Source organism: Hoeflea sp. BAL378 (assembly GCF_000759435.1).
Lineage (GTDB): Bacteria > Pseudomonadota > Alphaproteobacteria > Rhizobiales > Rhizobiaceae > Hoeflea.
In genome coordinates, this window is sequence record NZ_JRJG01000044.1 from 1 (window position 1) to 56,780 (window position 56,780).

At 66.1% G+C, this 56,780-nt stretch carries 54 protein-coding genes (1 of these 54 running past the window's edge); 38 read left to right on the top strand and 16 right to left on the bottom strand.

The window, feature by feature from the left end; all coding sequences use genetic code 11:
- The first annotated feature begins 144 nt into the window (after positions 1-144).
- Positions 145-309, top strand: coding sequence for a hypothetical protein (locus tag LL06_RS27660; protein WP_161784969.1), 165 nt, complete (start codon positions 145-147; stop codon positions 307-309).
- Positions 310-412: 103 nt separating this feature from the next.
- Here the strand turns inward: LL06_RS27660 and aspS are convergent, their stop codons facing one another.
- Positions 413-2,200: an aspartate--tRNA ligase gene (gene aspS / locus LL06_RS11630; protein WP_035526583.1), complete on the bottom strand. Its 1,788-nt coding sequence runs from the start codon at positions 2,198-2,200 to the stop codon at positions 413-415.
- Positions 2,201-2,431: 231 nt separating this feature from the next.
- Here aspS and LL06_RS11635 point away from each other — a divergent pair, with 231 nt between their 5' ends.
- From LL06_RS11635 to LL06_RS11660, 6 genes are all read left to right on the top strand, one after another.
- Complete coding sequence (locus LL06_RS11635) at positions 2,432-3,727, top strand: MFS transporter (RefSeq protein WP_081963929.1); 1,296 nt, start codon at positions 2,432-2,434, stop codon at positions 3,725-3,727.
- Between the two features lie 15 nt (positions 3,728-3,742).
- Positions 3,743-4,888, top strand: coding sequence for a ribonuclease D (rnd, locus tag LL06_RS11640; RefSeq protein WP_035526730.1), 1,146 nt, complete (start codon positions 3,743-3,745; stop codon positions 4,886-4,888).
- 423 nt (positions 4,889-5,311) lie between these two features.
- On the top strand, positions 5,312-5,926 hold the full coding sequence (locus LL06_RS11645; protein WP_035526585.1) for a TetR/AcrR family transcriptional regulator: 615 nt from the start codon (positions 5,312-5,314) through the stop codon (positions 5,924-5,926).
- The gene (locus LL06_RS11650) at positions 5,923-6,348 is read left to right on the top strand and encodes a VOC family protein (protein WP_035526588.1); all 426 of its coding nucleotides are present in this window, start codon (positions 5,923-5,925) and stop codon (positions 6,346-6,348) included. The genes LL06_RS11645 and LL06_RS11650 overlap by 4 nt, the downstream gene beginning before the upstream one ends.
- Positions 6,349-6,394: 46 nt before the next feature.
- Entirely contained in the window at positions 6,395-7,096 is a 702-nt protein-coding gene (locus LL06_RS11655; RefSeq protein WP_035526591.1) for a DUF899 domain-containing protein, read from the top strand.
- Positions 7,097-7,166: 70 nt separating this feature from the next.
- Positions 7,167-7,529, top strand: a complete 363-nt coding sequence (locus LL06_RS11660; RefSeq protein WP_035526594.1) for a DUF1428 domain-containing protein — start codon at positions 7,167-7,169, stop codon at positions 7,527-7,529.
- A 37-nt stretch (positions 7,530-7,566) separates the two neighbouring features.
- Here the strand turns inward: LL06_RS11660 and LL06_RS11665 are convergent, their stop codons facing one another.
- The 5 genes from LL06_RS11665 to LL06_RS11685 all read right to left on the bottom strand — a co-directional run bounded on the left by LL06_RS11665 (position 7,567) and on the right by LL06_RS11685 (position 13,959).
- Positions 7,567-9,093: a Ppx/GppA phosphatase family protein gene (locus LL06_RS11665; RefSeq protein ID WP_035526596.1), complete on the bottom strand. Its 1,527-nt coding sequence runs from the start codon at positions 9,091-9,093 to the stop codon at positions 7,567-7,569.
- Between the two features lie 169 nt (positions 9,094-9,262).
- Positions 9,263-11,476 (bottom strand): RNA degradosome polyphosphate kinase, encoded by a 2,214-nt coding sequence (locus tag LL06_RS11670; RefSeq protein WP_035526599.1) that lies wholly within the window; start codon positions 11,474-11,476, stop codon positions 9,263-9,265.
- 58 nt (positions 11,477-11,534) lie between these two features.
- Entirely contained in the window at positions 11,535-12,239 is a 705-nt protein-coding gene (gene hdaA, locus LL06_RS11675; RefSeq protein WP_035526602.1) for a DnaA regulatory inactivator HdaA, read from the bottom strand.
- Complete coding sequence (locus LL06_RS11680; RefSeq protein ID WP_052161464.1) at positions 12,239-13,366, bottom strand: AI-2E family transporter; 1,128 nt, start codon at positions 13,364-13,366, stop codon at positions 12,239-12,241. Before LL06_RS11680 ends, hdaA begins: the two co-directional genes overlap by 1 nt.
- A 47-nt stretch (positions 13,367-13,413) precedes the next feature.
- Entirely contained in the window at positions 13,414-13,959 is a 546-nt protein-coding gene (locus LL06_RS11685) for a CDP-alcohol phosphatidyltransferase family protein (protein ID WP_035526734.1), read from the bottom strand.
- Positions 13,960-14,162: 203 nt separating this feature from the next.
- Here LL06_RS11685 and purM point away from each other — a divergent pair, with 203 nt between their 5' ends.
- The 6 genes from purM (at position 14,163) to LL06_RS11715 (ending at position 20,361) form a co-directional block, all read left to right on the top strand.
- Positions 14,163-15,233, top strand: coding sequence for a phosphoribosylformylglycinamidine cyclo-ligase (gene purM / locus LL06_RS11690; protein ID WP_035526605.1), 1,071 nt, complete (start codon positions 14,163-14,165; stop codon positions 15,231-15,233).
- The gene (gene purN, locus LL06_RS11695) at positions 15,230-15,865 is read left to right on the top strand and encodes a phosphoribosylglycinamide formyltransferase (RefSeq protein WP_152599578.1); all 636 of its coding nucleotides are present in this window, start codon (positions 15,230-15,232) and stop codon (positions 15,863-15,865) included. Before purM ends, purN begins: the two co-directional genes overlap by 4 nt.
- A 276-nt stretch (positions 15,866-16,141) precedes the next feature.
- Positions 16,142-16,414 carry a hypothetical protein gene (locus LL06_RS11700; RefSeq protein ID WP_052161452.1) on the top strand — a complete coding sequence of 91 codons (273 nt, stop codon included), beginning with the start codon at positions 16,142-16,144 and terminating at the stop codon, positions 16,412-16,414.
- Between the two features lie 228 nt (positions 16,415-16,642).
- Positions 16,643-17,644, top strand: coding sequence for a cupin-like domain-containing protein (locus LL06_RS11705; protein ID WP_035526607.1), 1,002 nt, complete (start codon positions 16,643-16,645; stop codon positions 17,642-17,644).
- Between the two features lie 2 nt (positions 17,645-17,646).
- Positions 17,647-18,903: an aminotransferase class III-fold pyridoxal phosphate-dependent enzyme gene (locus tag LL06_RS26385; protein ID WP_201772331.1), complete on the top strand. Its 1,257-nt coding sequence runs from the start codon at positions 17,647-17,649 to the stop codon at positions 18,901-18,903.
- 186 nt (positions 18,904-19,089) lie between these two features.
- Entirely contained in the window at positions 19,090-20,361 is a 1,272-nt protein-coding gene (locus LL06_RS11715; protein ID WP_052161453.1) for a cyclopropane-fatty-acyl-phospholipid synthase family protein, read from the top strand.
- Positions 20,362-20,684: 323 nt separating this feature from the next.
- Here LL06_RS11715 and LL06_RS11725 read toward each other — a convergent pair whose 3' ends face one another.
- Positions 20,685-21,107 (bottom strand): organic hydroperoxide resistance protein, encoded by a 423-nt coding sequence (locus LL06_RS11725; RefSeq protein ID WP_035526611.1) that lies wholly within the window; start codon positions 21,105-21,107, stop codon positions 20,685-20,687.
- Between the two features lie 121 nt (positions 21,108-21,228).
- Between LL06_RS11725 and LL06_RS11730 the strand changes: the two genes are divergently transcribed.
- Positions 21,229-21,699: a MarR family transcriptional regulator gene (locus tag LL06_RS11730; protein ID WP_052161454.1), complete on the top strand. Its 471-nt coding sequence runs from the start codon at positions 21,229-21,231 to the stop codon at positions 21,697-21,699.
- A gap of 286 nt (positions 21,700-21,985) precedes the next feature.
- Here the strand turns inward: LL06_RS11730 and LL06_RS11735 are convergent, their stop codons facing one another.
- Complete coding sequence (locus LL06_RS11735; protein ID WP_052161455.1) at positions 21,986-24,124, bottom strand: molybdopterin oxidoreductase family protein; 2,139 nt, start codon at positions 24,122-24,124, stop codon at positions 21,986-21,988.
- Positions 24,125-24,209: 85 nt separating this feature from the next.
- On the opposite strand from LL06_RS11735, the gene rlmJ reads away from it, so the two are divergent.
- Entirely contained in the window at positions 24,210-25,061 is an 852-nt protein-coding gene (gene rlmJ / locus LL06_RS11740; RefSeq protein ID WP_035526613.1) for a 23S rRNA (adenine(2030)-N(6))-methyltransferase RlmJ, read from the top strand.
- A gap of 79 nt (positions 25,062-25,140) precedes the next feature.
- On the opposite strand, the gene LL06_RS26390 is transcribed toward rlmJ, so the two are convergent.
- A complete protein-coding gene (locus LL06_RS26390) occupies positions 25,141-26,610 on the bottom strand; it encodes a diguanylate cyclase (protein ID WP_052161456.1) in 1,470 nt (489 codons plus the stop codon).
- A 229-nt stretch (positions 26,611-26,839) separates the two neighbouring features.
- Between LL06_RS26390 and LL06_RS11750 the strand changes: the two genes are divergently transcribed.
- From LL06_RS11750 to LL06_RS11765, 4 genes are read left to right on the top strand one after another with little or no spacing between them, the layout of a single operon-like run.
- On the top strand, positions 26,840-27,262 hold the full coding sequence (locus LL06_RS11750; RefSeq protein WP_035526614.1) for a hypothetical protein: 423 nt from the start codon (positions 26,840-26,842) through the stop codon (positions 27,260-27,262).
- 9 nt (positions 27,263-27,271) lie between these two features.
- The gene (locus LL06_RS11755; protein WP_035526615.1) at positions 27,272-27,982 is read left to right on the top strand and encodes a ribonuclease T2; all 711 of its coding nucleotides are present in this window, start codon (positions 27,272-27,274) and stop codon (positions 27,980-27,982) included.
- 41 nt (positions 27,983-28,023) lie between these two features.
- Entirely contained in the window at positions 28,024-28,617 is a 594-nt protein-coding gene (locus LL06_RS11760) for a glutathione S-transferase (RefSeq protein ID WP_035526616.1), read from the top strand.
- A complete protein-coding gene (locus LL06_RS11765) occupies positions 28,617-29,000 on the top strand; it encodes a diacylglycerol kinase (protein ID WP_035526617.1) in 384 nt (127 codons plus the stop codon). Before LL06_RS11760 ends, LL06_RS11765 begins: the two co-directional genes overlap by 1 nt.
- Positions 29,001-29,062: 62 nt before the next feature.
- Here the strand turns inward: LL06_RS11765 and LL06_RS11770 are convergent, their stop codons facing one another.
- The gene (locus LL06_RS11770) at positions 29,063-29,698 is read right to left on the bottom strand and encodes an outer membrane protein (protein ID WP_035526618.1); all 636 of its coding nucleotides are present in this window, start codon (positions 29,696-29,698) and stop codon (positions 29,063-29,065) included.
- A gap of 359 nt (positions 29,699-30,057) precedes the next feature.
- Between LL06_RS11770 and LL06_RS11775 the strand changes: the two genes are divergently transcribed.
- Both LL06_RS11775 and LL06_RS11780 read left to right on the top strand, forming a co-directional pair.
- On the top strand, positions 30,058-30,996 hold the full coding sequence (locus LL06_RS11775) for a calcium/sodium antiporter (protein ID WP_035526619.1): 939 nt from the start codon (positions 30,058-30,060) through the stop codon (positions 30,994-30,996).
- A gap of 49 nt (positions 30,997-31,045) precedes the next feature.
- Entirely contained in the window at positions 31,046-31,807 is a 762-nt protein-coding gene (locus LL06_RS11780) for an SDR family oxidoreductase (RefSeq protein ID WP_035526622.1), read from the top strand.
- 48 nt (positions 31,808-31,855) lie between these two features.
- Here the strand turns inward: LL06_RS11780 and LL06_RS11785 are convergent, their stop codons facing one another.
- Complete coding sequence (locus tag LL06_RS11785; RefSeq protein WP_035526625.1) at positions 31,856-32,374, bottom strand: cupin domain-containing protein; 519 nt, start codon at positions 32,372-32,374, stop codon at positions 31,856-31,858.
- A gap of 240 nt (positions 32,375-32,614) precedes the next feature.
- Between LL06_RS11785 and uvrC the strand changes: the two genes are divergently transcribed.
- From uvrC to ung, 5 genes are all read left to right on the top strand, one after another.
- Positions 32,615-34,702: an excinuclease ABC subunit UvrC gene (uvrC, locus tag LL06_RS11790; RefSeq protein WP_052161457.1), complete on the top strand. Its 2,088-nt coding sequence runs from the start codon at positions 32,615-32,617 to the stop codon at positions 34,700-34,702.
- A 116-nt stretch (positions 34,703-34,818) separates the two neighbouring features.
- On the top strand, positions 34,819-35,403 hold the full coding sequence (gene pgsA, locus LL06_RS11795) for a CDP-diacylglycerol--glycerol-3-phosphate 3-phosphatidyltransferase (RefSeq protein WP_035526628.1): 585 nt from the start codon (positions 34,819-34,821) through the stop codon (positions 35,401-35,403).
- On the top strand, positions 35,400-35,657 hold the full coding sequence (moaD, locus tag LL06_RS11800) for a molybdopterin converting factor subunit 1 (RefSeq protein WP_035526632.1): 258 nt from the start codon (positions 35,400-35,402) through the stop codon (positions 35,655-35,657). Before pgsA ends, moaD begins: the two co-directional genes overlap by 4 nt.
- Before the next feature lies 1 nt (position 35,658).
- Positions 35,659-36,174, top strand: coding sequence for a molybdenum cofactor biosynthesis protein MoaE (locus LL06_RS11805; protein ID WP_052161458.1), 516 nt, complete (start codon positions 35,659-35,661; stop codon positions 36,172-36,174).
- Positions 36,171-36,860, top strand: coding sequence for a uracil-DNA glycosylase (gene ung, locus LL06_RS11810; protein WP_035526634.1), 690 nt, complete (start codon positions 36,171-36,173; stop codon positions 36,858-36,860). The genes LL06_RS11805 and ung overlap by 4 nt, the downstream gene beginning before the upstream one ends.
- Before the next feature lie 64 nt (positions 36,861-36,924).
- Here ung and LL06_RS11815 read toward each other — a convergent pair whose 3' ends face one another.
- Complete coding sequence (locus LL06_RS11815) at positions 36,925-37,965, bottom strand: AraC family transcriptional regulator (protein WP_244447110.1); 1,041 nt, start codon at positions 37,963-37,965, stop codon at positions 36,925-36,927.
- Positions 37,966-38,096: 131 nt separating this feature from the next.
- Between LL06_RS11815 and LL06_RS11820 the strand changes: the two genes are divergently transcribed.
- The gene (locus LL06_RS11820; RefSeq protein WP_035526640.1) at positions 38,097-39,134 is read left to right on the top strand and encodes an alpha/beta hydrolase; all 1,038 of its coding nucleotides are present in this window, start codon (positions 38,097-38,099) and stop codon (positions 39,132-39,134) included.
- A gap of 191 nt (positions 39,135-39,325) precedes the next feature.
- Entirely contained in the window at positions 39,326-40,678 is a 1,353-nt protein-coding gene (locus tag LL06_RS11825; RefSeq protein ID WP_035526757.1) for a ferric reductase-like transmembrane domain-containing protein, read from the top strand.
- 98 nt (positions 40,679-40,776) lie between these two features.
- On the opposite strand, the gene ndk is transcribed toward LL06_RS11825, so the two are convergent.
- Positions 40,777-41,199, bottom strand: coding sequence for a nucleoside-diphosphate kinase (gene ndk, locus LL06_RS11830; protein ID WP_035526760.1), 423 nt, complete (start codon positions 41,197-41,199; stop codon positions 40,777-40,779).
- A gap of 257 nt (positions 41,200-41,456) precedes the next feature.
- Here ndk and LL06_RS11835 point away from each other — a divergent pair, with 257 nt between their 5' ends.
- Positions 41,457-42,026 (top strand): hypothetical protein, encoded by a 570-nt coding sequence (locus LL06_RS11835; RefSeq protein ID WP_035526644.1) that lies wholly within the window; start codon positions 41,457-41,459, stop codon positions 42,024-42,026.
- 15 nt (positions 42,027-42,041) lie between these two features.
- Here the strand turns inward: LL06_RS11835 and LL06_RS11840 are convergent, their stop codons facing one another.
- The gene (locus LL06_RS11840; RefSeq protein WP_035526647.1) at positions 42,042-42,734 is read right to left on the bottom strand and encodes a glutathione S-transferase family protein; all 693 of its coding nucleotides are present in this window, start codon (positions 42,732-42,734) and stop codon (positions 42,042-42,044) included.
- 397 nt (positions 42,735-43,131) lie between these two features.
- Between LL06_RS11840 and LL06_RS11845 the strand changes: the two genes are divergently transcribed.
- The 7 genes from LL06_RS11845 (at position 43,132) to LL06_RS11875 (ending at position 52,740) form a co-directional block, all read left to right on the top strand.
- Complete coding sequence (locus LL06_RS11845) at positions 43,132-43,818, top strand: hypothetical protein (protein WP_052161459.1); 687 nt, start codon at positions 43,132-43,134, stop codon at positions 43,816-43,818.
- A gap of 140 nt (positions 43,819-43,958) precedes the next feature.
- A complete protein-coding gene (locus LL06_RS11850) occupies positions 43,959-45,839 on the top strand; it encodes an ABC-F family ATP-binding cassette domain-containing protein (protein WP_035526650.1) in 1,881 nt (626 codons plus the stop codon).
- Between the two features lie 116 nt (positions 45,840-45,955).
- Complete coding sequence (locus tag LL06_RS11855; RefSeq protein WP_035526653.1) at positions 45,956-47,206, top strand: efflux RND transporter periplasmic adaptor subunit; 1,251 nt, start codon at positions 45,956-45,958, stop codon at positions 47,204-47,206.
- Positions 47,203-47,973: an ABC transporter ATP-binding protein gene (locus LL06_RS11860; RefSeq protein WP_081963931.1), complete on the top strand. Its 771-nt coding sequence runs from the start codon at positions 47,203-47,205 to the stop codon at positions 47,971-47,973. The genes LL06_RS11855 and LL06_RS11860 overlap by 4 nt, the downstream gene beginning before the upstream one ends.
- On the top strand, positions 47,963-49,177 hold the full coding sequence (locus LL06_RS11865) for an ABC transporter permease (RefSeq protein ID WP_035526656.1): 1,215 nt from the start codon (positions 47,963-47,965) through the stop codon (positions 49,175-49,177). Before LL06_RS11860 ends, LL06_RS11865 begins: the two co-directional genes overlap by 11 nt.
- A gap of 157 nt (positions 49,178-49,334) precedes the next feature.
- Positions 49,335-50,441 carry a trifunctional transcriptional activator/DNA repair protein Ada/methylated-DNA--[protein]-cysteine S-methyltransferase gene (locus LL06_RS11870; protein WP_052161460.1) on the top strand — a complete coding sequence of 369 codons (1,107 nt, stop codon included), beginning with the start codon at positions 49,335-49,337 and terminating at the stop codon, positions 50,439-50,441.
- Between the two features lie 520 nt (positions 50,442-50,961).
- Positions 50,962-52,740: a PAS domain-containing methyl-accepting chemotaxis protein gene (locus LL06_RS11875; RefSeq protein ID WP_035526659.1), complete on the top strand. Its 1,779-nt coding sequence runs from the start codon at positions 50,962-50,964 to the stop codon at positions 52,738-52,740.
- Positions 52,741-52,887: 147 nt separating this feature from the next.
- On the opposite strand, the gene LL06_RS11880 is transcribed toward LL06_RS11875, so the two are convergent.
- Both LL06_RS11880 and LL06_RS11885 read right to left on the bottom strand, forming a co-directional pair.
- Positions 52,888-53,337 carry a DNA polymerase III subunit chi gene (locus LL06_RS11880; protein WP_035526662.1) on the bottom strand — a complete coding sequence of 150 codons (450 nt, stop codon included), beginning with the start codon at positions 53,335-53,337 and terminating at the stop codon, positions 52,888-52,890.
- 5 nt (positions 53,338-53,342) lie between these two features.
- Positions 53,343-54,830 (bottom strand): leucyl aminopeptidase, encoded by a 1,488-nt coding sequence (locus LL06_RS11885; RefSeq protein WP_035526664.1) that lies wholly within the window; start codon positions 54,828-54,830, stop codon positions 53,343-53,345.
- Positions 54,831-55,193: 363 nt separating this feature from the next.
- Here LL06_RS11885 and LL06_RS11890 point away from each other — a divergent pair, with 363 nt between their 5' ends.
- On the top strand, positions 55,194-56,393 hold the full coding sequence (locus LL06_RS11890) for an LptF/LptG family permease (RefSeq protein ID WP_052161461.1): 1,200 nt from the start codon (positions 55,194-55,196) through the stop codon (positions 56,391-56,393).
- Positions 56,390-56,780 carry the 5' portion of an LPS export ABC transporter permease LptG gene (lptG, locus tag LL06_RS11895; RefSeq protein WP_035526667.1) on the top strand. The gene runs 698 nt beyond the window's last position, so only the first 391 of its 1,089 coding nucleotides appear in the window; it begins with the start codon at positions 56,390-56,392; the stop codon falls past the right edge of the window. The genes LL06_RS11890 and lptG overlap by 4 nt, the downstream gene beginning before the upstream one ends.

The window sequence follows — 56,780 nt, forward strand, 5'->3', positions numbered from 1 at the left end:
GCCTGACACAGCCGCCGCGTCATGGTTTGTGTTGCTTGTTCCGGCCCGCTAGCGCAGGGTGCGCAGGAGATTCTCGCAAGACCTGCGCATGCCCGACGGACCGCGCCGGCCGCCTCCCCCTCACACCCGAACTGGACCCTCTCCATGATCCGCTTCAAGTCCATCCCGGACGAAAAACCGGCCGCCAAGCCTGCCGAAAAGACAGCCGAAAAGCCGGCCAAGGCCAAGGCAAAGACACCCGCCCCGGCCAAAACGCCCCGGAAAGACCTGCTCGATCTCGAGCAGGACGAGGATGGCGGCAAGGACTGACACCGGCCCGCCCCAACCTTATCCGCAATCAAAAAAACGCTCGGGAGCAAGAAGGTTGCCCGGGCGTTTTGACAATTTGAATCCGGTTGCCCGGGTCTCAGGCCTATTCAGGCTTGGCCGGGATGGCGCGCAGCGAGAGTTCGCGCATCTGCGCAGGCGTGGCCGGGCTCGGCGCGCCCATCAGCAGGTCCTGGGCCTGCTGGTTCATCGGAAACAGCGCCACTTCGCGCAGGTTCTTGGCGCCGACGATCAGCATGATGACGCGGTCCACGCCCGCCGCCATGCCGCCGTGGGGCGGCGCGCCGTACTGGAAGGCGCGGTAGAGGCCGCCGAAGCGCTCCTCGACATCGGCCTGGCTCAGCCCGACCTTCTCGAAGGCCTTGACCATCAGGTCCGGCGACTGGTTCCGGATCGAGCCGGAGGCGATCTCGAAGCCGTTGCAGACCAGATCGTACTGGTAGGCCTTGATGGTGAGCGGATCCTGGCTCTCGAGCGCCTCCATTCCGCCCTGGGGCATGGAGAACGGGTTGTGGGCGAACTCGACCTTCTTGGCCTCCTCGTCCCATTCGTAGAACGGGAAGTCGACGATCCAGCAGAGCTCGAAGCGGTCGCGGTCGACGAGGTTCAGCTCCTCGCCGGCGCGGGTGCGCGCGTCGCCCGCGAACTTGGCGAACTTGGCGGGGTCGCCGGCGGCGAAGAAGCAGGCGTCGCCGTCATCAAGCCCCATCTGCACGCGGATCGCCTCGGTGCGCTCGGGCCCGATGTTCTTGGCGATGGGGCCCGCGCCTTCCAGCACGTCGCCTTCCTTGCGCCAGAAGATATAACCGAGCCCCGGCTGGCCCTGCCCCTGCGCCCAGGAGTTCATCCGGTCGCAGAAGGCGCGGGAGCCGCCTGATTTGGCGGGAATCGCCCAGACCTCGACCTTCGGGTTGTTGGCGATCATGCCGGCGAAGACCTTGAAGCCGGAGCCGGCGAAATGCTCGGTCACGGCCTGCATCTCGATCGGGTTCCTCAGGTCCGGCTTGTCGGAGCCGTAGGTGCGGATCGCCTGGTCATAGGGAATGCGGCGGAACTTCTGCGTCACCGGCTTGCCTTCGGCGAACTGTTCGAAGACGCCGCGCATCACCGGCTCCATCGTGTCCCAGACGTCCTCCTGGGTGACGAAGCTCATTTCCAGGTCAAGCTGGTAGAATTCACCCGGCAGCCGGTCGGCGCGCGGGTCCTCGTCGCGGAAGCAGGGCGCGATCTGGAAATAGCGGTCGAAGCCCGCCACCATCAGAAGCTGCTTGTACTGCTGCGGCGCCTGCGGCAGCGCGTAGAACTGGCCGGGATGGATGCGCGACGGCACCAGGAAGTCGCGCGCGCCCTCGGGCGAGGACGCGGTCAGGATCGGCGTCGCGTATTCGGCGAAGCCGATCTCGGTCATGCGGCGGCGCATGTCGGCGATCACCTTGGTGCGGGTGACGATGTTGCGGTGCAGGGTCTCGCGGCGCAGGTCGAGGAAGCGGTATTTCAGCCGCACGTCCTCGGGATAATCGGGCTCGCCGAACACCGGCAGCGGCAATTCCTTGGCGGCCGACAGCACCTCGATCTCCTGGGCGAAGACCTCGATCTCGCCGGTGCCGAGATTGGCGTTGATGGTCTCGGGCATGCGCTCCTTGACGACGCCGTCGATGCGGATCACCCATTCGCCGCGGACCTTCTCGGCGGTCTTGAAGGCGGGCGAATCCGGATCGGCCACCACCTGGGTCAGGCCGTAATGGTCGCGCAGGTCGATGAACAGCAGACCGCCATGGTCGCGCACACGGTGCACCCAGCCCGAAAGCCTGACAGTGGCGCCTGCATCGCTCTTGCGAAGCGCGGCGCAGGTGTGGGAACGGTAGCGGTGCATGGCATATCCTCGATGGCTGGAACCCGTGGCCAAGATCGGCGGTTCGGCGGGGTGCAAGGGGCACGGATCGCCGCTTCGGCGCACGGTAAAAATCGCGCGGAAAAGCGCATGACCCACCCGGTTTGTCAAGGCGAAAGGGCGCAACCCGGCTGTGCATTGGCGGGATTTCACCGCGACGGCCCGGCATTTTCGATATAGGGTCGAGGTCTTGTTTCTCGCATCCGGCCCGTCATGTCCTCGCTTCGTCCGCTCGTGCCCCTCCTGACCACCGCCGGCGTGCTGCTGGCGGGCAACGGGCTACAGGGAACGCTGATCACGCTGCGCGGCTCGGCGGAAGGTTTCTCGGCCAGCGTCATCGGCCTGTCCGGCGCCGGATACTATCTGGGATTCATCATCGGCTGCTGGATGACGCCCTGGCTCTTGCGGACCTCCGGCCACATCCGCGCCTTCGCGGCGATGACGGCGGTGGCGGCCTGCGCCTCGCTCGCCATGGTGCTGGTGATCGACCCGTTCTTCTGGTTCCTGATGCGGCTCGTCACCGGCATCTGCTTCGCCTCCCTGTTCGCCAATGTCGAAAGCTGGATCAACGCGCAGGTGACCAACGCCAACCGGGCGCGGACGCTGGCGATCTACCGGTTCGTCGACCTGGGCGCGGTGACGGCGTCGCAGTACCTGCTGCCCGTGGTCGGGATCGACGGCTTCGAGATCTTCGCGATCATGACCATGCTCATCATCCTGTCGATCGTGCCGGTGTCGCTCGCCGACCGGTCGAACCCGGCCGCGCCTGCGCCGTTCTCCTTCAGCCCGAAGCGATTGTGGATGGTCTCGCCGCTGGCCTCGGCGGGCGCCATCACGGTGGGGCTGACGACGGCCTCGTTCCGCTCGGTCGGGCCGCTCTACGCCGAGGATCTCGGCATGCAGGTGGGCGACATCGCCTCGTTCATGAGCGCGGGCATCATCGGCGGGATCGTGCTGCAGTATCCGCTGGGGTATCTCTCCGACATCATCAGCCGCCGCTCGGTGCTGCTGATGGCGACGTCGGGCTCGACCATCTGCGGGTTGTTCATGGTCTGGTTCGCCGGCTCCAACGTGGCGCTCAACCTGATCGGCATCTTCCTGTGGGGCGCGTTCACCCTGCCGCTCTACTCGCTCTCGGCGGCGCATGCCAATGACCGGGCGAAGCCGGGGGAATATGTGCAGATCGCCTCGGGGCTGATGTTCTTCTGGGCCATCGGCGCCTCCATCGGCCCGCTGCTGTCGGCGGTGCTGGTCGACTGGCTCGGCGCCTCGGCCTTCTTCACCTTCATCTGCTCCATGCACGGCGCCTTCGTCGTCTACACCATCGTGCGGATCTTCCGCGGCGGGCCGGACGACCCCGATCGCGGCCGGTTCGCGGGATTGTTGCGCACCTCGCCGATCTTCGCGCGCATGGCGGCGCAGTCGGTGGATCGCGGCGGCGACAGCGCCGCGGAGGCGGAAGACGCCGATGCACAGCCAGGGCAAGACAAAGCTCAATTTTCCGGGTAAAGGCCAAACATGGACATGATTACAACGACCGAGGCGCTTGCCGCCTTCTGCGCCCGCCTTGCCAGCCACACCTATGTCACCGTTGACACCGAGTTCCTGCGCGAGACGACCTACTGGCCCGAACTCTGCCTGATCCAGATGGCGGGGCCGGAGGATGAGGGCATTGTCGACCCCATGGCCGAAGGCCTTGATCTCAAACCGTTTTTCGACCTGATGGCGGATGCCTCGGTGATCAAGGTGTTTCATGCCGCCCGGCAGGACATCGAAATCATGGTCAATCGCGGCGACCTGGTTCCGCATCCGATCTTCGACACCCAGGTGGCGGCGATGGTGTGCGGTTTCGGCGAATCGATCTCCTATGACCAGCTCGTGTCGCGGATCACCGGCGCGCCGATCGACAAATCCTCGCGGTTCACCGACTGGAGCCACCGGCCGCTCTCCGAAAAGCAGCTCGATTACGCGCTGGCCGACGTCACGCATCTGCGCGACGTCTATCTCGAGCTGGTCGCACGGCTCGAAGCCGAGGGCCGCGGCCACTGGGTGGCCGACGAGATGGCGGTGCTGGAATCGCGCGCCACTTACGAGATGGATCCCGAGGACGCCTGGAAGCGGCTGAAGATGCGGGTGAAGAAGCCGGTGGAGCTGTGCGTGCTGCAGCATGTAGCGGCCTGGCGGGAACGCGAGGCGCGCGCGCGCAACGTGCCGCGCGGCCGGGTGATCAAGGACGACGCGATCTACGAGATCGCCCAGCAGCAGCCCAGGGACGCCGAGGCGCTGGGGCGGCTGAGGACCATCGCGCGCGGCTGGGAGCGCTCGGCCCAGGGCGCCAAGCTGCTCGAGATCGTCAACCAGGCGCTGGCGACGCCCAAGGAGGACATGCCGCGGCTGCCCCGACACCGGCAGGCGCCGGAGGGCGCGCAGTCCGCGGTGGAGCTGCTGCGGGTGCTGCTCAAGCTGACGGTCGAGAAGGAAAACGTCGCCGCCAAGATCATCGCCACCTCGGATGATCTGGAATCGATCGCCATCGACGGCGAGGACGCCGACGTGCCCGCGCTCAAGGGCTGGCGCAGGGAGTTGTTCGGCGACCGGGCGCTCAAGCTGATCCGCGGCGAGCTGGCGCTCAAGTTCACCGACAAGAAGGTCGACGCGCTGGAGCTGTAGGCGCACCCCTGCCTTGGCGCCTGGCGCCCAGGCTTCGCGGCCGCTCCTTGAAACCGCGAAGTTAATTCGATCCGGCCCTTGCAATCCGGAATCTTCTGTCCCATATTGGTTTCAACAAGAGATTTGTCTCCACCCTGACCACGGATGTACTGGCAGGATGTGTTGAGGCAATTTGGGAAGGTCGGTGCGAATTTCGCCCGGCCTTTTTCCGTTTCTGATCCCTATGAGACGCAGAGTGTGGTGCGTGAGAATGCCCGGCGGGGCTGACCGGGCGCGGCAAAGAGCGCCGCTCCGGTTCCCGACTTTCGCACGGGCCAGCCTCGCCCCGTTCCCCGCAGGAGACCGCCCTGCCCCGGACGACCGCACTTTTCCCCTTGCCAACATACCAACCGGTTGGTATTTTTCCGCCCAAAGGAAACACCCATGCCGCCTCGCGCCGTCAATGCCCGTATCCGTCTTCTCGAAGCCGCCCGCGATGTCATTCGCGCGAAAGGCTTTGCCGCCACCACCGTGGACGATCTGTGCAGGCAGGCGGGCGTGACCAAGGGCGCCTTCTTCCACCACTTCAAGAGCAAGGAAGAACTGGGCGTCGCCGCGGCCGATTTCTGGTCGGAGACCACCTCGGCGCTGTTTGCCGCCGCGCCCTACCACCAGCCGGACGATCCGTTCGACCGGCTGATCGCCTATCTTCAGTTCCGCAAGGAACTGCTCGCGGGGGACCTCGCCGAGTTCACCTGCCTGGTCGGCACCATGGCGCAGGAGGTCTTTGACAGCGCGCCAGCGATCCGCGAGGCCTGCCACGCCTCGATATCGGGCCATGCGATGACGCTGGTCCCCGACATCCGCGCGGCGATGGACGCGCGCGGCGTGAGCGGCTTCACGCCGGAGAGCCTGGCGCTGCACACCCAGGCCGTCCTGCAGGGCGCGTTCATTCTGGCCAAGGCCGGAAACTCGGTGACCCTGGCCCAGGACAGCGTCGATCATCTCATCCGCTACGTATCCATGGTGTTTTCTCAAGCCGGGAAGGAGAAGAAATGAGCGCGACATCCGATTACCGAGGGCTGATGCACGGGGTGATCCCCTATGCCACCGTCGACGGCGCCGACAGGGCGATCGAGTTCTACCGACGCGCCTTCGGCGCGGTCCTGCATGGCGACATCACCCGCAGCGACGACGGCCGCGTTCTCAATGCCGCCATCGAGATCGACAACGGCATGTTCATGCTGATGGACCCGTTCCCCGAACATGGCTCCCAGCCTTCGACCGGCAGCAACTTTGTGCTGCAACTGGTCATCAGCGACGGCGATCTCTGGTGGAACCGCGCGGTCGCGGCGGGATGCGCGGTGGTGTCGCCGTTCAAGCTCGAATTCTGGGGCGACCGTTACGGCCGCGTCCGCGATCCCTTCGGCCTCGAATGGGCCTTCAACGAACCGGCGCTTGAGAAACAGCAACGCCTGTGAAACCCTGCCGCCGGCGATGGCGGCCTAGCTGGAGAGGAGCAGCGCAATGAACCCGATAGTCGATGAAGCCGCCTGGAGATCCGCCCATGCGGAACTGCTGGCCCGCGAAAAGGAGCTGACACGGGAGCTCGACAGGCTCGCCGCCGAACGGCGCCGCCTGCCCTGGATGCGGGTGGAGAAGGACTACCGTTTCACCGGGCCCGAGGGCGAGACCGATCTCGAGGGCCTGTTCGAGGGCCGCAGCCAGCTCATCATCTATCACCACATGCTCAAGCCCGATGACCCGGCGCCCTGCCCCGGCTGCAGCATGGTCGGCGATCACATGCCGCATCTGGCGCATCTCCATACCCGCGATGTGACGCTGGCCTTCATCGCGCGGGCGCCGTCGCCGCAGATCGAGGCCTACAAGCGCCGCATGGGCTGGACGATGCCGTTCTACCAGAGCACCGACAGCTTCGGTCCGGATTTCGGCATCGACGGCGGCTTCGGGCTCAATGTGTTCCTGAACACCGGGCACGGCATCATGCGCACCTATTACACCAGCGGCCGCGGCGTGGAGAGCCTGGGAACGCCGATGACGCTGCTCGACGTCACGCCCTTTGGCCGCCAGGAGACCTGGGAAGAGTCGCCCGAAGGCGTGCCCCAGGGCGAGCCCTATAGCTGGTGGCGGCGGCATGACGAATATGATCCGCAGCCCTCCGCCCCGAGCGCCGCCCGGCGCCGGGCGTCGCAGCGGACGCCCGCCTGATCCGCGCCGGGCGGGACCGCCCGGAACCTCGGCAATGACCGTTCAAGCCATAGCAAAAGGGAGATTGATGATGAGCTATGTCCAAGGATTTCTGCTCGCCGTTCCGAACGAGAACAAGGGCAAATACACCGAACTCGCGGTCACGGCAGCCAAGGTCTTCCGCGACAATGGCGCGCTGTCCGTGGTGGAAACCTGGGGAGAGGATGTGCCGGACGGCAAGCTCACCTCGTTTCCGATGGCGGTCAAGCTTGAGGAAGGCGAATCCGTCGTCTTCTCCTGGATCGTCTGGCCCGACAAGGAATCCTGCACGTCGGGCATGGAGGCTTCCATGAAACAGCTCGACGACATCTTCGGCGCGGAGCAACTGCAGAAGGTGCCGTTTGACGGCAAACGCATGATCTGGGGCGGCTTCGAGACGATCGTCGAAGCCTGACTGTCGCGAAGACGGCCGGGCGGGATCCGCCCCGCCGTCAGCCGACGCGGAAGCCCAGGCGCTTGCCGGTGAGCTTGGCGAGCTGTTGCAGGCGGCCTTCCAGCCGCTCGCCGACGAAGGCTGCACAGTCGCGCGGCACCACGAGCACCAGATCGACGTCGCCATCGGCGGGCGTGGCCGGCGCGAAGGCCAGCCGCGGCACGACCCCGGGCATGGAGGCCGAGAACAGGTAGACCACCCGCAGCATGCCGCCCAGGAGCTTGGCGTAGTCGAGATATTTCTGACCGGCGATCGCGGCCAGCCCGGAGGAGACCCCGTCGTCGTTGAGTCCCTCGAAGCGAAAGTAGTTGGCGAGCGCGATATAGGCGCGACCGCTGTGGGTGATGCCGGTAAAGGTGGAGTGGGCGATGATATTGAGCGCCTGCAGGCCACGGTAGTCCGGGTGCGCGCGCCAGGAGATGTCGGCCAGCAGGCAGGCGGCCTGGCGGTAGCGGGCATCCTCCTCGGTCTCGTTGACGCCGAAGGCCGGGAACATCCGGCCGGTCCAGGCGGCGAGTTCGCGGGCATGCTCGGGCGAGCGGGCGCGCAGGATCGCCAGTTCGCTCGCGGCCGTGAGCAGCGGATCGCGCGCGGCCTCGGCGCGGCCGAGCAGCGAATAGAGATAGCCTTCGCGCACCCCGAGCGCCGAAAAGCTCACGCGCCCCGCCTTCATGGCGATCAGCGTCTCCTGCAGCGCCACCGCGCCGTAGGGCAGAAGCCCGCGCCGGCTTCTGGAAATCGCCTTGATGGCGCTGATCCGCGACTGCTTCATCGCCGAGACCTCGCCCAGGAATTCGATCGCCGGGCCGGCCTCGATCTCGTAGGCCTGCATCATGTGCAGCGGATAGTTGCTGATCTCCATGTGCAGCTTGGCGATGTTGCGCCAGGTGCCGCCAACCGCATAGAAGGTCCGCCCCTCGCCGCCCTGCAACACCGGCGATTTCCTCAGCGCCCGGCGGGCGATGGAGCGCGCCCGGGAGATCGAGTTGCCGGACATTTCCGCAAGCCGCAGCCCGCCCAGCGGCAGGGTCTGGCCGCCGGAATGGTCCGTGCCCCTGACATCGACCAGTTCAAGCGAGCCGCCGCCCAGATCGCCGGCGATGCCGTCGGGCTGGTAATAGCCGGCGATGATGCCGAGCGCGGAGAAATGCGCCTCTTCCTCGCCGGTCAGCAGCCTTATGCGGCATCCCAGGATGATTTCCGCCTTCTCGATGAAATCAGCGCCGTTCTCGGCCTCGCGCGCGGCGGCGGTGGCGAGCACGTGCATTTCCGAGGCGCGCGCCTGCTCGGACAGGGCGCGGAAGCGTGTCAGCGCCGCTAGCGCGCGGGCGATGCCGGTCTCGTCCATGCGGCCGGTCGCGGCGAGGCCCTTGCCCAGGCCGCACAGGACCTTCTCGTTGAACAGCACCGACGGCGCGCGGCTCAGCCCCTCATAGATCACCAGCCGGACGGAATTGGAGCCGATGTCGATGACGGACACCGGGTGAATCCCCGGCAGTCGTCCCTGAGCTTCCGATTCCACCATATCTATCGCGCTTCACGGTTTGCGTGACCCACTCCGCCGCAGCCGCGCCGGATCAGGGACAAGAGGTTTCGAGGCGTTATATATGCAACGCAGGAGAACCGGAACCCGTTCCGCGCCTGGCCGGGACTCATGGTCATGATCGTCCGCTGCTTCAGGGTCAGGGCCGGACTCAGCGCTTGCTGCGCGTGGTCCGCGCCAACCGGTCGGCGATCAGCTTGGGAGCATTCGACTTGAGCGCTTCGCCTCTGCCGGACAGGCTGGGGTTGGTCATGAAATATACCTGTGCATTGAACGGCTCCTCGTCCTCGCCGGGTTCAATCCGGCGCGACGTTCCGTCAGGCAATATCTCGTAACTCTGCTGGTTGTCGATCATGTTGCCGAGCATAATCTGCGACAGGACCTGTTCATGCACAGTCTTGTTGGACAACGGCACCAGCGTTTCAACGCGGCGGTCGAGATTGCGCGGCATCAGGTCGGCCGAGCCGATATAGACCAGCGCCTCGGCCGAGGGCAGGCCCTGGCCGTTGCCGAAGCAATAGATCCGGCTGTGCTCGAGGAAGCGGCCGACGATCGACTTGGCGTGGATGTTCTCCGACAGGCCCGGCACCTGCGGCCTCAGGCAGCAGATGCCGCGCACGACCAGATCGACCTCGACGCCGGCCTGGCTGGCGCGGTAGAGCGCGTCGATGATCTGCGGGTCCACCAGCGAATTCATCTTCATCCAGATCGCCGCGGGCCGCCCGGCCTCGGCATGGCGGATCTCGGCCTCGATATTGTCGACGATGCGGGTGCGCAGGTTGAGCGGCGACACCGCGAGCTTGTTCAGCCCCTCGGGCTCGCCGTAGCCGGTGATGAAATTGAACACATGCGCCGTATCGCGCGCGATCACCGGGTCGCAGGTGAAATAGGACAGGTCGGTGTAGATCTTGGCGGTGATCGGGTGATAGTTGCCGGTGCCGAGGTGACAGTAGGTCACCAGCCTGCCCTCCTCGCGCCGCACGATCAGCGACATCTTGGCGTGGGTCTTGAGCTCGAGGAAACCGAAGACGACCTGCACGCCGGCGCGCTCGAGGTCGCGGGCCCAGCGGATATTGGCCTCCTCGTCGAAACGGGCCTTGAGCTCGACGAGCGCGGTCACCGACTTGCCTGCCTCGGCCGCATCGACCAGCGCGCGCACGATCGGGCTGTCGTTGGAGGTACGGTAGAGCGTCTGCTTGATCGCCAGAACGTCCGGGTCGCGCGCCGCCTGGAACAGGAACTGGACTACCGCGTCGAACGATTCATACGGGTGATGAACGACCAGATCCTTCTCACGAATGGCGGCAAAGGTATCGCCGGCGTGCTCGCGGATGCGTTCGGGAAATCGCGCGTTGTAGGGCTCGAACTTCAGATCGTCGCGCGGCGCCTTGGTGATTTCCGACAGGGTGTTGAGCGCCAGCAGCCCGGGCAGGACGGCGACCCGGTTCTCGGGCACGTTGGTCTGCTGCACCACGAAATCGCGCAGCGCCTGCGGCAGTTCGGAATCGAATTCGATGCGGATGACCGAGCCGCGGCGGCGGCGCTTGAGCGCGCTTTCGAACAGGCGCACCAGGTCCTCGGCCTCTTCCTCCACCTCGATGTCCGAATCGCGGATGATGCGGAAGGTGCCTGTGGCGCGCACCTCGTAGCCGGGATAGAGCGAGCTGATGAACAGGCTCACCACATCCTCGAGCGTGATGTAGCGGATGGCGCCGTCGAGATCGGGCAGGCGCAGGAAACGGTCGAGCGCCACCGGCAGGCGGATCAGCGCCGTCATCGGCTCGTTGGCGGCCTTGGAGGCGAGCTGGAGGCAGATCGAGAAGCCGAGATTGGGGATGAACGGGAACGGATGGGCGGGATCGATCGACAGCGGCGTGAGCACCGGGAAGATCGACTGCAGGAACTCGTTCTCGAGCCACTCCATATCGCCCTCGGCGAGCATCGAGGGGCGGACGATGTAGATGTTCTCGGCGGCGAGGTTCTGCTGCAGGATCGCCAGCGAGGCCTGCTGCTCGAGCTGCAGCCCGTCGATCTCCTCGAGAATGCTGTCGAGCTGCTCGCTCGGCGACATGCCGTCGGCGGAGCGGTTGGCGATGCCCTGGCGCACCTGGCCCTCGAGGCCGGCGACGCGGACCATGAAGAACTCGTCGAGATTGGCCGCCGAAATCGACAGGAAGCGGACCCGTTCGAGCAGCGGGTGGCTGGAATTCAGGGTCTCCTCGAGCACCCGCCGATTGAACTGCAGCCAGGAGAACTCGCGGTTGACGAAGCGCTCGGGGCTCGTGAGCAGGTCCTGCAGCGGCGTTTCCGAGGCCACCGGATCGATCCGCAATTCGCTTCCGCCCGCACTTTCGACATTATCCATTCCGCGCTCCGACTGTCCCGTTCCTGACCCGTCCGTCTATAGCACAACAAAGAAGGAACTATGACACTTCGATGTCGCCTTTTCCGGCATCCATTTCCGCCATCACCTCGGCGGCGAGCGCGCGGGTGATCTTCGAGCCGCGGGCCAGCGCAAGCTGGTCGATGCGGGTGACGATCGCCCGCGCGGCGGCGAGCGAGCGCTCCATCCGGGCGACCAGCCAGTCGATGATCCGGTCGTCGACGGCGACCTGCCGGTCGGCAAACAGCTTGACCATGACCTGGGCCAGAAGCGCCTCGTCGGGTTCGGCGATCTCGACCACGGTGGCGGCCTTCAGGCGCGAGGCGAGATCGGGCAAGGTGACTTTCCAGGCCGAGGGCCAGAGCCGGGTGGTGATCAGCAGCCAGTTGCCGTGCTCGCGCACGGCATTGATGAGATGAAACAGTGCCGTCTCGTCAAACGGCGCGCGGTCGATGTCCTCGATGAGCACCGGACCCAGCGCCGCCATCTCGAGCACCATCGGGTCGGCGCGCGCGATGTCGACCCTTCGCGCGCCGACGCGGTCGGTCCAGATGCGGGCGAGATGGGATTTGCCCGATCCCGTCGGTCCGGCCAGGATGACCACCGGCGACGGCCAGTCCGGCCAGCGGTCGATGATCCCGACCGCCGCGCCCAGGCTCTCCGACACGATCAGGTCGTCGCGGCCTGTCGCCGGATCATGATCGAATGCGAGCGGCAATTGCCGGGTCAGGGGCTGCTTGTTCATCACTCCGGCGCGGCTCCGCCGGAGGGCCCGGGAGCCTGCGCGTCCGGCCCCCGCGTGCCCGAATAGAGATCGCTGTTGAGGTACCGGTTTATGGCGAACCGGACCAGCACGCCGACCGAGGCGGCCGCGGGCACGGCGATCAGCATGCCGACGAAGCCGAACAGCGCGCCGAAGGCGAACAGCGCAAACATCAGCCAGACCGGATGCAGGCCGACCGAGGAGCCGACCAGCCGCGGCTGCAGGATGTTGCCCTCGAAGAACTGGCCCACGGCGAAGACGGCGACGACCGCGCCGATCATGACGAAATCGGGCCAGAACTGGACGATGGCGACGATCAGCGCCAGCACCAGCCCGACCAGCGAGCCGACATAGGGAATGAAGCTGATGAGGCCCGCGAACAGGCCGATCAGCAGGCCGAAATTGAGCCCGACCATCATCAGGCCGACGGCATAGATCAGGCCGAGGATGATGCAGACGCTGCCCTGGCCGCGCACGAAGCCGGCGATGGTGCGGTCGATCTGGGTGGCAAGCTGGCGCACGGTCGCCAGATGGTCGCGCGGAATCCAGCTATCGACCTTGGCGATCATGTTGTCCCAGTCGAGCAGCATGTAAAAGGCCACCACCGGCGTGACCACGAACAGCGCGGCGATGTCGATCAGCGCCATGCCCGAGTTCCAGATCTGCTGGAAGATGGTGCCGACGAAACCGGCGCCCTCCTTCAGGAGCGCTGCGAAACTGTCCTTGATCTGGCCGAGCTGGCCGGAGATCCAGTCCGGCAGCAGCGTCCGCTCGGAAGCCAGCAGTTCCTGGAGCTGGGTGATGTAGCCGGGAATGCGCCCGCCCAGGTCGACGGCTTGGGTGACGAGGATCGGCACCAGCACCACCAGCGCCACAGCGAAGATCGCCAGGAAGGAGACCAGGATGACCAGCGTCGCCATCAGCCGCGAGAGGCCGCGGCGCTCGAGCCAGTCGGCCACCGGATCGAGGAAATAGGCCAGCGCCATGCCGGCGATGAACGGCAGCAGGATCGAGCGGAACAACATCAGGAAGCCGACGAACACCGCCAGCGCGATCAGCCAGAACAGGATCTGCCGCCGCAGCGCCACCGCATCAAAATGAGTCGCCATGATCACCTCGCTTGGGGCCGCCCTGGAGCCGGCCGCACCGCATCCTGCTAACCGGCCGCGCCCTCGCCCGCCATGTGCCTGAGCCAGGTGACGAGATAGGCGCCCGCCGAGGCTATGGTCAAGCCCGCAACCGCATAGAGCATCCCTGCGATGAGGGCGTCAAGCCGGACGATCCCGGCCAGATCGGCGAGCACCAGGATGAGCAGGACGATCTGCAGCAGGGTATTGGCCTTGGACACCATCAGCGGCCGCATCTCGACCGGATTGTCCATCAGGCTCGACAGCACCACCGCGGCGATGATCATGCCGTCCCGGGAGACCGCCAGAATGACCAGCCAGGACGGAAGCACGCCGAGCCATCCCAGCATGACGAAGACGCTGACCAGCAGGAACTTGTCGGCCATGGGGTCGAGCCAGGCGCCGAGTTCGGACTTCTGGTTGAACTGCCGGGCGATCGCCCCGTCGACCGCGTCGGTGACGCCGGCAAGCACGAACAGGAGCAGCGCCGTCATCATGTCGCCGTCGATCATGCAGTACAGGACCAGCGGGACGATGAGGAAGCGGGCGACCGTGATGTAATTTGGCACTGTCATGGGCGGCATTTCTTCCTGGCTGGAACCGGATATGGCGTCGGCGCCGGGGATTTCCAAGTCCGTGCGCCCCCTCTAGCATCGCCGCGTCCGGTTTTCCCGTCAAATGTCGCGCCCGATCGCGTGCTCCGGCTTGCGGAATGGCCCGCAAAATGCCATCCCCCGCACGAGACAAGCGCCTTTGAACCCGAAGGAAGGGAAGCCCGATGGCGGATCCGAAGAACGGCCTCACCTATGCCCAGGCCGGCGTCGACATCGATGCCGGCAACGAGATGGTCAACCGCATCAAGCCGTTGGTGCGCTCGACCCGCCGGCCCGGCGCCGACGGCGAGATCGGCGGATTCGGCGGGCTGTTCGACCTCAAGGCCGCGGGATTCACCGATCCGGTGCTGGTGGCCGCCAATGACGGCGTCGGCACCAAGCTCAAGGTGGCGATCGAGGCGGGGATGCATGACACGGTCGGCATCGATCTGGTCGCCATGTGCGTCAACGACCTGGTGGTCCAGGGCGCCGAGCCGTTGTTCTTCCTCGATTACTTCGCCACCGGCAAACTCGACCCCGAACAGGGTGCGGCCATCGTCGGCGGCATCGCCCAGGGCTGCCTCCAGGCCGGCTGCGCGCTGATCGGCGGGGAAACCGCCGAGATGCCCGGCATGTACCGCGACGGCGACTACGACCTCGCCGGCTTCGCCGTGGGTGCTGCCGAACGCGGCCAGCTCCTGCCATCGGGCACGCTGTCGGAGGGCGACGTGGTGCTGGGGCTCGCCTCCTCGGGCGTCCATTCCAACGGCTATTCGCTGGTGCGCCGCGTCGTCGAGATGAGCGGCCTCGGCTATGATGCGCCCGCGCCGTTCGATCCGTCGAAGAGCCTGGGCGCGGCGCTGATGGAGCCGACTCGGATCTATGTCAAATCGCTGCTGGCCGTAATCCGCGAGACCGGCGCGATCCAGGCACTGGCGCACATCACCGGCGGCGGATTCCCCGAAAACCTGCCGCGCGTGCTGCCCGCTCACCTTGCCGCCGAGATCGAGCTCGACTCCATTTCCGTACCGAAGGTGTTTTCCTGGATCGCCGGCACCGGCGGGGTGGCGGCCCAGGAAATGCTGCGCACCTTCAACTGCGGCGTCGGCATGATCGCAGTGGTCAAGGCCGACGAGGCCGACCGGGTGGCGGACGCGCTTGAGGCCCAGGGCGAGAGCGTGATCCGACTCGGGCGGCTGGCCGCGCGCGGCGAAGGCCAGGCGGGCGTGTCCTACAAGGGGACACTGGCGCTGTGAGCGCCGCCGAAAGGGTGCCGGTCGCGGTGCTGATCTCCGGGCGCGGATCGAACATGGGCGCGCTGGTCGCGGCCTCGCAGGAGCCGGATTTTCCCGCCCGCATCGTCTGCGTGATTTCCGACAAGGCCGACGCCGCGGGACTCGCGCACGCCCGCGAACAGGGGATCGAGGCGGTGGCGGTCCCCCGCCGCGATTATCCTTCCAAGGCCGAGCACGAGGCGGCGGTGATCGCGACGATCGAGGCGTCCGGCGCCAGGATCATCGCGCTGGCGGGCTACATGCGGCTGCTCTCGGCAGATTTCGTCCGGCGCTATGCGGGCCGGATGATCAACATCCATCCCTCGCTGCTGCCCGCGTTTCCCGGTCTCGCCACCCATGAGCGGGCGCTGGCCGCCGGATGCCGGGTGCATGGCTGCACCGTCCATTTCGTCACCGAGGGCATGGACGAGGGTCCGATCATCGAGCAGGAGGCGATACGTGTCGTCCCGGACGACACGGCCGACACGCTCGCCGCCCGCGTGCTCGCGGCCGAGCACCGGATCTATCCCCGGGCGCTCGCCATGCTGGCGCGCGGCGAGGTCCGCATGGGCAGCGGCGGGCGCACCGTGCACAAGGTCCCGTCCGGCGATTGATCCAGGACCATTCCGCTGGCCTGCGGATTCCTCAAAAGGTTGTATTTCTGGTTCACGCCACCTTTACTTGTGATCTGTTTCTGGTACTTTGGTTGCGTCACTGCTTTAATACAACCTTTGCCTGATCCAAAAGCCCGATGCCTGCGGGAGGTGATAGCGCGGTTGCCGGCCGGAGCCGGGCGAAATCCTGCCCGATCTCCGACCCGCCCTGCCGTGTGAGCGGTTCCGCAGTCCGGCATTGCGCTCAGACAGGCCTCGTTCCGAGAGGAGAAGTCCATGTCGCATTTCTCGTCCAAGCCTCCATCCGAAGCAAAACCTGCCCCGACCGGCTTTTTCCGCGGCGGCCTGATGCCCGCGGCGCCGCTCGACCATGCGTCGCTGATCGTTTTCGACATCCGTTCGCTCAAGCTCAGCGTCGCCGAAGGCCGCGAGATCGAGGGCGAACTGCGCGAGGCGCTGTTCAAGATGCTGGCCTCGCGCAAGAAGGGGCGCGCCGACCTCAGCGCCGCCGATATCGGCGGTACGGTCCTGGGCATCGCCATCGAGTGACCCGGTGACCGGGCGTTGGTGCGGCGACCGGATGCGCGCACCCTGGGAACGGCCCCCGTCCCGGCGAGGCCTCGACCGGGGAGCACGCCCGGTCTTCCGGACCGGTGCGTCGGACCTGACGCATCGCGCCGCTCTGGCCCCGCCCCGCAGCCCCTGCCCGACCGCGTGCCTCCGGCCTTGCCGGGCCAAGCATGCCGTGTCTGAAACCATCCTTCTGGAGGGATCGCCATGAGCGAAGCCGCCGTCAAGCAGCCGTCCGACGACTGGACCGAATGGGCGGCGCACAACCTGGCGATGGGCGTAGCCGCAGCCGACATCGCCGCCGAACTCGGCAAGGCCGGCCTGTCCGCGCCGGAGGCGCAGCGCCTGATTGCCGGCATCGAAAGCAGCCCGGTGTTCCGCGCGGCGCGGCGGCTGGGCGGCGAGGTGCGCAAATGGACCGTGCTCACGGACACGCTGCTGGCGCTCGAGGGCCTGACCCATGACTACGACCGCGTGCCGCGCGTGTCGGGCCTGTCGTCCGAGGCGTTCCTGCGCGAGTACTACGCGCTCAACCGGCCGGTGATCCTCGAGGACGTGGTGGACGCTTGGCCCGCCCTGGGAAAATGGGACCTCGACTTCCTGGCCCGGCATTTCGGCCAGTGCCCGATCACCTACCAGCACGGCCGCTCGAAGAGCGACCACCGCGATTCCTTCGTCGATCACAGCACGCGGGCGACGCTGTCGGGCTATATCGACCTGATCCGGGACGGGGCCGAGACCAATGACTATTACCTCATCGCCCATGACAGGATCCTCGACCGGCCGGACTTCAAGCCGCTGCTCAACGACATTGTCTTCGACCCGCGCTATTTCGATCCCGTCTCCCGGCCCGGGCGGGTGTTCTTCTGGCTCGGCCCGAAGGGAACGCTGACGCCGATGCACCGGGACCTGGGCAATGTGTTCTTCGCCCAGGTGATGGGGCGCAAGCGGGTGACGCTGATCCCGTCCAAGCAAATGCACAAGGTTTACAACCAGACCGGCTATCACAGCGAGATCGACTTCGAGAAGGATGACCTGTCGGACTACCCGCTGCTCGAGGGCGCGCATATCGTCGAGGAGGTGATCGCGCCCGGCGAACTCTTGTTCATCTCGATCGGCTGGTGGCATGCGGTCAAATCGCTCGATGTCAGCATCACCGTGACCGGCAACAATTTCCGCTTCCCCAACGTGTTTTCGGAGATCTTCTAGACTTGGCCGACAGGGTCCGTCCGGATCGGGAGGACCGGGAGCCAAAGCTCGATGTCGGCCGGTCCTCGGCCCTGCTCAAGCGCCTGCGGCAGAGCGAGGCGCTGCTCGCCGCCCGGCCGGGGATGTATTTCACCGGCTATGAGCGGATCGGCGGCAATCCGGTGTTCATCGACCGGGCCGAGGGCGCCCGGCTGCGCGACATCGACGGCAATATCTACACCGATTACCTGCTCGGCTTCGGCTCCGTGGTGCTGGGCCATGGCCATCCGGAGGTGAACCGGGCGGTCATGGCGGCGCTCGGGCGCGGCGTCAATCCAACGCTGCTCGATGTCGCCCATCTCGATCTCGCCGAGCGCATCGTCGGGCTGGTGCCCTCGGCCGATCTCGTCACCTTTCTCAAGACCGGGTCGGACGCCGTCGACGCCGCGGTCCGCCTCGCCCGGGCCGTGACCGGACGGTCGCATGTGCTGCATTACGGCCATCACGGATGGCACGACTGGTGCTCCGCCTCTCCAGGCGTGCCCGACGCCGCGCGGTCGCTGCTGCACCGGTTCGCCTACAACGACCTGGACAGCGTGCGCGCCCTGTTTGACGCCCACCCGGGCGAGATCGCCTGCGTGGTGATGATGCCCTATGAGCTCGAGCCGCCGCAGCCGGGCTACCTCACGGCCATGAAGCAGCTCACGCATCAGAACCGCGCGCTGTTCATCCTCGACGAGGTGCGATCGGGGTTCCGCATCGGGCTCGGCGGGGCGCAGGGCGCATTCGGCGTCGCCCCCGACATCTCGGCCTTCGGCAAGGCGATGGCCAACGGCCATGCGATCTCGGCGCTGGCCGGGCGGCGCGAGATCATGGCGAGGATCCTCGAGCTCGGGCTGACGGTCACCTATTTCCGCTCCCCCGACGCGATGGCCGCCTCGCTCGCCACGATAGGGATCCTCGAGCGCGAGGATGTGCCGGCACGGCTGAAGAGGCTGGGCCGGCGGCTGATGGACGGCCTCGACCAGGCCGCGCTGAAAGCCCGCGTCCCGGCCCGCTCCGTGGGCCTCGAGGCGACGCCGTTCCTCCGCTTCGAGCACGAGCGGGAGGCCGAGCGCGACCGGGCGCTGCGGCTGTTCTGCAACGGCATGCTGGCGCGCGGGCATTTGATGACGCCGGCGCATCACTGGTTCCTCTGCGCCGCCATGACCGAGGACGACATCGACCGGACCGTCCGGGCCGCCGAACGCACGCTGGCGGACATCGCAGCCGCGATCTGACGGCGCCGATGGAGGCCCCGTCCGACAATCTTGACCTTTGCCTCGGATCTTGACTTTATGGCAGGCTCCGTCGAGTCGATGGCTTGGCGGCATCAGGGCACAATATTACGCCGGACCGGTGACTTATGCCGCTTTGCTGAGGCAGCCCATCGCCCGTCCGGCCCCAAATGATTGATTGGAGACGCCATGCCTTCTCTCCACGGACTGCTCGACAAAGCCATCAGCAACGGCCGATTGACGGTCACCGACGCCAGGGGCCAGACCCGCGTCTACGGCGGCAAGGGACCGGGTCCGGAAGCCGCCATCCGCTTCACCACGCCGTCGGTGGCGCGCAAGATCTTCCTCAATCCCGAGCTCAAGGCGGCGGAAGCCTATATGGACGGCGAACTGGTGATGAGCGAGGGCTCGATCCACGACCTGATCCGGCTGTTCTTCGCCAACAAGCACCAGTTCGACCTCACCCCCAGCCAGATCTTCTGGCGCGGCGTCGCCCGCGGGCTCAGGCGCTTCCAGCAGAACAATGCGCTGTCGCGGGCGCGGGGCAATGTGCAGGCGCATTACGACATCGGCGAAGAGATCTACCGGCTGTTTCTCGACGCCGACATGCAATATTCCTGCGCCTATTTTCCCGAAGGCACCGAGACGCTGGAACAGGCGCAGACGCTGAAGAAGCGTCATCTCGCCGCCAAGCTGCAACTGGCCGACGGCCAGAGGCTGCTCGACATCGGCTGCGGATGGGGCGGGCTCGGGCTCTATCTGGCCCATCTCGCCGACATCGAGGTGGTGGGCGTGACGCTGTCGGAACGGCAGCTTGCCGTGGCCCGGCGCAGGGCCGAGATCCTCGGCGTCAGCGACCGGGTGAAATTCGAGCTGATCGACTACCGCGAGGTTGAGGGCAAGTTCGACCGCATCGTCTCGGTGGGCATGCTCGAACATGTCGGCGTGCACTATCTCACCCCCTATTTCCTCACCGTGCGCGACCGGCTCTCGCCCGACGGCGTGGCGCTGATCCATTCGATCTCGTCCAAGGCGCCGCCCGGGGTCACCGGGCCGTTCCTGCGCAAGTACATCTTCCCCGGCGGCTACGCGCCGTCGCTGTCGGAAGCGGTCTCGGCGATCGAACTGTCGGGGCTTTGGATCCTCGACTGCGAGATCTGGCGCTGCCACTACGGCCACACGCTCCGCCACTGGCGCGACCGTTTCGACGCCAACCGGGCGCGGGCCGCCGAGGTGATGGACGAGCGCTTCTGCCGGATGTGGGAGCTGTATCTGTCGATGTGCGAATGCGCCTTCATGCAGGGCGCGAGCAACGTGTTCCAGATCCAGCTCGGCCGCGAGCGCGACGTGGTGCCGCTCACCCGCGACTACATCGCGATCGAGGAAGCCCGCATCGCCGAGCGCGAGACCCAATTCCTCGACCGCGTGGTGGCGAGCGCCAAACAGGCGCTGGAGGAATGACAAAAGCCCGGACGCTGGGCGCCCGGGCCGAGAGTGCTGACAACCCCGCAGCTTCGTCCACTTGTCGTTTTGTGGTGGCTGTCCCTCGAAACCCGTCATGCCGGACTTGATCCGGCATCCAGCGCGATCAAGTCCTTGATCGCGAAAGACTCTTTCACGGCGCCGACGCGCCGTGGCTGGATTCCGGCTCAAGGCCGGAATGACGGAGGACATGGCCCCGTCATTCCGGGATGATTTTGTCGACAAGCTGAGCCCGGACGCGGCGCGCCCGGGCTTGGGTCTGTCAGAAGCGGGCCAGTTTTGGCCTTGCCCGATGCCTGAACTCAGGCGAGCTCGGGCGTGATCTTGAGCGTGCCGGATGTGGCGTGCGAATAGGGGCAGACCTTGTGGCCGCCGGCGATCAGGTCTTCCGCCACGTCCTTGTCGATCCCCGGCAGGTCCACCTTGATCTTGACGTCGAGGCCGAAGCCCGTGTCCTCGCGCGGGCCGATGCCGACGGTGACGGTGACATTGGCGTCGTCGGGCACCTTCACCTTCTTCTGGCCGGCATAGAACTTGAGCGCGCCCAGGAAACAGGCGGCGTAGCCGGTGGCGAACAACTGCTCCGGGTTCACGCCGCCGCCAGGTCCGCCCATTTCGGTGGGAACGGCGAGGTTGACGTCGAGGGCGCCGTCATGGGTCTTGGAATGGCCATCGCGGCCTCCGGTGGCGGTGGCGGATGCGCTGTAGACAATCTTGGTCGGCATGATATATTCCTTTCGTACGATTTAATCGTGTACGATATTAATCACCACCCCGGCGCCAAAGTCAACCGCTTGCGATTGAATCGCGCACACACTAATTTGATCGCAGAATGGAGACGAGATCATGACAAGGCAGGCAGGAGCGGACATGCGCGGCATCGACGTCGATTCGATGCTGTGTTTCGATCTCTATTCAACCCACCATGCGGTGGGGCAGATCTACACCCCCCTGCTGACCCCGCTCGGCCTCACCTACCCGCAATACCTCGTGCTGGTGGTGCTGTGGCGCAGCGACGATCTGGTCGTCGGCGAGATCGGCGAAAGGCTGCATCTGGAATCCTCGACGCTCACGCCGCTGATCAAGCGGCTGGAGGGCCAGGGCCTGGTCAGGCGGACCCGCGACGCCCGGGACGAGCGCAAGGTGCGCGTCACGCTGACGCCCGAAGGCAGGGCGCTGCGGCAGCAGGCGAGCCATATTCCCGGCTGCATCATGGCGGCCTTCGGCCTGCCTCTGGACGAACTGATCGCCCTGCACACCACACTGGGCCGGGTGCGCGCCTCGGTGCTCGCCCGCGCCGCGGCGGACGGGGCATAACCCCCACCCGGATCGCCTGCGCTTCGCTTGTCTCTCCGACCTCCCCTCAAGGGGGAGGTAGGGCATCGCGCCTGGCGGCGGCATGGAACCCGACCGCGGTGCCTTGCGTCCCCCTCCCCCTTGAGGGGAGGGGTCAGGGGTGGGGGTGCGCGGCCCCGCGATGAAAGAGGCAAAACCCTAAAGCCACCGCACCCGATGAGAGATAGACAGGGAATCGCCTCAGGCCCCGAACCGAGGCATGACGCGCTCACGCGAACCCGTGCGAACAACGCGCCATACGACGAAACTAAACCTTCCGCACCCACACCCGCGTGTCGTGAAACGCCGCGCCGCCGTAGGGGGCGCAGGAATCGGCGCCGGTGAGCGTGTTGATCCCCTCCCCGTCCTCGAAGGCGGAGTTCGGCCAGAGGCCCTCGTGGATGACCACGCCGCGGCGCTGGCCGGCGTCGAGCCGGGCGTGCATGGCGACCTCGCCGCGCAGGTTGCCGAGCCGCACCCGGTCGCCTTCGGCAATCCCGAGCGCCGCAGCGTCGTCGGGATGCATCATCAGGTCCGGCCGGACCTCCTTGGCCCGCGACGAGGCGGTTTCGGCAAAGCTGGAGTTGAGGAACGAGCGCGACGGCGAGGTGGCCAGCCGGAACGGGTGCTCCGCATCGGCGCTTTCGATCAGGTCGACATGATCGGGGAACTCCGGCAGCTTCTCCACCGGGCCCTGCGGCCCCATGCGCCTGGGCGGCCTGTTGGCGGCCGGGGTCCCGGTCCAGTCGGGCCGGAAGCGGAATTTGCCGTCCTTGTGGGCAAAGCCCTTGAGGAAATGCGCGGTCTCGAAATCGGGTTGCAGGTCGGCCCATTTGTCGGCCCGGAAGGTGTCGAAATCCCCCAGCCCCCGCTTTCCGAGCATATAGTCGATGTGCTCCCGCTCGGTCAGGCCGAAGCCTTCGCGGTCGCCGACGCCCAGGCGCCTGCCCAGTTCCTCGACCACATAATGGTTGGGCATCGGGCCCTCGGGCGGATCGACCAGCTTCGGGCCGAGCATGATGTGCTGGTGGCCGCCGCCGCGGTAGATGTCGTCATGCTCGAGGAACATGGTGGCGGGCAGCACCACGTCGGCGAGCCGCGCCGTGTCGGTCATGAACTGCTCGTGGACGGCGAGGAACAGGTCCTCGCGCCTGAGCCCCTCGACCACCTTGCGCTGCTCCGGCGCGACATTGGCGGGATTGGTGTTCTGCACCAGCATGGCGGTGACCGGCGGCCCGCCATTCAGCGCCTCGGCCTCCCCGGTCAGCACCCGGCCGATGCGCGACTGGTCGAGCCAGCGCAGGCCGGGATCGTAATATTTGCGGCCCTCGACCAGGGATTTGTCCAGCCGGAAAATATCGGAGTTGGAATGGAACGCGCCGCCACCCTCATGCTGGTAGCAGCCGGTGACGACCGCGAGCGACAGCGCCGCATGCATGTTGGCCGCGCCATTGCGCTGGCGGGTGAAACCGTAGCCAAGCCGGAAGAATGTCTTCTTCGTGGTGCCCACCAGCCGGGCGAAGGCCTCGATCTCGGCCGCGGGCACGCCGGAGATGGCTTCCGCCCATTGCGGCGTCCGCGCCTCCAGATGTGATTCAAGTCCCGCGGGGTCGTCGCTGAATTTGCTGAGATAATCGCGATCGGCGAGGCCCTCGCGAAACAGCACATGCATCACCGCGCAGGCAAACGCGCCGTCGGTGCCGGGCCTGAGCAGGATCTTGATGTCGGCCTGCTTCATGGTCGGATTGTCGTAGATGTCGATCACCGCGATCTTGGCGCCGCGTTCCTTGCGGGCGCGGATGGCGTGGGTCATGACATTGACCTGGGTCGAAACCGCGTTGGTGCCCCAGATCACCACGCAGTCGGACTTGGCCATCTCGCGCGGATCGGGCCCGCGCAGCGCGCCCGTGCCCATGGTGAAGCCGGTCCAGGCCAGGTTGGTGCAGAAACTGTCGAACTGGTTGGAATAGCCCTTGGCATGGCGCAGGCGGTTGATGCCGTCGCGCTGCACCAGGCCCATGGTGCCGGCATAATAGTTGAGCCAGACGGTTTCCGGGCCGAACCGGGCCTCGGCCCGCTCGAACCTTTCGGCGATCAGGTCGAGCGCCGCCCCGAAGCTCGCCTCCTTCCACTGCCCCTCGCCTTTCGCGCCGGCGCGGATCAGCGGCTTCAGGAGCCGGTCCGGATGGTGGATGCGCTCGGCATAGCGCGCCACCTTGGCGCAGATCACGCCGGCGGTGTAGCTGTTGCCCGGATCGCCGCGCACCCGGCCGATGCGGTTTCCCGCCAGAAGTTCCACCTCCAGCGCGCAGGTGGACGGGCAGTCATGCGGACAGGCGGAATGGCCGATGGCGGTGGCGGGGCCGGATGCGAGGGCGCCGGACTTAAGGGGGGTCGCGTCGTTCATGCTTTCTCTATAAGAGAATTCGCAACGATGCGCCACGCCGCGCGTGCCGCCATCGGATCAAAACAGGGACAGATCGCGCCAGACGATGAATTACCGTCACCTCTACCATGCGGGCAATTCCGCCGATGTGCTCAAGCACGCGGTTCTGGCCCGGATCATTGCCTATCTTCAGCGCAAGGATCCGGCGTTCCGGGTGATCGACACCCATGCGGGCATCGGCAGCTATGACCTGTCTTCGACGGAGGCGCAGAAGACCGGGGAATGGCGCGACGGCGTCGGCCGGGTGATGGCGGCGCAGATGTCGCCGCAGCTTGCGGAGTTTCTGGCGCCCTGGATCGGGACGGTGAAGGCGCTCAATCCCGAGGGCGGCCTGCGCCACTATCCCGGCTCGCCGCAACTGACGCGGCTGCTCCTGCGCAAGCAGGACCGGCTGACCGCGATCGAACTGCACCCGGACGACGCGCGCCGGCTCAAGGCGCTGTTCGAGGGCGATTACCAGGTCCGGGTGATCGAGCTCGACGGATGGCTGGCCCTCGGCGGCCACCTGCCGCCCAAGGAAAAGCGCGGCCTGGTGCTGATCGACCCGCCCTTCGAGCTCGACGGCGAATTCGACCGGATGATCGACGGTCTGGCCCGCGCGACCCGGCGCTTTGCCGGCGGCACCTACCTGCTGTGGCATCCGATCAAGGCCGGAAGCCCCCTCGCCGGCTTCGACAAGAAGCTGGTCGCGCTCGGCCGGCCGCGCACGCTCTCGGTGCGGATGCTGGTGCGGGCCAACGTAAATGCGCCGGGCCTGAACGGCTCCGGGCTGGTGATCATCAATCCGCCCTTCACGCTGGAGGCGGACCTGAAAGCCGTCCTGCCCGAGCTCACCCGCCTGCTGGCGCAGGGCCCCGGCGCGGGGTGCGAGGTCCGCATGCTGGTTGGCGAGAGCTGAGAGAAGGCTCCGCCCGGCCCGGACCGCGCCGATGGGTCGATCCGCGGTTCCGGACGCTGTGCCGTGACCGGGTCGGCCGTCAGGCGGCGCGCCAGGTCGGATCGGGGCGCAGCCGCGGCCCGCCGGCCCGCGAGACCCGGTTCCGCCCGGACCTTTTCGCGACATACAGCGCCGCATCGGCCGCCTTGACGAGGGCCTTGGGCGTCGCCCCGTGCGGCAGCCGGCCGGCGCAGCCGATGCTGACGGTGAGCTGAATGGCGTCGCCGTCATCGCAGGCGATCGATGCCTCCTCGACGACCACGCGCAAACGCTCCGCCAGTGACAGGGCGGCCTCCTCGCCGGTGTCGGGAAGAATGATGCCGAACTCCTCCCCGCCGTAGCGGGTCACGACATCGCCGGGGCGGGTCGCCTGTTCGAAAAGGTCTGCGACCAACCGAAGTACCCGGTCACCCGCCTGGTGTCCGTAGGTGTCGTTGATCCGCTTGAAGTGGTCGATGTCGACCATCAGCAGCGACACCGGCCTGCCGTGGCGGTCGGCGCCGGTGAACTCCGCCTCGAGTCGCTCGTCGAAGGCCGCGCGGTTGAGCGCGCCGGTCAGGCCGTCATGGGTGGAGCGCTTTTCGAGCTCCCGGTAGAGCTTGTCGAGGGTCGCGGAAGCCTGGTTGATTGCGGCCGCGAGCTGCCCGAGCTCGTCGAGGCTGTTACGAAGCCTGACCCGGTGGGAGAAATCCTTCTGGCCGAGCTTGCCGGCGGCGATGCGGAGCTGCTCGATGGGCTGCAGCACCGAATGGCCCACGGTGCTGCCCATGGCGATCAGCACGCACACGCCGACAAGGATGGCGATGACGAGGGCGGTGAGGCTCTCCTTGCCGGCGGTCTGCGCCGACAGCAGCCGTTGCTGCTGGTCCGCCAGCGAGTAGGTCTGGAACCGGTTGATGACGCTGTAGATGGGATCGATGCCGAGATAGGCGCGTTTGGAGGCTTCGAAGGATTCGGCCGTGCCCGGCTCATAGCGGAACATCTCGTCCATCTTCGCCTTGACGCTTCGCCAGGCGCTGTTGGCTTCGGACAGCGACACCGCGCCCCGGGATGATGGGGTCAACGACATCCCCAGCGGCGTGGAAGCGAGGTCCTGGAAATGCATGTCCACCTGAGCGGCCAGTTCCCTGTAGCGCTCCCGCGCGGTCCGGTCCCCCTCGACCGCGAAGCGGAAGCCGGCGCGGTCGATTTCGCGCAGATCCCGTTGCAGGAACAGGATCGGCAGCGTTTCAAGGCGCGTTTCCTCGACGCTGGTCTCATAGTTCTGCAGGATCGCCCGGCCGGAGGCGACCGCGATCGCCGCCATCACCAGGAGGCCGAGGACCGACAGGCCGAAGGCGAACTGGAAGCGGACATGGATCGACCGGTGCAGCGGATAGACGATCCGCGACAGGAGCCGCCGCAGCGCGCCCCTGCGCGTCCGGCGGGCGCCGGACGCATGCGGGTCGGAGCCCTCCCTTGCCGCGGCGGACTGCGGTTTGAAGCGGCGAAGCAGCGATATGTGTCTCAACGGCGTCCCTCGGGTCGGCCATGAAGAAGGCCGATTTGCGAGATTCTCCCACAAAAGGCTTTCGGCCAAAAAAACCGCTAAAGTCGCATTTGAGTCAAATTGGATCCACCGGACAGGCCGCTCCCACCCGCATCCGCGCAGCAAGCGGAGGCCGGGCGCTGCTTCGCCCTTGCCCAAGGGCACGGGCACGCCTTATACCGTGACTCGCATCCTGTTTGGAGAACCGTCCATGACCATGAAAAGCTTGTTCCTCGCAGTCACAACGGCCTTCAGCATGTCGCTCGCGAGCTATGCGGGCCCCGCATTGGCTTTCACCGGTGGCAATTTCCCCTCCTGCGACGCGCCGCAGGTGCTGTCCTACATCCAGAAGCGGTTCGTCTGGACCGACACGCATCTGCTCAAGCGCGGCCTGGCCATCGACAGCATCACACGGACGCAGCGCAACCGGGTGAAATACGGAGACCAGTACTGGTCGATCCCCAGGCTCTATTGCCACGGCACCGCGCACATGAATGACGGCCACAAGCGCACGATCTGGTGGCTGATCGAGGGCGGCATGGGCTTCGCCGGTCTCGGCGACAATCTGGAGTTCTGCATCGACGGGCTCGATCCGTTCAAGGTGCATGGCGCCTGGTGCCGCTCGGTTCGCTGACCGGGCTCGATGTCCGCCCCGTCGCCCACCCGGCTGCTGACGGCTCTGGCCCTGCTGGCGCTTGTCGCCGGGTGCACGGACGAGGCCACGCCCGAGGCCCGGGCCGGCACCGCCGGCGCTGAACAGGTTGCAGCCGACCTGCCCCTGGGCACGGGATTCGATTTCTACGTGCTGGCGCTGTCGTGGTCGCCCGCCTATTGCGCGCTCGAGGGCGCCAACGCCAACCCGCAGCAATGCGCCGAGGACCGCGATCTCGGATTCGTGGTGCACGGGCTGTGGCCGCAATTCGAGAGCGGCTATCCCGAATTCTGCCCCAGCCGCCAGCCCGACCGCGTTCCCGCCGATCTCGGCCGGGCCTACATGGACATCGTGCCGACGCTCGGCCTGATCGGGCACCAGTGGCGCAAGCACGGCTCCTGTTCGGGCCTCTCCCAGGAGGATTATTTCCGCGTGCTGCGCGCTGCACGCTCGAGGATCGTCCTGCCGCCCGAGTTCGCGGCCGAAAACTTGCCGGCACGGATTGACGCAAGGGCGGCGGAAGATGCATTCATTGCCGCCAATCCCGGCATGGCGCGCGACGGAATTGCGGTCGCGTGCGAGCGCGGGATGTTGCGTGAAGTCCGAATCTGCCTGACCCCCTCCCTGGGCCTGCGTGCGTGCCGGGAAGTCGACAAGGCCGGCTGCAGCATCGCCAATCTGGAAGTTCCCGAACCGGACTGACCGGGTTCGGCGCTTCTGCTCCACGACGAAAGAAAAGATCCATGAAAATACTCTACTCCCCCGCTTCGCCCTATTCCGCCAAGGTGCGGATGGCGGCGAAATCCGCAGGCATCGACGCCGAGGGCGTGGTCACCGACACCAATGCGGCGCCGGCGGAACTGGTCGACAACAATCCGCTGGGCAAGATCCCGGTGCTGATCACCGATGAGGGGCAGTCGGTCTATGACAGCCGCGCCATCATGCAGTTCCTCGACCGGTCGGGCGCCAGGCGCCTCTACCCGCGCAATGCCGCCAAGCGCACGGAAGTCGAGGTGCTGGAAGCGCTGTGCGACGGCATCTGCGACTGCCTGCTGGCAGTCATCTATGAGCGCCGCTTCCGGCCCGAGGACAAGGTTCACCAGGAGTGGATCGACAAGCAGTGGACGAAGGTCACGCGCGGGCTCGACCATCTGGAGGCGAACATGCCGCGCAGCACCAAGACGCTCAACGGCGGACACCTGGCGCTCGCCGCGATGACCGGCTACCTGGCGCTGCGCTTTCCCGGCAAGTGGGAGCGCGGGCGGCCCAAGCTCAAGCGCTGGAGCGCGAAATTCGCCGCGAGCTTCCCCGATCTTGACGCGATGCGGCCCCGGTAGTGATCCAGCGGCCACCCAAACAGGAGGGTATCGGCCACATCTTCGCCGCCGCGCGCTATTCGCTGGGCGGGGTCAGGCGGCTGTGGCGAGAGACCGCGTTCCAGCACGAGACGCTGGCCTTCGCGGTGATCATCTGTCTCTTCCTGCTGGCGGGGACGCCCCTGTGGGGCTTTGCCGGTTCTATCCTGCTCTATCTGCTGACCGCCGCGATCGAGGCGCTCAACACCGCGGTGGAGGAGCTGACCGATCACGCCTCGCCGCATTACTCCAAGATGGCCGAGCACGCCAAGGATCTCGGATCCTTCGCGGTGTTCTGCCTGCTTCTCGCCAACGGAGTCTGGGCGGCTTTCGTTCTGGCCTCCGTGTGGGGCTGGGCCAGCTAGCAAAAAGCCCGGACGGTTTCCCGTCCGGGCTCTTATCTACAGTTCCTGTCGCGAAGTCGCGATTAGAACTTCATGCCGATACCGAGACGGACCGAATGGTCGTCGAAGCCGGTCGACACGTTGGTGCCGCCGAGATTGTAGTCCTTCGACTGATAGTCGGTGTAACGGTATTCAAGCCGCGTGGTGATCTTCTCGGTCACGAAGGCTTCGGCGCCCGCACCGGCGGTCCAGCCGAAGTGGGTGTTGCTGTCCGAACCGACCGCATTGCTGAGCTCGGCCTTGGTGGCTGCGACACCGCCGGTTGCGTAGATCAGGAACGGATTGACATCCATGCCCAGACGCGCGCGGAGCGAGCCGTTGAAGCCCTGTTCGCCGGTCGTGGTGCCGGACGTCACGTCTGCACCGGAATAACCGACGTCAGCTTCAACACCATAGACGATGTTGTCGGACTGCCAGTTGTAACCACCGTAGACGCCGCCGCCGAAGCCGTCGGCATTGCCGGCAGGCGCGTCGAATTCGCCCCACTTGTATTCGCCGTAGCCACCGAGGTAACCGCCCGACCACACATAGGTCTGCGGCAGGACTTCAGCGACCGGAGGTTCGGGAGGCTGCTCCATGATCGCGTCCGCGGCCAGCACGGGACCGGCGAGCGGCATGCAAAGGGCTGCGGCCAGCAGTGCCAGTTTACGAGTACGCATATTATTCTCCTTGTTAGCTTCAGCCCTCACAACACAGAGAGCGTGAAATTGTTCCGGCCCTTCACAACTCAGAGGACCTGAATCTCAAGACGGTTGGGAAGCCCGCTTTCGACATGGCCAAAGATGGACACCGAATGCGGCGCCCGCGAAGCCGAAATGTGGAAACACAGCGGCAGAAAAAGGGCAGCCCCCGCTGTTGCGGAATGGCAACAAATTCGCAGGCTTCCCCGTGTTTGCCCGGTCTATGTCCGGTTTGGACCCGCAGTGCGCGGGCGTTCCATTGCGTTCGCGGGCCTGCTGCCTATATGGCAGGGCGACCGCACCATCCGAAATAAGACCGAGAGAGTTGATTCCCACGCATGTTGAGCATTGTGACCCTTATCGCGGGCCTGGTCGTCCTTGTCCTTGCAGGTGACTATCTGGTGCGCGGCGCTGTCGCGCTCGCGGAAAAACTCTCCATCGATCCGCTGATCATAGGCCTCACCATCGTGGCGTTCGGCACCTCGGCGCCGGAGCTGTTCGTGTCGTTCCAGGCTGCCCTGGACGGCGTCTCCGGCATCGCCGTGGGCAATATCATCGGCTCCAACATCGCCAATGTGCTGCTGGTGCTCGGCGCCCCGGCGCTGCTGATGAGCGTGAGCTGCCGCGAGAACGGTCTCGGCGTGTCGCTGGTGGTGATGATGGTCATCACCGTCACGCTGATGGCGATGATGTGGTTCGAGCCCCTGAGCCGGCTCGACGGCGTGATCCTGCTTCTCATGCTCGCGGGCTATCTCGGCTGGCAGATCCGGGCGGCGCGCCGGCACCAGATGGCGAGTGTCCCCGACTATCACGACGAAGTCGCGGACGTGCCGCGGGAGACCTGGAAGACGGCGGCCTTCCTCATCGGCGGGCTGATCGGGCTTCCCATCGGCGCCTGGCTCACCGTGGAGAGCGCCTCGCACATCGCGCGCATGCTCGGCGCCTCCGACACCGTCATCGGCCTGACCATCGTCGCCGTCGGCACCTCGCTGCCGGAGCTGGTGACCTCGATGATGGCCGCCTGGCGCAAATCCGGCGCGGTGATGATCGGCAATGTCGTCGGCTCCAACATCTTCAACATCGGCCTGATCCTGGGCGGCACCTCGGTGATCCTGCCGCTGGACGTGGATGCCCGCATCGTCAGCATCGACATGTGGGTGATGCTGGCCGCCGCCATCCTGGTCGTGGCGCTGGCGCACTGGAACGTGCCGATCAAAAAGCTGGGCGGCCTGGCTATGCTTGCGGCGTTCTCGGTCTATATCTTCTCGGTGTTCTAAGAGGAAACCGCCGCCATCCCGGTGGCGGACAGGGGCCGGGGAAAACAGCATGCCTGACAAGGGGACGGTACTGGTGACGGGCGCGGGCCGCCGCATCGGCAAGGCCATCGCGCTCGATCTCGGCGCCCAAGGCTACCGCGTCGCCGTCCACGCTAACCGCAGCCGCGCGGAAGCCGAGGCGGTGGCCGGCACGATCCGCGATGCGGGCGGGACGGCGGAGGTGTTTCTCGCCGACCTTTCCGACAGTGCCGCGGTGCGCACGCTCCATGCCGAGGTGTCGGCCCGGCTCGACGCTCCCGGCATCATCGTCAACAACGCCTCGATCTTTGAGGACGACGACGTGCGCGACTTCGACGAGGCGGCGTTCGACAGGCATTTCGCCCTCCATCTCAAGGCGCCGGCGATCCTGGCCGAGGCCATGGCCAGGAGCCTGGGCGGCGACAGCGACGGGCTGATCGTCAACATCATCGACCAGCGTGTGTGGCGGCTGACGCCGCGCTATTTCTCCTACACTTTGTCGAAATCGGCGCTGTGGACGGCGACACGCACCATGGCGCTGGCGCTGGCGCCGCGCATCCGCGTCAACGCCATCGGCCCCGGCCCGACGCTCGCCAACGAGCGCCAGAACGCCCAGGACTTCGCCCGGCAGGCGCAAGCGGTGCCGCTCAGGCACGGGCCGGAGCTCGCCGAATTCGGCGCGACCATCCGCTACCTGCACCAGGCCCGCTCGGTCACCGGGCAGATGATCGCGCTCGACGGCGGCCAGCACCTGGCGTGGCAGACGCCGGATGTGGTCGGCGTCGGCGAATAGGCCCCGCTTCGGCGCGAACGGCACGGGGGCGGACGCGGCGCGGCCGGATCAGGCCCTGTTCGCCCGGCGCGCCCGCTCGATGTCGGTCATGCCATCATGGTCGCCCATCTCGCGCGCCGGGACATCGTCCCACCAGTCGTCGCGCAAGGGCTTGCGGTCGGGATTGACCGGATAATAGATCCGGTTCTCGGCCTTGCTGGTCTCGCCCACCACCAGCAGGCGCACCTCGGCGTCGGAATTGTTGAGAAAGCTGTGGGACTGGCCGGTGCCCGCCGGGAAGCCGACCGAATCGCCCGGCTTGAGCCGGTGCAGCACGCCGTCGAGCCAGGCATCCGGCGCGCCTTCGAGGACATAGACGAATTCTTCCTCATGGCTTTCCGCATGGGGAAAGGAGGTGCGGCGGCCGGGCGGCAGCCGGACGTGGTGAATGCCGAGCCGGTCAAGGCCGAAATGCCGGCCGAGCGCCGCGCCGATGCCCAGCAGTTCGTCGTCGTCGCGGTAATGCGCGGTGTCGGGACCCTCGACCTCGGACCAGTGGGCGATGCAGGCGGGACGGTTGGTGGGCATGGCGGTGTCTCCTGTTTCCGGACGGCTCCGGCCGCGACTGTGGGGCATGGCGAGATCCATGCCGGGCAAAGCGGCTTGGCGCAATGAGCCTTACAGGAACGTCCTGACGGTTTTTGACAGCAGCCCGATATAGGAGCGGCCGGTGGCCTGCTTGATAAAACCGGCCGTTCCCTCCAGATAACGGCAAGACACGACACCGCCTCTTGCCCGCACCGGGCCGGAGCCTGATAAGATCCCGGAATGACTCGCGAGACCGACTCCACTCCCAAAATCGCCAAAGCCGCCCTCCAGTCCGATGGCGGCGTGATCTATGCGGAAACCGACGGCGACGAGGACGACACGGCCGAGGTCGACGCCCCCCTGCCCGTCGATGTCGCCAATGTCGCGGGCATCGAGTGGAACGAGAGCCCGGGACTGGCCGCGGGGATGAAGGGCGCCGAAGTCATCCAGGCCTTCGTGAGGCACCTGCCCAACCAGCCCGGCGTCTACCGGATGATGAACGAGGCCGGCGACGTGCTCTATGTCGGCAAGGCGCGAAGTCTCAAGAAGCGGGTGACGAACTACGCGCAGGGCCGCGGCCATTCCAATCGCATCACTCGGATGATCGCGCAGACGGTCAACATGGAATTCGTCACCACGCGCACCGAGACCGAGGCGCTGCTGCTCGAGGCGAACCTGATCAAGCGGCTGAAGCCGCGCTTCAACGTGCTGATGCGCGACGACAAGTCGTTCCCCTATATCCTGATCACCGGCGACCATGAGGCCCCGGCGATCTTCAAGCATCGCGGCGCGCGATCGCGCAAGGGCGCCTATTTCGGCCCCTTCGCCTCGGCCGGCGCCGTCGGGCGGACCATCAACGCGCTGCAGCGGGCATTCCTGCTCAGGACCTGCACCGACAGCGTCTACGAAAGCCGGACGCGGCCGTGCCTGCTCTACCAGATCAAGCGCTGCTCCGGCCCCTGCACCGGCGAGATCGACGCCGAGGGTTACGGCCGGCTCGTGGGCGAGGCCAAGGATTTCCTCTCCGGCCGCAGCCAGGCGGTGAAGTCGCACCTGTCGGCGGCGATGCAGGAGGCCTCCGAGGATCTCGATTTCGAGCGCGCTGCGGTCTACCGGGACCGGCTCTCGGCGCTCAGCCATGTGCAGAGCCACCAGGGCATCAACCCGCGCACGGTGGAAGAGGCTGACGTCTTCGCCATCCACCACGACGCGGGCATGGCCTGCATCCAGGTGTTCTTCTTCCGCACCGGGCAGAACTGGGGCAACCGCGCCTATTTCCCCAAGGCCGATCCCTCGCTCGCCGCGGGCGAGATCCTCGGCGCCTTCATCGGCCAGTTCTACGACGACAAGCCGACGCCGCGGATGATCCTTGTCTCGGACGATTTCGAGGACCGGGAACTGCTGGCCGAGGCGCTCGGCGTGCGCATGGAGCGCAAGGTCTCGATCACCGTGCCGCAGCGCGGGGAGAAGCGCGAACTGGTCGAGCAGGTGCTCAACAATGCCCGCGAGGCCCATGGCCGCAACCTGGCCGAGACCGCCTCGCAGACGCGGCTGCTGCAGGGGTTGGCCGAAACCTTCAACCTGGCGCATCCGCCCCGCCGCATCGAGGTCTACGACAACTCGCACATCATGGGCACCAACGCGGTGGGCGGGATGATCGTCGCCGGTCCCGAAGGGTTCGTGAAGAACCAGTACCGCAAGTTCAACATCAAATCGACCGAGATCACTCCGGGCGACGACTTCGGCATGATGCGCGAGGTGATGCAGCGGCGCTTCTCGCGGCTGATCAAGGAGCATGGCGACGGACCGGTCAAGCCCGAGGAAGCATCGGGCGACGATGCCGACTCCATTGCGCCGGCCGGCATGCCGGCCTGGCCCGACCTGGTGCTGATCGACGGCGGCAAGGGCCAGATGAGCGCGGTCAGGGCCATCTTCGAGGAGCTCGGCATCGCCGACAAGATCACCGCCATCGGCGTCGCCAAGGGCATGGACCGCGAGGCCGGGCGCGAACGGTTCTTCGTCGAGGGCAAGCCCGATTTCACCCTGCCGCCGCGCGATCCGGTCCTGTATTTCGTCCAGCGGTTGCGCGACGAGGCGCACCGCTTCGCCATCGGCTCGCACCGGGCGCGGCGCAAGAAGGAGCTGGTCGCCAATCCGCTCGACGAGATCGCCGGCATCGGGCCTTCCCGCAAGCGGGCGCTGCTGCACCATTTCGGCACCGCCAAGGCCGTGTCGCGCGCGGGCGTCGACGACCTGATGACCGTGGAGGGCATTTCCGAGACGGTGGCCGAACTGATCTACAATCATTTTCACGAGGAAAACCGGTAGGGCCTGCCGGATTCCGATCATATTTGCGGCATTTGCGCGCGAAGCTGTGGAGCAGCGGTTGACCTTGAGGGTCGCTCCCGCGCATCTTGCGCGAAATCCGGACAACGGGGTGATCCATGGCGTCGCACGCGCTCAACATACCGAACATGCTGACCTACGGGCGGATTGTCGCCGTCCCGTTGATTGTGCTGTGCTTTTTCATCGAAGGCCGGCTGCATGGCTCGGATTTCGCGCGCTGGGCGGCGCTGGCGATCTTCGTCGTCGCGTCGGTGACCGATTTCTTCGACGGCTATCTGGCCCGGATCTGGGACCAGACCTCCAATATCGGCCGCATGCTCGACCCGATCGCCGACAAGCTGCTGGTCTCCTCGATCCTGCTGCTGATCGCCGCCGACGGCACCATCGCCGGCTGGTCGATCTGGGCGGCGATCATCATCCTGTGCCGCGAGATCCTGGTCTCCGGCCTGCGCGAATATCTGGCGGCGCTGAAGGTCTCAGTGCCGGTGACGCGGATCGCCAAATGGAAGACGACGCTGCAGATGATCGCGCTCGGCTTCCTGCTCGCCGGTCCCGCCGGCGACAAGGTGCTGCCCTACACGACCGAAATCGGCATCGGCATGCTCTGGCTTGCTGCGCTGATCACGATTTACACCGGCTACGACTATTTCCGGGCCGGACTCAGACATGTGGTGGACGAATGAGCGTGAGACTTGTCTATTTCGCCTGGGTGCGCGAGCGCATCGGCAAGGGTTCGGAGGAGATCGAGCTTCCCGACACCGTGAAAACCGTGGGCGAGCTGATCGCCCATCTCGCCACCCTCGGCGAGGAATACGAGGCGGCCTTCCAGGTGCCCGGCGTGATCCGCGCGGCGCTTGACGAGGAACATGCCGATCATGACGAAGCCATTGGCGGCACGCGCGAAATCGCGCTGTTTCCGCCGATGACGGGAGGCTGAGATGAGCGCCGGCCCACAGTCGCCGGACAGGACCGCGCAGGCGGTCACCGTGCGCATCCAGCCGCAGGATTTCGACATCGCCGCGGAAATCGGGGCGCTCACCGCCGGCCGCGCCGACATCGGCGCGGTGGTGAGCTTCACCGGCCTCTGCCGCGACGAGGGCGGGCGGCTCGCAGCCCTCGAGCTCGAGCATTATCCCGGCATGGCCGAGCGCGCCATCACGACAATCGCCGAGCAGGCGGTGGCGCGCTTCAAGCTCAATGGCATCACCGCGATCCACCGCCACGGGGCGATCGAGCCGGGCGGCAACATCGTGCTGGTGGTCGCCACCGCCCCGCACCGCCAGGCCGCCTTCGACGGCGCCTCGTTCCTGATGGACTACCTCAAGACCGACGCCCCCTTCTGGAAGAAGGAACATCTGAAGGACGGCGGCGCCGGCGAATGGGTCTCGGCCAAGGACGCCGACGACAAGGCCAAGGCGAAATGGACCGAGGCGCGCGGGCAGAGCGCCCAGTGAGTGCGGCGGTCAGGCTCGAGGAGAGCTGGAAGGCGGCGCTTTCGGACGAGTTCGCGAGCCCCTACATGGCCGAGCTCAAATCCTTCCTGACATCCGAGATCGCCGCGGGAAAGCAGGTCTTTCCGAAAGGACCGGACTACTTCGCCGCCCTGGATCTGACGCCGCTCGACCGGGTCAAGGTGGTGATCCTCGGCCAGGATCCCTATCACGGCGACGGACAGGCGCACGGGCTGTGCTTTTCGGTGCAGCCGGGCGTGCGCGTCCCGCCCTCGCTCAAGAACATCTACAAGGAACTGGAGACGGACCTCAGCATCCCGCAGGCCCGGCACGGCAATCTCGAGAGCTGGGCGCGGCAGGGCGTGCTGCTGCTCAACGCCGTGCTGACGGTGGAGCGCGGGCTCGCCGCCTCCCATCGCGGCCGCGGCTGGGAGCGGTTCACTGACGCGGTGATCGAGAGGGTCAACGCGCTGCCGCATCCGGTGGTGTTCCTGCTCTGGGGCTCTCACGCGCAGAAGAAGGCGGCGTTCGTCGACACGGGCCGCCATCTCGTGCTCAAGGCCCCCCACCCCTCGCCGCTTTCCGCCCACACCGGATTTCTCGGCTGTCGGCATTTCTCCAAGGCCAATGCGTTTCTGGAAAAGAACGGCATGACGCCGATCGACTGGCGCCTGCCTGAGATGCCTTGATTGCCAGCCGAGGCAGCTCAGCGGCACATCGCGCGACAGGGATCAGTCCAGCTCCCGGCGCTCGCTACGGCCCTCGCTGCTCCGGACTGCCCTGCCGATAGGCGGCGGGCGAGCAGCCATAGACACGCTGGAATTCCCGGTAGAAATTGGACCGCGTCAGAAAACCGGATTTGACCATGATCGTGGCGACACTGTCGTCACAACTGCGCAGCAGCTCGGCCGCATGCGCCAATCTCAGCCCATTCACATATTGCGACACATTCATGGCCTTGCTCTCGTTGATGGCATTGGACAATCTGCGCACCGGCACAGACAGGCGCCTGGCCAATCTCTGCGCGGAGAGATCCGGATCGAGATAGAGCTTCGTCGTGGTCAAAAGCTCATAGGCAGCGGCTTCGAGTTTGGCGGCTTCGCCATCGACGGATACGGGACGGGACCTGCCGGGGATCTTCTTGAGGAAACGTGGCAGAACAAACAGCACTCCGAGAAGAGCCAGGATGATCAGAATGCTGCCATAGGAGATGATAGAGGCGACCTGGCCGCTCCTGCGCAGTGCAAAGCTCACGGAAATCGCAGCTTCGAGCAAGAGAATAACCGTCAGCAGCGCCGCCGCCCACAGCATCCATCGGTGCACGTTGCGCACGGCATCAAGGCGGGCATGAATCAGCCGGTCAGGGCCCTGCCACCATCGCCAGACCAGCGCCACCGCATAGAAGAGGTAGCTGCAGACAATCACCATGTCCGCAAGCCCCAGCCTGAGCGGCAGAAGTTGCAGCCCCAGCAGCACAGCCGCCATGCCGCCCAGATGCCGCACCAGAAGCCCGGGGAACCGCTCCACGGATACGGCGAGGGCCATGAAGGGCAAGTACATCATGGGGCCGACGAAGAGCGGCAAGAGCCGTTGAAACGTCACGAGTGTCTCCACCCCGTAGCCGAAGCGAAGCGCAACGAGCAAGGCCTCCACGCCAAACAGCGCGAAGAGCATGGAGAACAGGATTGCCGTTTGTCTGCGCCCCAGATCCAGTTGCGCGGCCAGCACCGCAATCACCGCACACAGGAGCGCCGTGAGTAGCGGAAGCGGAAAGGAAAGCAAGGAACCCTGCACCAAGTGTCCTCTTTCTTGCATGCGATGTCCTCAAACGCGATGAAGGACACCATTTCTGAGCTCAAACCATTGTTACTGATAGGGATTTTTGATGATTTCGGTCGGACCGACACCACCGAAAGGACCTCGCAATGAACCGTTTCCTCCAGATCGCAGCCGTCTGCGCCAGCCTGCTGGCTTCTAGCGCGGGCGCACAGGATTATCAAACCGGCCTGGCCGGTCTCAAGGTCGTCGACCCCCACGTCGGGCGACCGCTTGCAGGCTATGTCTGGTACCCCACAACCGCAACGGCGGGCGTGGCAACCCATCATGCAAATCCGGTCTGGGCCGGCATCGAGGCAATCGAGGACGCCGCGATCGCCGAGGGCCGGTTTCCGCTCGTCGTGTTGTCCCACGGGATGTATGGCAATGCCATGAACCAGTCATGGCTGGCCTCACGCCTGGCCCGGATGGGCTATGTCGTGGCGGCCGTCAACCATCCCGGCACCTCCACCTGGGCCCGCGATGCCGACGATGCCAGACGGTTGTGGGAGCGGCCCAGGGACCTGTCGCGGCTGATCGACTATATGCTGTCGACATCGGCGCACGCTGCCTCCATCGATCCCGATCGCATCTTCATGGCCGGGCATTCACTGGGAGGGTTCACCGCCGTTGCGCTCGCGGGCGGGCGCTACGATGGGGAAGCCTTCGACGGCTTTTGCGGCGACCATCCCGGAGAACTGGTCTGCGGCATCTTCGACGGGTGGAACGTCGGAAAGACGCCCGAGGACCGGGCGGAAATGGCTGCGGACCTCTCCGATCCACGGATCCGGGGCATCGCGGTGTTCGATCTCGGGGGCACGCAGACCTTCTCGACGGCGAGCCTCGGGCAGATCAAGACGCCGCTTCTGGTGTTCGGCGCGCCGGAGGACATCGACGGGTCGGGGCTCGACCTGGACGTCGAATCCCGCGCCCTGGTGGCGGCGCTGCCGAAAACCAGCGTCACCTATCTGGAGCCCGCCGACCTCGCCCATTTCGACTTTCTCGGAGAATGCACGGCGAACGCAATCGCCATCCTCAAGGACAAGGAACCCGACGACGTCTTTGTCTGCGTCGACGGCACTGACGACAGGCGCGCGCTTCATGACATGATCGCCGATGCCGTCGCGGCTTTTTTCGCCGGTCAATGAGCTGTCACGGGGGGTGGCGGATGTCAGTGCCGCAGGCACGGTCCTGTCACCCCGCCGACCGGAATGCCCTGCCGGATTGATCTGCGACAAGTCGGGCCCCGGCAAAGCGTCGTAGGGTCTGCCCGGGTGCGTGGGACCGGCCGAGACGGGATCGGGCGGCGGCCATGCGGAATTGGCGAAAGGGCTTTGCGGTGACACATATCAAACTTGCCTTCTGGGGCCTGCTGGTCCTCCTTAGCCTTCTCTGGCTCGCGGCCGATCCGGCCGCCTTCGGGGCGCGCGGCCTGCTCGCCACCCGCGATATGATGATGCAGTACAGCGGTGTGCTGGCGATCGGCTGCATGAGCGTCGCCATGGTTCTGGCGCTCAGGCCGCGCTGGCCCGAACGCTGGCTGGGCGGGCTCGACAAGATGTACCGGCTGCACAAGTGGCTGGGGATTTCCGCGCTGATCCTGGCCGTGGCGCACTGGCTGTGGTCGGAAGCGCCGAAATGGGCCATCGGCCTGGGACTGCTCGAGCGGCCGGAGCGCGGCGAGCGCCACGCCTTCGGCAACCCGGTCGCGCAATTCCTCGCCGATCTGCGCGGTCCCGCCGAGGGGCTGGGGGAATGGGCCTTTTACGTGAGCGTGCTGCTGATCGCGGTGGCGCTGATCCCGCGCATTTCCTACCGGTGGTTCTTCAAGACGCACCGCTTCCTGGCCGTGGCCTATCTGCTGCTGGTGTTCCACACCGTGGTGCTGGCCAAGTTTCACTACTGGGCGTCGCCGCTCGGCGTCGTCCTTTCCGTGCTGCTGATCGCGGGAACCTATGCGTCCCTGGTGGTGCTGTTCCGGCGCGTGGCGGTCGGGCGCCGGGTGACGGGCACCATCGTCGATCTTATGCATTTTCCCGGCGTGCGGTCGATCGAAAGCCGGATCCGGCTGCAGCCCGGCTGGCCGGGTCATCAGCCCGGCCAATTCGCCTTCGTCACCTCCGACGCCCAGGAAGGCGCTCATCCCTACACGATCGCCTCGGCCTGGGACCCCGACAATCCGGACATCACTTTCATCGTCAAGGGGCTGGGCGATCACACGAGCCGCCTCGCCGAGACGCTGAAGATCGGCCAGGAGGTCGCGGTCGAAGGCCCCTATGGCTGCTTCACCTTCGAGGACGGCGCTCCGCGGCAGATCTGGGTCGGCGGCGGCATCGGCATCACGCCCTTCGTGTCGCGGATGAAGCATCTGGCGCAGGCGCGGCAGGACAGGCCGGACGCGCCGCCGCAGGTCGTCGACCTGTTCCACACCACCGCCGATCTCGACGAGGTCGCGTTGGCGCGGCTTGCCGCCGACGCCGCCCAGGCGGATGTGCGCCTGCATATCCTGGTCGACGCCAAGGACGGCATCCTCAACGGCGCCCGCATCCGCGAACAGGTGCCGGACTGGCGCGACGCCAGCCTCTGGTTCTGCGGCCCCGTCGGCTTCGGCGACGCGCTCAGGAGCGATTTCGCCGCCCACGGCTTCGACACCCGGAGCCGGTTTCACCAGGAGCTGTTCAGCATGCGGTGACGGCGGCTGCAAACGAAGGAAACGAAAAAGGCGGCCCTCGCGAGAGAGCCGCCTTTTGCATTCCATCAGCGCCGCAGTAAGGGGCGCTAAGAGCCGTTTCAGCCGACGATTTCGGTGCCGGAGAACCAGTAGGCGATTTCCTCGGCGGCGGTTTCCGGCGCGTCCGAGCCGTGCACCGAGTTCTCGCCGATCGACAGGGCGAAGGTCTTGCGGATGGTGCCCTCGTCGGCGTTGGCCGGGTTGGTGGCGCCCATCAGTTCGCGGTTCTTGAGGATGGCGTTCTCGCCTTCGAGCACCTGGACGACGGTGGGGCCGGAGGTCATGCCCTCGACCAGTTCGCCGAAGAAGGGGCGCTCCTTGTGCACGGCGTAGAAGCCTTCAGCCTCGCGCTTGCTCATCCAGACGCGCTTGGAGGCGACGACGCGCAGGCCGTTGTCTTCGAATACCTTGGTGATGGCGCCGGTCAGGTTGCGCTTGGTGGCATCGGGCTTGATCATCGAAAAAGTGCGTTCAATCGCCATGTCTTGTTCCTTCAGCGGTTTGCCCGCGGACAAGCGGGCCATAGGGGTGCAAAAATCCGGGCAGACACAGGTCCTGCCCGGAGTTGCGGCCTAAATAGCCGCATGCCCTGTCATCCGCAAGGGGCGTCGGGCGGAAGCCGCCGCGGCGAGGCCGGGTCGCACGCCGGGTCGCGGGGCACGGGGCACGGGGCTGGCGGCGCGGACCGGGACGCGGCGAAACGGTTTGACCATCGGCGGATCCGGTGTAGCATCCCTCCATGTCCAACGCGGTCATCGCATCGGGGGTCGTTGCTGTCGTGGTGTTCGGGTTCGCACCCCAGAACAATGCGATGCTGGCGGCTGGCGCGCAGCGGACGCTGAAATCGGTCCTCGACTGCCTCGTGGCAAGCCTGTGCGGCTGGCTGGTCCCGTTCGGCGCAGCACTCGGCATCCTGGCGCTGCTGCCGCCCTGGGCGGCCGGGGCAGCGAGCGTGCTCGCGCTTCTGTTCCTGGCGCTCGCCGGCCTCGCGCGCTATGCCGCCGACCCGAACGCTCCCGCACGGCCGCGGCGCCGGTCGCTGCCGCCCCCCTTCGAGCAGCTGGGAAGCCCCGAGAGCTGGGCGGTGGCGCTGTTTCTCGCCGGATCGGCGATCACCGGATCGCTCACGCTCGCAACCGCCTTCGCCGGGCTGACGCTGATGGCGGCCTTCGGGCTCAGCCTCTGGGCGCTTGCCGGCTGGTCCGGCTGCGGCCATCTGACCTCGGGCTGGCAGCGCCGGCACCTCGACTGGGCGCTCGGCGTGCTGATGTTCGTGGCGGCGACGGCCTCGCTGGTGGCGGAGGCCTGACGGCGGCCCGGCCGCTCAGGCGGCGGCCGGCACCGAGCGTCCGAGACCGTCATGCAGGTCGAGGCAGCGGTTGAACCAGTCGGTCACCGCATCGCCCTCTTCCAGCAGCTTCGCGCTCGAGGTCACGCGCACCCATTGCAGCGCGCCGAAGACGATGTAGTCGCAAAACAGCGGCGAGGATCCGCCGATCCAGGGCTGATGCTTGAGGGTCACGCGCAGCGGCGTCAGCTTGGCCGAGAACCCTTCGATCTCGGCCTCGCGGCGCTCGGTGACCTGTTCCAGCGTCTTGCCCATGCGCGCCTCGCGGCTCTGCCGGAAATAGGCCTGGTCCTCGGGCGCCAGGATGTCGTGGATGTCCTTGAGCGCGATCACGCCCAGCGCCGCGTGCAGAACCGACTGGGTCCAGGATTCGACGAAGCGGGCCATCGCCTGCCCGCCCGCGCCGCCAAACAGCGTCGGCCGGTCGGGATAGGCCTCCTCGAGATAGGTGGCGATGAGAAAGCTGTCGGCCACCACCTGGGAGCCGTCGCGGATCACCGGCACGGTCTTCGAGGCGCCGCCCTCGACTTCGGGCACCTTGGTGAAGCAGACATTGCTGCGTTCGAACGGAAGCCCCTTGTGGGCGAGCGCCATGGCCGCCTTCCAGCAATGCGGGCTGAAGGGACGGGTGGGATCGGCGCCGACGAGATCGTGAAGGATGATGGTCATGCTGGGGGCTCGCGTTGGAATGATCCGCATTCCTACGTCGGATTTCCGGGCAAGCCAACCGTCTTGTCGGCCCGGGCCCGCCCTTTGCCGGCGTCCGCGCCGCCGGCTCTTCGTTTGGCGACCCTTGCCGTGATCGCCCTCCCTTGAGCATCGACGCGGCACCGGCCTGGCACGCGACCCGCGTCATTGAGATCCCGCACCCTTTTGCCTTCGACTTTCGGCGAAATCCGGACCCGTTGACCTGGGACAGAAGCGGTGTTCGACGGCCAACGACAACCGTTCCTTAACCGTCCGGGCAGAGCGCGGAGAACCATTCTCCCGCGGCCGGCATTGCTTCTGCAGTTCCCCGGCGCGAGGCCGGGAGCGAAAACACCAAAACCAAGACAGGAGCAGCGTGATGAAAAACTTCAGGAACAAGATGGTCATCGGCCTCACCGCAGGCGCATTCGCCCTTGCCCTGCCGCTCGCGGCCCAGGCGCAGCAGGCCGGTGGCGTCAGTGTCGGCGGCGTCAGCGTCGGCGGCAACGGCTCGGGCGGCCTCGGCGCGTCCGCCGATGTCGGCGGTGTCGGGGCTTCGGCGAGCATCGGCGGCGATTCCGCTGCCGATGTCGACGCCAGCGTCGGCGGCGCGAACGGCGCCAATGCCAGCGCCAGCGTCGGCGGCGGCTCGACCGCGGATGTCGATGCCGGCATCGGCGGCGCGGGCGGGGCCAATGCCAGCGCCAGCGTCGGAGCCGGCGGCGCCCCCGGCGCCAGCGTCGACGCCAATGTCGGCAATGTGACCGGCGACGTCGATGTCACCACCGGCAGCAACACCGGCATCGCAGCGGCACTGGGCTTCACCTCGGACGAGGATGATTCCACCGCCCCGGCGACGCCCGGAACCGGAACGCCGGGAACTGCAACGCCCGGAACCGCGACGCCCGGACTTGACCCTTCCATGACCAGCGCGATCGGCGAACTCAGCGACGCCGAACTCGCCGCCTACAAGAAGAAGTGCGTCACCATCCTGCGCTCGCCGGCGGACTTCGAAAGTGACCTGGTCGACCTGTGCAAGCTGGTCCGCGAGGCGGCGTCCCGCTAGCGCCAGGGCAAATGTCCCGGCGCATCTGACCCCAGGCGACCCGGTGCACGGGTCGCCTTTTTCATGCAGCAGTGCCACAGCGACCCGTTTTCGCGCTTGGCGGCTTGCAATGCGGCGCGTTTCCGGCCAGAAGCGCAGGCATGCTGACTATCACAGACCTTTCCGCGCGCATCGCAGGGCGCCTTTTGATCGACAATGCCTCGCTGGCGCTGCCCGTGGGCATCAAGGCCGGGCTCGTGGGCCCCAACGGCGCGGGCAAATCGACGCTGTTCCGGATCATCACCGGCGAGATGGCGACCGAGACCGGGCACACCTCGATCCCGAAGAACACCCGCATCGGCCAGGTGGCGCAGGAAGCGCCGGCCGAGGACACAGCTCTCGTTGAAATCGTGCTGCGCGCCGATCTCGAGCGCACGAAACTGATGAAGGAAGCAGAGACCGCCAAGGATCCGCTCCGCATCGCCGAAATCCAGATGCGGCTTGTCGACATCGACGCGCACTCGGCTGAAGCCCGCGCGTCCTCGATCCTGGCCGGCCTCGGCTTCGACCAGGAGGCGCAGCAGCGTCCGGCCTCGTCGTTCTCGGGCGGCTGGCGCATGCGCGTGGCGCTGGCTTCGGTGCTGTTTGCCGAGCCCGACCTGCTGCTGCTCGACGAGCCCACCAACTATCTCGACCTCGAAGGCACGCTGTGGCTCGAGGAATATATCCGCCGCTACCCGCACACCGTGCTGATCATCAGCCATGACCGGGACCTGCTCAACACCGCCGCCAACGCCATCGTCCATCTCGACCAGAAGAAGCTCACCTTCTACCGCGGCGGCTTCGACGAGTTCGAGCGGCAGAAGGCCGAGCGCGACGAGCACCAGATGAAGGCGCGCGAGAAGAACCTCGCCGCCCGCAAGCACATGGAAGCCTTCGTCGAGCGCTTCCGCGCCAAGGCCTCCAAGGCGCGGCAGGCGCAGTCGCGCCTGAAGGCGCTCGAGCGCATGGGCACGGTCGACGCGGTTGTGGAAAGCAATGTCCGCGGCTTTTCGTTTCCGCGCCCCGACCGCGGCGTCGCCTCGCCGATCATCGCCATCGAGGACGGATCCGTCGGCTACACGCCCGGCGCGCCGATCCTCAAGAAGCTGGACCTCAGGATCGACGCCGACGACCGCATCGCGCTTCTGGGCTCGAACGGCAACGGCAAGTCGACCTTCGCCAAGTTCATCGCCGGGCGGCTCGAGGCCGAAGGCGGGCGGCTCAGGATCGCACCGCAGTTGAAAGTCGGCTTCTTCGCCCAGCACCAGATGGACGATTTGGTGCCCAACGAATCCGCGGTGGCACATGTCCGCAAGCTGATGCCGGACGCGGCCGAAGCCCGGGTCCGCGCCCGCGTGGCGCAGATGGGGCTGACGGCCGAGAAGATGAACACGCCCGCCAAGGACCTGTCCGGCGGCGAGAAGGCGCGGCTCCTGATGGGCCTGTCGGCATTCCACGCGCCCAACCTGATGATCCTCGACGAGCCGACCAACCACCTCGACATCGACAGCCGCGCGGCGCTGATCCGCGCGCTCAACGATTTCCCCGGCGCCGTGATCCTGATCTCCCATGACCGGCACCTGATCGAGGCCACGGTCGACCGGCTGTGGATCGTCCGCGACGGCACGGTGAGCGCGTTCGACGGCGATCTCGAGGATTACCGCCAGGAAGTGGTGGGGTCGTCGGGCAAGGGCAAGAAGTCGTCCGACACTGACGGCGGCTCCAAGGCGGAGAAGCGCAAGCAGGCGGCGCAGGACCGCGCGAGCCTGGCGCCGCTCAAGAAAAAGATCAGCGATCTCGAATCCTTGGTGGCGCGGCTTACCAAACAGATTCAGTCTCTTGATGCGGAGCTTGCGGATCCGGCGCAGTTCGCCGACGCGCCCTACAAGATTGCCCAGAAGTCCAAGCAGCGCGCCGAGCGCGCCGCGGAACTGGCCAAGGCCGAGGAAGAATGGGTGGCGCTCACCAGCCAGGTGGACGACGCCGAGGCGGCCGAATAGGCCTTATCGCGGCGCCGATTCACGGCGAATTGATCCCGCCGGAATGACGAATTGATGCATGTCAATCACCCGGTCCGGTCCTCGTGCTAGCGAGACCCAACCGATTGGATGTTCCCATGCCTCCTTCCAAGACCGATATCGAATCCATTGTCAAAACCGCGGAAAAGGGCTCGTCCCTGCGCAAATGGCTCATCTGGATTGCGGTCCTGCTCGTGGCCGCCGGCGGGATCTGGAGCTGGCGGGCGTCGGCCTCGCGGCAGAGCCTGCCCGTCTATGTCACGGAAAGCGTGGGCCAGACCGACATCGTCGTCCAGGTGACCGCGACCGGAACGGTGGAGCCCACTGACCAGGTCGAGATCTCGAGCGAACTCTCGGGCACGGTCCGCTCGGTGGAGGCCGATTTCAACGACACCGTCACCAAGGGCCAGATCCTGGCGCGGCTCGACACCGACAAGCTCGAGGCGAATGTCGAGCTCAGCCGGGCCTCGCTCGCCGCGTCACAAGCACGGCTGGCCGAAGCCACCGCAACGCTCGACGAGACCAAGGACAATTACGACCGCGCGGTCATGCTCGAACAGAAGAAGGTCACCACGCTCGAAGGCCTGCTCAAGGCCAAGGCCGCCCATGACCGCGCCAAGGCCGCGGTCAAGAGCGCGGAGGCCGACATCCGCGTGTCGGAGGCGAACCTGAAGATCAACGAGGCCAACCTCGCCAAGGCCTGCATCTGTTCCTCGATCGAGGGGGTCGTGCTCGACCGCAATGTCGAGGTCGGACAGATCGTCGCCTCCTCGCTGCAGGCGCCGGTGCTGTTCACGCTCGCCGCCGATCTCACCAAGATGGAGCTCAGGGTCGACATCGACGAGGCCGACATCGGCAAGGTCAAGGTCGGCAACGACGCGATGTTCACAGTGGAGGCCTATCAGGGCCGCAGCTTTCCCGCCGTCATTTCGCAGCTCCGCTACGCGCCCAAGACCGTCGACGGGGTTGTCACCTACGAGGCGATCCTGTCGATCGACAATTCCGACATGCTGCTGCGGCCCGGCATGACCGCGACCGCGGACATCAAGGTGGCCGAGGTCAAGGACACGCTGGCGGTCTCGAACGCGGCGCTCAGGTTCTCGCCGCCGGCGACGGCGGAGAACAGCGGCGGCAGCGGGCTCCTCGGGATGATCTTCCGTCCCCCGACCCGGACTGCGGCCCCCACGCCCAAGGTCAGCGTCGACGGCCACCGCGACATCTGGCTCCTGAAGAACGGCCAGGCGGTCGCCGTCTCCGTGCTGCCGGGCGAAAGCGACGGATCGAAGACGGCGATCGAAGGCGACGTCACCGAGGGCGATCTGGTGATCACCGATCAGACGGCGCAATGACCGCGGAAAGCACGTCCGCGACCGCTGCCGGGCCGGGCGCCCTGCCCGCGTCGCGCGACGCGCCGCTCATCAGCCTGAGGCAGATCACCAAGATCTACGGCAGCGGCGACGCCGAGGTGCGCGCCCTGCGCGGCATCGATCTCGACATCCTCGGCGGCGAGTTCGTGGCCATCATGGGCCCCAGCGGCTCGGGCAAGTCCACCGCCATGAACATCCTGGGATTCCTCGACAAGCCCAGCGGCGGCACTTACTCCTTCGGCGGCGCCGAGGTCGATCATCTTTCCCGCGACCAGCTTGCGCTGCTCAGGCGCAATTTCCTGGGCTTCGTGTTCCAGGGCTACAATCTGCTCGCCCGCACCTCGGCGCTCGACAATGTCGAGCTGCCGCTGATCTACCAGGGCATGGCAAGGACCCAGCGCCGGCGGCTGGCGCTCGAGGCGCTCGCCAAGGTGGGGCTCAAGGGCCGCGAGGACCATGACCCCTCCCAGCTTTCCGGCGGCCAGCAGCAGCGCGTGGCGATCGCCCGCGCCATCGTCACCAATCCCGACGTGATCCTGGCCGACGAGCCCACCGGCAACCTCGACACCGCCCGCAGCCACGAGATCATGGACCTGCTCACCGAGCTCAACCGCAAGGACGGCATCACCATCCTGATGGTCACGCACGAGCCGGACATGGCGGAATATGCCGACCGGCTGATCCATTTCCTCGATGGCCGCATCGCGTCCGACGCGAGCGCGGAGAAGGCGGCGCCCGATGCTCTATGAAGCGATCCGGCTGGCGCTGCAGGCCATCCTGAGAAACATGTTCCGGTCGTTCCTCACGGTGCTGGGCATCGTCATCGGCGTGGCCGCGGTGATCGCCATGGTGACCGTGGGACAGGGCTCGACCGACCAGGTCGAGGCCGATGTCTCCACGCTCGGCACCAACCTCTTGATGATCCGCCCCGGCCAGCCGTCGCAAGGCCCCGGCTCCGGCGTGGGCGGCACCGCGGCGAGCCTCACGCTCAAGGATGTCGACGCCATCGAGGAGCAGATCCCCAGCGTCATGGTGGCCACGCCCAGCAATTCCCGGGCGATGACGGTGATCTTCGGCAATGTCAACTATTCGACCACGGTGACGGGGACCGACACGCGCTTCCTCACCGCCCGCGACTGGCCGCTCGAAAGCGGCCGGGCCTTTTACGAAAGCGAGCTCAGGACCGGCTCCTCGGCCTGCATCCTCGGCAACACGGTGAAGACAAAGCTGTTCGGCGGCAGCGATCCGCTGGGCGCCAGCATCCGCCTCAAGCAGATCTCCTGCCGGGTCATCGGCGTGCTGGAAGCCAAGGGCGCCTCGAGCTTCGGCACCGACCAGGACGACATCGTGCTGGTCCCGATCCGCGCCTTCCAGCGCCGCATCGCCGGCAACCAGGATGTGTCGATGATCTTTGCCTCGATCCGCAACGGCATCTCCACCGACAAGGCCAAGGCCGACATCGAACGGCTGATGCGCGAGCGCCGGCGCATCGGCCCCTTCGAGGAAGACGATTTCAACGTCTTCGACATGAAGCAGATCTCGTCGATGCTGACCGGCATCACCAGCGTGCTCACCGGCCTGCTCTCGGCGGTCGCCGCCGTGAGCCTGCTGGTCGGCGGCATCGGCATCATGAACATCATGCTGGTCTCGGTCACCGAGCGCACCCGCGAGATCGGCATCAGGCTCGCTGTCGGCGCCACCGAGGGCCAGGTGCTGCTGCAGTTCCTGGTCGAATCCATCGTGCTGTCGCTGATCGGCGGGCTGATCGGCATCATGCTCGGCCTGGCGCTGGGCCTGTTGGGGTCGCGGCTGCTGTCGATCCCCTTCGCTCCCAATCCGAGCCTGATCCTGGCGGCCTTCCTGTTCTCGGCGATGGTGGGGATCGTGTTCGGCTATTTTCCCGCGCTCCGCGCCGCCCGGATGGATCCGATCGAGGCCCTGCGCCACCAGTAAAGGTCTTGTGATTTCAGGAAGTTGCTGGCCAGTCTTGGCGAAATGAATCGCGGACTTGAGAAAAAGAATCCGGCGAGCGCCACCTGCATTGACGCGATCTTGAATAGGCGCCCGAAATCAGGCTGACGGCTGGCTGTCGCGGCGATAGGATCGTCCCATGCTGTTTGACCTGCCCGACCCCGACACCCTCTACGAAGCGCTTCTGGCGCGCGATCCCTTCTATGACGGCCGCGCCTATGTCTGCGTCTCGTCGACCGGGATCTTCTGCCGGCTGACCTGCCCGGCGCGCAAGCCCAAGCGCGAGAACTGCAGCTTCTACGCCACGGTGGGAGAATGCATCCAGGCCGGCTACCGCGCCTGCAAGCGGTGCCACCCGCTGGCGCCCGCGGCCGAGGCCGAACCGGCGATCAGGGTGCTGCTCGCGGCGCTGAGCGAACGCAAGGGGCACCGCTGGAGCGAGCCCGACATCGTCCGGATGGGGCTCGACCCCTCCACCGTGCGCCGCGCCTTCAACCGGCATTTCGGCATGACGTTCCTCGAGATCGCGCGGCTCGAGCGGCTGCGCAACGGCCATGTGGCGCTGGCAGGCGGCGGCAAGGTGATCGAGGCGCAGATCGATGCGGGATTCTCCTCGCCCGGCGCCTTCCGCGCTGCCTTCGCGCGGCTGATGGGACAGCCGCCGAAGAGTTTTGCCGCCGACGCGGCCGTCAAGGCGGACTACATCGACACGCCGCTCGGCGCGATGATCGCGCTCAGCGACCGGACGCATCTGCATCTTCTCGAATTCGCCGACCGCAAGGCCCTGCCCGCGGAATTGCGGCGGATGCACCAGGTGTTCAAGGGCAGGATCGGCATCGGCAGGCTCGGTCCGATGGATCAGCTCGAGGCCGAGCTCGAGGCCTATTTCTCCGGGCGGGACGCGCGTTTCAGCGTGCCCCTGGCGTTCCATGGCAGCGACTTCACAAAGGCGGTGTGGCGCGCGCTGGTCGACATCCCGGCCGGCGAGACAAGAAGCTACAGCGCGCTTGCCCGCCAGGTCGGACGGCCTTCGGCGGTCCGGGCGGTGGCGCGCGCAAACGGCGCCAACCAGATCGCGCTGCTGGTGCCCTGCCACCGGGTGCTGGGCGCCGACGGATCGCTCACCGGCTATGGCGGCGGGCTGTGGCGCAAGCAGAAACTGATCGAGATCGAGCGGAGCCATGCCCGCGCGATCCGGCCCGGCGCACCCTCGCACGCCGCCCTCGACGGCCAGCGCGCGCCGTAAGCCCTCGAATTGCCCCGCCCCGCCTTTTCGAGCCGAAGCCACGCGATGCGGGCGCCAACGGCCGGGCGCACGGCTGATTCCGTTGTAACGAACCCCCGCAGTGTCGGACTTATATAGAGTTCGATTGACCTGTCGATGCGACCTGTACCGCCGGGACGTCAAATTCCGAACACTATCGCGCGGAAGACTTATCCAGCACGCGTTCAATGAAATTCTTTCTTCCAGAATAGTGCGAAAATTTTCATCAATACATGCACGAAACTCAGATTTATGCAATTTCCGGTCAAAACATCTTCAAAGCCGGAGCACCAATCATTTCGCGTAAAAATTAAATACAACAACTCACAGTATTTATATGCGTTTCGTTAACGATTCAGACACCGGTTTTTGCGATTCTGGTTTCACGTCGAAACGGATTGTGCCAACTGGCGGCGAAACGAGACAGGCGCAATACCCGTGCTGTGGAGGAAGCATCTCCAGCGATACGGCCTATTTGAAACGAAGTACTGGAGACGACAGAATGAGCTTCCACAGCATCGTATCATCCGATGACAAGAATATTCTCACTGCCTTGAAAAAATCCCTCGCCGTCATCGAGTTTGACATGTCCGGAAATATCCTGACCGCCAATGACAGTTTCTGTCAGACGCTGGGGTATGAGCTCTCGGAAATCAAAGGCAAGCATCACCGCATCTTTGTCGATCCGGCTGAAGCCGCCACTCCCGCCTACGCGGAATTCTGGAAGAAGCTGGGCCGCGGCGAATTCGACAAGGCGCAGTACAAGCGCATCGGCAAGGGCGGCAAGGAAATCTGGATCGAGGCCACGTACAACCCGGTCATGCGCGGCGGCAAGCCTTACAAGGTAATCAAGTTCGCCACCGACGTCACCGCCCAGAAGCTCAAGGCCGCCGAGGACAGCGGCAAGCTGGACGCCATCTCCCGCTCCCAGGCCATCATCGAGTTCCATGTGGACGGGACCATCATCACCGCCAACGAGAACTTCCTTTCAGCGCTCGGCTACAGCGCCGCCGAAGTGAGCGGCAAGCACCACCGCATGTTCTGCGAAACCGCCTACACCCAGACCGCCGCCTATGCGGACTTCTGGAAGAAGCTCGGATCGGGCGAGTTCGTTTCCGACGAATTCCTGCGCATCGGCAAGGGCGGGCGCAAGGTCTATATCCAGGCCTCCTACAACCCGATCTTCGATGCGGACGGCAAGGTGTTCAAGGTGGTCAAGTTCGCCACCGACGTGACCGAGCGCGTGAGCAACGTGGAATCCCTGTCGCACGGGCTCGACCGCCTTGCCGGCGGCGACCTCACCTACCAGATTTCGGAGCCCTTCCAGCCGGCGCTGGAGCCGCTGCGGGTCAACTTCAACCAGGCCACCCAGGGCCTGTGCGAGGCCATGCAGTCGGTCTCGGAGAATGCCAGGGCGATCTCGTCCGGTTCGGAGGAAATCCGCATCGCCGCCGATTCGCTCTCCAAGCGGACGGAGAACCAGGCCGCATCGGTCGAGGAAACCGCGGCCGCGCTCGAGGAGATCACCAAGACGGTCGCCTCCTCCAGCGAGCGGGCGGAAGAAGCCGGCCAGTTGGTCGCCAAGACCAAGAAGGATGCAGAAAACTCGGGCCACGTGGTCGAGAAGGCGGTTGTCGCCATGGCCGAGATCGAAAGCTCGTCCAAGGCGATCACCAACATCATCAACGTCATCGACGACATCGCCTTCCAGACCAACCTGCTGGCGCTCAATGCCGGCGTCGAAGCGGCGCGGGCCGGCGAGGCCGGCCGCGGCTTCGCGGTTGTCGCCCAGGAAGTCCGCGAACTCGCCCAGCGCACCGCGACGGCCGCCAAGGAGATCAAGGGCCTGATCACCGCCTCCGGCGAGCAGGTCAAGACCGGCGTGGCGCTGGTCGGCGAGACCGGCAAGGCGCTCGTCAGCATTGTCGAGCAGGTCAAGCTGATCAACGCCAATGTCCAGGCCATCGTCACCGGATCGCGGGAACAGTCCACCGGGCTCAACGAGATCAACATGGCAGTCAACACCATGGACCAGGGCACCCAGCAGAACGCCGCGATGGTCGAGGAATCGACCGCCGCCAGCCACAGCCTGGCGCAGGAGGCGGCTTCGCTGTTCCATCTGCTCTCGCGCTTCAAGACCAACGGCAGCACCGGCCATTCCGCGCCAAGGGCCGTGGCGGCGAATTCGCACGCGGCGCCCCAGCGCGCGGCGCCGGCGCGGCAACGGGCAGCCTTTCACGGCAACGCCGCCGTCGACACATCGGAATGGGAAGAGTTCTGATGCCCTGCGCATCCCCCCGGATGCGCCAGGCAGCACGCCCTGCCTGAGCTGATCGGGCGCCGCGGAATAAACAAAAGCCTTCCGGACCCGGGTCCGGAAGGCTTTTGCGTTGATGGCGGACGGCGACCGGCCCGCCTGCCTGCCCCGTCAGGCCTTCTTTTCCCAGCGCCGGTCCGGGGTCTGCTGCCAGTAGGTCAGCGAATGGCCGCCGGACTTGAGCGTCTTCCACTGGGCGCGGGCGGCCTCGAGCTGAAGCTGGTCGTGGCCGTCGAACATCATCACCAGCCGCTCGACGCCCTCGAGCGCCGGAATCGCCGCGCCGTCTGCAACGAAGCGGACGCTGGCGCCGTTCGCCGCTTCGGCTGCGAGCGTCAACAGCACCGGCTGGCGCGCGGCATGCGGCCCGTGCTCCAGGCCATGCGGCAGGAAACTGTCCTCCCGGTAGGTCCACAGGTGGCTGTCGAGCGCGGCGCAGCGTTCCTCGCTGCCCATGTGCACGGACACGCGCCAGCCGCGATCGAGGCTTTTTTCCAGAAGCGGCGGCAGCGCCTCCTCGAGCCGGGATTCGGTCAGGTGATAGAACAGGACGTCGGCCACCGGGCCTAGCTCTCGTAGTTGGCGCGGACCAGCTCGTCGAGCAGCCGCACGCCGAAGCCCGACGCCCAGGACTGGTTGACGTCGGTGGAGGGCGAGCCCATGGCGGTGCCGGCAATGTCCAGATGCGCCCAAGGCGTGTCCTTGACGAAGCGCTTGAGGAACTGGGCGGCAGTGATCGAGCCGGCATAGCGGCCGCCGGTGTTCTTCATGTCGGCGAATTTGGAATCGATCATCTTGTCGTAGTCCGCGCTCAGCGGCAGGCGCCAGACCCGCTCCTCGGTCACCTCCCCGGCCTTCGTCAACGCCTGCGAGAGAGCGTCGTCGTTGGAGAACAGGCCGGCGTGATGCTGGCCGAGCGCCACCATGACCGCGCCCGTGAGCGTCGCCAGATTGATCATCACCGCCGGCTTGAACCGTTCCTGGCAGTAGGTGAGCGCGTCGCACAGCACCAGCCGCCCCTCGGCGTCGGTGTTGATGATCTCGATGGTCTGGCCCGACATCGAGCGGACAATGTCGCCCGGACGCTGGGCGGCGCCGTCGGGCATGTTCTCGACCAGGCCGATGATGCCGATGGCGTTGACCTTGGCCTTGCGCCCGGCCAGCACATGCATCAGGCCGGTGACGGCCGCCGCTCCGCCCATGTCGCCCTTCATGTCCTCCATGCCGGCCGCGGGCTTGATCGAGATGCCGCCGGTGTCGAAGACCACGCCCTTGCCAACGAAGGCGACCGGCTTGTCCTTGGGCTTGCCGCCCTGCCAGCGCATCACCGCCAGGCGCGGCGGCCGGGCCGAGCCGAGCGAGACACCCAGCAGCGCCTCCATCTTGAGCTTCTTCATCTCCTTCTCGGTGAGGATCTCGACCGTGACGCCCAGGGCTTCGAGGTCCTTGGCGCGGGCGGCGAACTCGACCGGGCCCAGCACATTGGCGGGCTCATTGACCAGGGTGCGGGCGAGCGCCACGCCTTCGGCCACCACCTGGCGGCTGGCGAAGGCCTTCTTGCAGTCGGCCGCATCGCCGTGCTGGAAGACAACGCTCACCTTGCGGGAGTCGCGCTCCTCATCCTCGGGCTTCTTGGTCTTGTAGGTGTCGAAGGCATAGGACCGCATCAAGAGCCCGAGCGCCATGTCGGCGGCAGCCTCCGCCGACGGCGCGCCGCCGTCGCCCAGAAGCACGGTCACCTTCCTGGCCTTGCCGATCAGCGTGAAGATCTTGCCGCCGATCCGCATCCATTCGTACGCGGAGAGCTTGTCCGGCTCGCCGGTGCCGACCAGCGCGATGCGGTCGGCGGGCGCATCGACCGGGGCGATGACATCGATGGTCGAAAACGACTTGCCGGTGAACTCGGACACCTTGACCGCCTTTTCAAGCTGGCCCGCCGGATCCGCCGCCTTGACGGCTTGCGAGACCGGCTCGGACACCGAACCCATGGCGACAACCAGTCCTCCTGAGACTTTTGCGGTTTTGGAAAAACTGATTTCAATGCTGATCGACATGACGACTCCAGTGAAAATGCATGAATTGCGTTGCCGCCGATGTTCTCGTTTTCGCGGCGGAAGGCAAGCGCCCATGTGCGGACAAAGGCTGCGGACGAAGGCCGAGGCTGCCGGTCGTCCGACCGGAAACGGGACGAGGCGGAGCCGGCACGCCGGTTCGCCAAATCGCCGCAACCCCGGAAACCGCGGCCAATATTGCATTTGCGCGACATCGCTGCAAGAAACGGTTAACCGTGTTTGTTTGCCACAGATTATCCAATTTGCAGTTTAGTAAGGCTGGTGCATGGTGGAAATGGTCCAGACAGCAGCTACAGGCGCCAGACGAATCACGGCGCGGTCCGCCAGTTGCCCCGGAAAGGCGCAATGAAGCAAATCGAACGTTACATATTGCGCCGCATGAGCATGCTGACCTTCTGGTCGCTGACATCGGTCACTCTGCTGGTGATGACCACGCAGGTGCTGATCCGCGTCGACGTGCTGACCACCACGGGACAGGCGCTCGGCGCATTCCTGGCGCTTGCGGCCACGCTCATTCCCTCGGTGCTGTCCATCGTGGCGCCCTTCGCCGTGCTGATCGGGGTCAGCCAGGTGCTGTCGGGCATGAACGCCGACAGCGAGCTCGTGGTGGTGGAGGCCGCCGGCGTCAGGCCGATCACGGTGCTCAAGCCGGTGCTGATGCTGTCGGTCGCCGGCTCGATCATGGTGATTCTGCTGAGCCATTTCGTCGAGCCGTGGTCGAACCGCAAGCTGTACGACGTGCTGTCCCAGGCGCAGTCTGATCTGTTTTCGGTCGCGGTCCGCTCGGGCACCTTCATGCAGCTCGAAGACGGGCTCTATGTGCAGGTCAACGAGAAGCTGCCCGGCGGCGAGATGGGCGGCATTTTCCTTGCCGATTCCCGCGCCGAGGACAATGAAACCATCTATTACGCCCGCAGCGGCGTGATCCGCAGCGCCGGCGACAAGCGCATTCTCTTTCTGGTCGACGGCGAACTGCAGCAGCGCAGCCTTTCCAATGACCAGATTTCGGTGGTCACCTTCACCTCCTACGCGCTCGACATGGCGGCCTTCGTGCCGGCGGGCGAGGCCGCGGTCCGCAGGCCCAAGGAGCACAGCACGGCCTACCTGCTCAATCCCGACCCCGAAGACTACTACGTCAAGAACGCTCCCCACGTGATCAAGCAGGTGTTGACCGAACGCTTCTCGACCTGGCTCTACCCGCTGGCCTTCGGCCTGGTCAGCTTCGTCTTCCTCGGCAAGGCCCGCTCCAACAGGCACGAGCAGTTCCAGAACGGGGCGATCGTGGCGGCGATCACCATCGGCGCGCGCGGCTTCGGCTTCTACAGCGCCGACGAAGCCGGCGGCAGCGGGCTGATGGAGGTCCTCACCTACGCGGTTCCGGTGGCGATGATCGCGGTCTTCGGCTTCCTGGCGCTGACCGGCAAGACGCTGACGATTCCCAAGGCCTGGGCGCGGACCAACGACCGGCTGTTCGACTACGTCGCCGCGCAGATCCGGCGACGGCAGAACAGGCCCGGCGTCGCCGGCGACGGGAACTCGGCATGAGCTTCCTTGTCCAGACCCTGTCGCGCTATTTCTTCCGGCGGTACATTGTGACGTTCACAAGCTACTGCCTGGCCATCCTGTTCCTGATCTTCCTGGTGGATTTCAACGAATCCGGCCGGCGGATGTCGATGGCGACGGACTACACGATCTCCATCGGCCTCTTGATCTCGCTGCTCAGGGTGCCGACGGTGCTGCAGGCGCTGATCCCCTTCGTGGTGCTGATCGCCTCGATCGCCACGCTGTTGCAGCTCAACCGCAAATACGAGCTCGTCGTCACCAGGGCTGCGGGCGTCTCGGCCTGGCAGTTCCTGGCGCCGCTGATCCTCGCCAACCTGCTGATCGGCACGTTCTCCATCACCGCGCTCAACACGCTCGCCGCCAAGGCGC

Bases quoted from the DNA above. Each gene is read 5' to 3' on its own strand.
- LL06_RS27660 (WP_161784969.1), top strand. From the start codon at position 145: ATGATCCGCTTCAAGTCCATCCCGGACGAAAAACCGGCCGCCAAGCCT.
- aspS (WP_035526583.1), bottom strand. From the start codon at position 2,200: ATGCACCGCTACCGTTCCCACACCTGCGCCGCGCTTCGCAAGAGCGAT.
- LL06_RS11635 (WP_081963929.1), top strand. From the start codon at position 2,432: ATGTCCTCGCTTCGTCCGCTCGTGCCCCTCCTGACCACCGCCGGCGTG.
- rnd (WP_035526730.1), top strand. From the start codon at position 3,743: ATGATTACAACGACCGAGGCGCTTGCCGCCTTCTGCGCCCGCCTTGCC.
- LL06_RS11645 (WP_035526585.1), top strand. From the start codon at position 5,312: ATGCCGCCTCGCGCCGTCAATGCCCGTATCCGTCTTCTCGAAGCCGCC.
- LL06_RS11650 (WP_035526588.1), top strand. From the start codon at position 5,923: ATGAGCGCGACATCCGATTACCGAGGGCTGATGCACGGGGTGATCCCC.
- LL06_RS11655 (WP_035526591.1), top strand. From the start codon at position 6,395: ATGAACCCGATAGTCGATGAAGCCGCCTGGAGATCCGCCCATGCGGAA.
- LL06_RS11660 (WP_035526594.1), top strand. From the start codon at position 7,167: ATGAGCTATGTCCAAGGATTTCTGCTCGCCGTTCCGAACGAGAACAAG.
- LL06_RS11665 (WP_035526596.1), bottom strand. From the start codon at position 9,093: ATGGTGGAATCGGAAGCTCAGGGACGACTGCCGGGGATTCACCCGGTG.
- LL06_RS11670 (WP_035526599.1), bottom strand. From the start codon at position 11,476: ATGGATAATGTCGAAAGTGCGGGCGGAAGCGAATTGCGGATCGATCCG.
- hdaA (WP_035526602.1), bottom strand. From the start codon at position 12,239: ATGAACAAGCAGCCCCTGACCCGGCAATTGCCGCTCGCATTCGATCAT.
- LL06_RS11680 (WP_052161464.1), bottom strand. From the start codon at position 13,366: ATGGCGACTCATTTTGATGCGGTGGCGCTGCGGCGGCAGATCCTGTTC.
- LL06_RS11685 (WP_035526734.1), bottom strand. From the start codon at position 13,959: ATGACAGTGCCAAATTACATCACGGTCGCCCGCTTCCTCATCGTCCCG.
- purM (WP_035526605.1), top strand. From the start codon at position 14,163: ATGGCGGATCCGAAGAACGGCCTCACCTATGCCCAGGCCGGCGTCGAC.
- LL06_RS11700 (WP_052161452.1), top strand. From the start codon at position 16,142: ATGTCGCATTTCTCGTCCAAGCCTCCATCCGAAGCAAAACCTGCCCCG.
- LL06_RS11705 (WP_035526607.1), top strand. From the start codon at position 16,643: ATGAGCGAAGCCGCCGTCAAGCAGCCGTCCGACGACTGGACCGAATGG.
- LL06_RS11715 (WP_052161453.1), top strand. From the start codon at position 19,090: ATGCCTTCTCTCCACGGACTGCTCGACAAAGCCATCAGCAACGGCCGA.
- LL06_RS11725 (WP_035526611.1), bottom strand. From the start codon at position 21,107: ATGCCGACCAAGATTGTCTACAGCGCATCCGCCACCGCCACCGGAGGC.
- LL06_RS11730 (WP_052161454.1), top strand. From the start codon at position 21,229: ATGACAAGGCAGGCAGGAGCGGACATGCGCGGCATCGACGTCGATTCG.
- LL06_RS11735 (WP_052161455.1), bottom strand. From the start codon at position 24,124: ATGAACGACGCGACCCCCCTTAAGTCCGGCGCCCTCGCATCCGGCCCC.
- rlmJ (WP_035526613.1), top strand. From the start codon at position 24,210: ATGAATTACCGTCACCTCTACCATGCGGGCAATTCCGCCGATGTGCTC.
- LL06_RS11750 (WP_035526614.1), top strand. From the start codon at position 26,840: ATGACCATGAAAAGCTTGTTCCTCGCAGTCACAACGGCCTTCAGCATG.
- LL06_RS11755 (WP_035526615.1), top strand. From the start codon at position 27,272: ATGTCCGCCCCGTCGCCCACCCGGCTGCTGACGGCTCTGGCCCTGCTG.
- LL06_RS11760 (WP_035526616.1), top strand. From the start codon at position 28,024: ATGAAAATACTCTACTCCCCCGCTTCGCCCTATTCCGCCAAGGTGCGG.
- LL06_RS11770 (WP_035526618.1), bottom strand. From the start codon at position 29,698: ATGCGTACTCGTAAACTGGCACTGCTGGCCGCAGCCCTTTGCATGCCG.
- LL06_RS11775 (WP_035526619.1), top strand. From the start codon at position 30,058: ATGTTGAGCATTGTGACCCTTATCGCGGGCCTGGTCGTCCTTGTCCTT.
- LL06_RS11780 (WP_035526622.1), top strand. From the start codon at position 31,046: ATGCCTGACAAGGGGACGGTACTGGTGACGGGCGCGGGCCGCCGCATC.
- LL06_RS11785 (WP_035526625.1), bottom strand. From the start codon at position 32,374: ATGCCCACCAACCGTCCCGCCTGCATCGCCCACTGGTCCGAGGTCGAG.
- uvrC (WP_052161457.1), top strand. From the start codon at position 32,615: ATGACTCGCGAGACCGACTCCACTCCCAAAATCGCCAAAGCCGCCCTC.
- pgsA (WP_035526628.1), top strand. From the start codon at position 34,819: ATGGCGTCGCACGCGCTCAACATACCGAACATGCTGACCTACGGGCGG.
- moaD (WP_035526632.1), top strand. From the start codon at position 35,400: ATGAGCGTGAGACTTGTCTATTTCGCCTGGGTGCGCGAGCGCATCGGC.
- LL06_RS11805 (WP_052161458.1), top strand. From the start codon at position 35,659: ATGAGCGCCGGCCCACAGTCGCCGGACAGGACCGCGCAGGCGGTCACC.
- LL06_RS11820 (WP_035526640.1), top strand. From the start codon at position 38,097: ATGAACCGTTTCCTCCAGATCGCAGCCGTCTGCGCCAGCCTGCTGGCT.
- ndk (WP_035526760.1), bottom strand. From the start codon at position 41,199: ATGGCGATTGAACGCACTTTTTCGATGATCAAGCCCGATGCCACCAAG.
- LL06_RS11835 (WP_035526644.1), top strand. From the start codon at position 41,457: ATGTCCAACGCGGTCATCGCATCGGGGGTCGTTGCTGTCGTGGTGTTC.
- LL06_RS11840 (WP_035526647.1), bottom strand. From the start codon at position 42,734: ATGACCATCATCCTTCACGATCTCGTCGGCGCCGATCCCACCCGTCCC.
- LL06_RS11845 (WP_052161459.1), top strand. From the start codon at position 43,132: ATGAAAAACTTCAGGAACAAGATGGTCATCGGCCTCACCGCAGGCGCA.
- LL06_RS11850 (WP_035526650.1), top strand. From the start codon at position 43,959: ATGCTGACTATCACAGACCTTTCCGCGCGCATCGCAGGGCGCCTTTTG.
- LL06_RS11855 (WP_035526653.1), top strand. From the start codon at position 45,956: ATGCCTCCTTCCAAGACCGATATCGAATCCATTGTCAAAACCGCGGAA.
- LL06_RS11860 (WP_081963931.1), top strand. From the start codon at position 47,203: ATGACCGCGGAAAGCACGTCCGCGACCGCTGCCGGGCCGGGCGCCCTG.
- LL06_RS11865 (WP_035526656.1), top strand. From the start codon at position 47,963: ATGCTCTATGAAGCGATCCGGCTGGCGCTGCAGGCCATCCTGAGAAAC.
- LL06_RS11870 (WP_052161460.1), top strand. From the start codon at position 49,335: ATGCTGTTTGACCTGCCCGACCCCGACACCCTCTACGAAGCGCTTCTG.
- LL06_RS11875 (WP_035526659.1), top strand. From the start codon at position 50,962: ATGAGCTTCCACAGCATCGTATCATCCGATGACAAGAATATTCTCACT.
- LL06_RS11885 (WP_035526664.1), bottom strand. From the start codon at position 54,830: ATGTCGATCAGCATTGAAATCAGTTTTTCCAAAACCGCAAAAGTCTCA.
- LL06_RS11890 (WP_052161461.1), top strand. From the start codon at position 55,194: ATGAAGCAAATCGAACGTTACATATTGCGCCGCATGAGCATGCTGACC.